Below are 40,719 nucleotides of genomic sequence, written 5' to 3' on the forward strand. Positions count from 1 at the left end.
CGCGGCCAGCGCGTTCAGGATGTCCTGCCGGCTGCAGCCGCAGGGGTAGGCCAGGCCGGCGGTCACCAGTTGCTGCAGCGCCGCCGCATAAGCCTCGCCACGGCGCGACTGCCACCACACCTGGCCATCCGGCAACAGCCTGCAGGCCGCCAGTTGGGCCAGGATGGCCTCGCCTGCACCCGCGATGCAGCGCGGCGTGTCCACATCTTCGATGCGCACGCGCCACTGGCCGCCATGTGCGCGTGCGTCCAGCCAGCTGGCCAGCGCGGCCACCAGCGAACCGGCGTGCAGCAGGCCGGTGGGTGAGGGCGCAAAGCGACCGATGTAGCCCGACATGTTCAATCCACGTCGGAAACCAGGCCGCTTTGCGGATTGAGCAGCGCATGCCGAGTGGCAGGGCTCTCCAGCTGCTGCAGCCACCACTGCAAGGCCAGCCCCTGCGGCGCCTTGCGCGGCTGGGTGACCGACGCCGCGCGCCAGGCGTAGGCCATGGTCGCCACGCGCTGCTGGCGCTGCACCTGCTTGACGACCAGCCGGCCCAGGCGGATGTGGTCGCGCACGAGCGGCTCGGGCACGAAGCCGCAGCCCAGGCAGCGCAGCTGGGCCTCGATCTTGGTGTGCATGGTGGGCACGGTCAGCACGTCCTGGCCGGGCAGCAGGTTGACCGTCATGGGCGACAGGCGTTGGGCCGAGTCGGCCACGGCGACCGCGCGGTGGCGCAGCAACTCGGCGTCGTCAATGGGGCCGTCGAAAGTGGCCAGCGGGTGATGCGGCGCGACCGCGAAGACAAACGCCATGTCGCCCAGCGGCCTTAGTTCGATGCCCGAGGCCAGCACGCTGTCGCCCGGCACGCCAATCGCCAGGTCCGCCTGGCCCGACACCAGCGCCTCCCAGGTGCCAGCCAGCACCTCGGTGCGCAGCCGCAGCCGCGTGCCTGGGCCGTCCTGGCCGCCGTTGGGGCGCATGGCGTAGAAGGCTTCGCACAGCTCCAGGATGGTCAGCCGGGACAGCACGCCGTCGACCGCGATCGTCAACTGGGTTTCCCAGCCGGTGGATACGCGGCGCACCCGGTTGGCCACCGCGTCCATCTGCGCAAGCAGTCGCCGGCCTTCCTGCAGCAGTTCCTCGCCAGCGGCGGTGAGCTGGGCCTGGCGCGAGCGGCGGTCGAACAGCAGCACGTCCAGCGCGTCTTCCAGCTGGCGCACGCTGTAGGTCAGCGCCGAAGGCACCTTGCCCAGCTCGCGCGCTGCAGCGGCAAAGCTGCCGGTGCGGGCGATGGTGTCCATCATCGACAAGGCGTCGGGCGTGAGGGCTTGGCGGCGGTCTGTCATGGCGGCGGCGTTTTGGGGAGGCGTAAAGACTGAATGCAGAAGCGCTTGGGCATTCATCTTATTTGAAAGCTCGCTTCAAGCCACCGCCGCCGCACAAGAGGGTCCCAGACCTACATTGGATTCACCGCGACGCAAGGCCTTTCGCCTCCACCGCCGCTTCACACGGAGATGCTCACCATGATCACCCTGCGCAAGTCTGAAGACCGCGGCTATGCCGACCACGGCTGGCTGAAGAGCTTCCACACCTTCTCCTTTGCCGACTATCACGACCCGGCCCACATGGGCTTTGGCAACCTGCGTGTCATCAACGAAGACCGCATTGCCCCGGGCACCGGCTTCGGCACCCATGGCCACCGCGACATGGAAATCGTCAGCTACGTGCTGGAAGGCGGCCTGGGCCACAAGGACAGCCTGGGCACCGGCGCCACCATCCAGCCTGGCGAAGTGCAACGCATGACGGCCGGCACCGGCGTGCGCCACAGCGAGTTCAACCACGCCGAAGGCCAGACCACGCACTTCATGCAGATCTGGCTGCTGCCCAAGGCCGCAGGCCTGGCACCGGGCTACGAGCAGAAGGCTTTCAGCACCGAGGAAAAGCGCGGCAAGCTGCGCCTGGTGGCCTCGCCGGACGGCCGCGACGGGGCGGTGACGCTGAACGCCGACGCCGCGATCCGCGCCGGTCTGTTCGACGGTGACGAATCGGCCGAGCTGGCGCTGAACCCGGCCCGCAAGACCTGGGTGCACCTGGCCCGCGGCAAGCTGACGGTCAACGGCCAGCAGCTCTCGGCGGGCGACGCCCTGGCGCTGACCGGCGAGCACCAGCTGGAGATCAGCGGCGGGCAGGGCGCCGAGGTGCTGGTGTTCGACCTGGCAGCCTGATCGCCTGAGCGCGGGCAACGGCGGCCCTGATGTCGCCAGGCAACAAACGCATCTGCATGTTGCCGGGCGACCGGAAACACCTGCTGCCGCCCGGACCAAGCATGAGAATCCGGCTTTCGCCCCGCTGAGGGGTTGCCGGAGACCTCATGCCCCCGCTGCGTCGCTCGTCACTCGTCCTCTTTGCTGCCCTGGCGGGCGCTGCCGCCCACGCCGGCAACCTGCCCGCCGGCTACGCCAAGTGCGCCACCGAAGGCCAGACCTGCAGCTTCAAGGGCGCCCGCCAGGTCGCCTATGGGGCGGCCGGCAAGTTCGCCTACGGCACCTACGTGGGTGGCGTGGCCTGCACGCTGGCCAGCTTCGGCGGCGTGGATCCGAACCCTGCCAAGCCCGCCAAGGTCTGCTCCTACAACAAGCAGAAGATCAACACCAGCAGCCCGGTGCCGGCCTACCGCGGCGTGAGCCTGGCCGGCGCCGAGTTCGGGGCGGACCCGTGGGGTGGCGGCTCGCTGCCCGGCACCTACGGCGTCAACTACACCTACCCGACGCAGGGCGAGGTCGGCTACTTCGCCGGCAAGCAGATGAACACGGTACGGTTGCCATTCCGATGGGAGCGGCTGCAGCCCACGCTGAATGCCGCGTTCGACAGCGCCGAGTGGGGCCGGCTCAACGGCTTCGTGGCCGCCGCCACCGCCAGCGGCGTCACCGTGGTGCTGGACCCGCACAACTACGCCCGCTACTACAGCAACGTCGTCGGCGCCGGCGTGTCCAATGCCGCTTTTGCCGACCTCTGGTCGCGCCTGGCCACTGCCTACAAGGGCAACGACAAGGTCGTGTTTGCGCTGATGAACGAGCCGCACGACATGCCCACCGAGCAATGGCTGGGCGCGGCCAATGCCGCCATCGCGGCGATCCGCGCAGCCGGTGCCGGCAACCTGATCCTCGTACCCGGCAACGGCTGGACCGGCGGCCACAGCTGGAGCGACACCTGGTACGGCACGTCCAACGCCACCGTGATGCTTGGCGTGGTGGACCCGGCGGACCGCTACGCCTATGAGGTGCACCAGTACCTGGACAGCGACAGTTCCGGCAATTCGGCCAACTGCGTCAGCACCACCATTGGCGTCGAGCGCCTGAGCGGTTTCACCGCCTGGCTGCGCAGCCACGGCAAGCGCGGCTTCCTCGGCGAATTCGCCGGTGGCAACAACGCCACCTGCCAGGCCGCCGTCACCGGCATGCTGGACCACCTCGGCGCCAACCGCGACGTGTGGAATGGCTGGACCTGGTGGGCGGCCGGCCCGTGGTGGGGCAGCTACATGTATTCCATCGAGCCGCAGAACGGCGTGGACGCGCCGCAGATGGGCTGGCTGACGCCTTACCTGCCTTGACGGCAGGCTGAAGAAGCGGTGGCTGCCCGGTAAAGTCCGGGCCCATGAGAACTTCGCTGTTGGATGCGCTGAGCCTGCTGTCCGGGCTCGACTGGCTGGCCCTGCTGGTGTTCTTCGGCGGCTGGGCCGGCTACGCCAGCTTCGCCCGCCGCCGCGCCACCACCCGCGCCTCGGTGCTGGGCAGCACCAACCATGAGCGCCGGCTCTGGATGCGCCGCACCACGCAGCGCGAGAACCGCATCCTCGACGGCATGGTCACGCAAAGCATGTCCAGCAGCCCATCGTTTTTCGCGTCCACCACCATCCTGATCATTGGCGGCCTGTTGGCCGTGATCAGCGCAGGCGTGGAGCGCACCGAAGAACTGGTGCGCGACCTGCCGTTTGCCGCCCACACCAGCGCGCTGGTGCTGGAGATGAAGCTGGTGCTGCTGCTGGGCATCTTCATCTACGCCTTCTTCCGCTTCACCTGGAGCATCCGCCAGTACAGCTTCGGCGCCTTGCTCGTCGCCTCCGCCCCGCTGTTCGACGAACCCTGGACCGAAGCCGAACGCGACGCCTTCGCCGACCGCGCCGGCGGCGTCATGGCCCTGGCCGCCGAAGCCTTCAACGACGGCCTGCGCGGCTACTACATGGCCTTCGCCGTCGTCGGGTGGTTCTTCTCGCCGTGGATCTTCGTGGCCGCCACCGTCGGCGTCATCTGGGTGCTGTTCCGCCGGGAGTTCCATTCGGAGGTGCTGGCACTGCTGGCGAGGTAGGGCCCGCTGGGGCTGATGGTTGCTGCACGCGACCACGCCTGGCCTCAGGGGGCAAAGAGGCGTATTCTTACCGAATGGTGATCGATATTTACGGAGTAAGAAAATGACAGCTACCGCCACCTTGTCCAGCAAATTCCAGATTTCCATTCCCAAGGGCGTGCGCGAGGAACTGCACTGGCAGGCCGGGCAAGAGTTCGTGTTCATCCCCAAGGGCAAGGGGGTGCTGGTGATGCCCGTGCCGGAACTCGAACAACTGGCTGGCATCGCCAAGGGCGCGCAGACAGACGGCTACCGCGACCGTGGGGATCGCTACTGATGGCAGCCATGCGCGTGGTCGACACATCGGCATGGATCGAGTGGTTGATCGGCAGCACGCTCGGCAAGCAACTTGGCCAGCAGTTCCCCGACAAGTCGCAGTGCATCGTCCCCACCATCGTGCAGCTCGAACTGTCGAAGTGGCTGGTGCGCGAGCTCGGCGAAGAACAGTCGGATCAAGTGATCGCCTACACGCAGAAGTGTGTGGTCGTGCCGATGGACACCTCCATCGCCCTGCTCGCGGCAGACCTGCACCGCGAACACAAACTGGCTACCGCCGATGCCATCGTCTACGCAACGGCTCGGCACGCCGGCGCGGACTTGCTGACCTGTGACGCGCATTTCGATGGCCTGCCCGAGGTGGTCTTGTTCTCGAAGTCGCCTTGAGCGCCAGCTGCTTGCGGCTGAAGTGCAAGCCATTCCTTGGGCACGGAAGCAGGTTCGTCAGAGCGACGAGAAGCTCGGGTTGAACGCCACTTCCCACAGGTGCCCGTCCGGATCCTGGAAGTAGCCGGCGTAGCCGCCGTAGAAGGTCGCCTGGGCCGGTTTCACGATGTTCGCGCCAGCGGCAGTTGCCTGGCCCATCACCGCGTCGACCTCTTCGTTCGAGCCCACGTTGTGCGCGAGGGAGATTTCCAGAGCACTCGTGGCCTGCTGCATTGGCAGCCCGCTGTCGGCCGCCATGCTCTTGCGCGGCCACAGGCCCAGCTTCAAGCCATTCTCCAGATCGAAGAAGGCCACCGCGCCATTCTCGATTTCCGTGCCGACGATGCCCTTGGTCGGCAATCCCAGCCCGTCCCGGTAAAACGCGACCGCCCGTTCCAGGTCCGAAACCCCGAGGGTCAGCAATGTGATGCTTGGCTTCATGTGCGCCTCCGAATCCACCAGATCTGACCGGCAGCAAACGGCACGCCCGCTCTGTCAGGAACGGGTTCAAACCATATGTCCCTGATGTCTTCACCGTCGTAGCCCATACACCCAGAGCGTGTCGCATCGCCAGCTGGCAGTGCGATTGCCAGCCGTGCCGGGCTCGGGCATCTCGTCCAGCTGCCAGCGAACGGCGCCGCACTGACAGTGCCTTCAAGTGTCGGTGGTCTCCTGTGCGGGGGTGAGCAACGCTGGTTTCGGCAGCTTTACCGTGGCGGGTCTTTTACCGCGGCGAGTTGCAACTCGGGCGCAAATCCCAATTCACGCGCATAAACCTCGATCTGACTCAAGACCGAACGCCCAAGCTCGTTCTTGGGCGGCAAATGGACCAGCAGTACCAGTGGCGCCTTGTCGCGCTTCGCCTGTGGAAAGTTGGTGGTGAACTTTGGATCGTCGAGCCATTGCCGATAGCCGCGCAGTTTTCGCTGCGCGCTGGGCTTGGTCAGGCCGTCTTCCAGCGGCCGGTCAATCACCAGCAACAGTTTGACCTGACCGGTGGCGTCATCGACACGAACGTCGTCCACCTGTCGTCTGTCGTTGGCACCCAAACCGGCCGGCATTGCCGTCACGGAGATTGCAAGGAGCAGCGCGGCGAGTGGTGCAGTACGCAAAGCCAACTTTTCAGCCAACCTGTTGACCCTCTTGCCAAGCCAGGGCGAGTGCTTCATGGTGTTTGACGAACGCATTCTTGCCATCCATATAACCCTGGATGTCGTCTGGAAAGCTGATCGCCAAGCGCTGTTTCAGAGCGCTGTAAGCTTGCGCCGCTTCGGCATGCGCGTTCATGTAGTCGCGAAAAGCAAGATGGCGGCTTGCGCCCTCGCTGCCGCGCTCGAATGCATGCACTTGATGCGTGCGAATACCGTCTGGTGAATTTTTTCGGAAATAGCGCCGGCCCGGAATGCCAAATTCGCCCATCGCTTCGTAGCCCAGTGCCTGCATGGCCTGTGCGTTGTCGTCCACTGTGGCGAGACTGGGCACCGTCAGCAGCATGTCGATGATTGGCTTGGCGAAGACGCCGTGGATCGCGGTACTGCCAATGTGATGGACTTCGATGTCCAGATTGGCCAACGCAGCATGAATCTGTGCCGCCTCAGAATCAAACTCGACGCGCCAATCTGGATTGGGCGGTAAGACGCGAACCTTCATGGCTGGCGATCCGCCCCGTCGGACTGGTTCGCGCTCGGCGCATACTTCCGCACATTGAAGCCTTCATCCGGCAAAGGCGGCTGGAAATACGAGGTGACGAGGTTGAAGGTCGCCTCGTCCAGTTCGTGCGAGCCTTCCGGGCGTTCAACGTTGCGTTTGGCAATGCGCTGCAGGCACAGCTGGTTGCTGGCGTCCAGATGGTGCAAGGTGTGGGCGCAATTCGCCTGCTCGAAGATCGAGCGGAACCAGTTGCGCCCGTCCCGCGTATTCGCCGGAAAGTCCAGTACCACCGATTGCCTGGCCAACAGTTCCACCACCAGCGGCGCCACCACGAGCTTGATGCGTTTCGAGTACTTGATGTAGTCCGCAAAAGTGGCGAGCTCGTCAGGAAAAAGCCGCGCCAGCCAGATGTCCTCGCGCAGCAGTACTGCGTCGTGTTGCCGCGCAAGCGATGCCGCCAAAGTGCTTTTCCCGGCCCCCGCCTTGCCGCACATGAAGTGCAATTCCTTCTTGCCGATCATTTCGTGTTCACGGGGATTTGCTATTGAATTCAATCATTGTGGATGATAATGGGACGCTTGATCTAAGCTCTGCCCAATAATTTTCTTGCAAATTTCAAACAGCGGATTCCATAAGAATCAACAACTTAGCGAAATATACACGATAGAAAAACTCTTCGAAAAGCCTGGACCTTGGTTTCGCCGCGGCGCCTGATCTTCTCTACTCGTGCCTGATCCACAAACCTATCTATGTGCATCAGGCACAATGAGGCGATCTCATTTACGATCTCCCACTACCGCCTGCCTTCCACAACGCACACAACGTAAACATGCCAAACCTTAGTCGCGAACAGTTGCTCTCAGAAATTGAGGATTTGCTGAGAACAATGCCTGAACGGTCAAAGCTGAGACACCCGCTTGAAGAAAACTACTCGTGGTTTGGGCGGGCGCTTGCATTGGTGGCTCAATGGGATGAGGCGCAATCGCTTGTCCTTAACGGGTACATTAATTCGTTGGCATCGCCTACCGGAGACCTTTACATGGCTCTTGCGGGAATGATGACAATTATCAACCAAGCGAGGTTCGATCTGCGGATGAGGACTACCGGTCCGCTATCTGTTGTGGTAGGTGGTGGGAATGTTTTCGATTATTTTGATGAGCTCAGGAAAATAATTGAAGAGGCCAAAGCAAGTCTATTTTTTGTTGATCCCTATCTCGATGCTGAGTTTGTTTCCAGATACGCTCCTCATATCAAGTCGGGAGTCAGCGTCCGTCTTCTTGCAAATAAGACAATTCAATCCCTCCTCCCGGCGGTACAAGCCTTTTCTCAGCAAAGTAAATTAGCTATTGAAGTGCGTTCCACAGCGCAACTACACGACCGCTTTCTCTTCGTTGACAACGCTAACTGCTATCAATCCGGAGCATCATTTAAAGATGGCGCAAAGAAGGCGCCGACGACACTTACGCAAATAGCGGATGCATTCATTCCTGTGAGGGATACATTCGAGCAGCTTTGGAAGTCCGCCTCCGTGCACATATGATGTGACATTATTAAGCTTTGCAAATTTCCGATGGTGGGATTTGCTGGCTCGATAACTAGTCAACTTGTACTATTTTGTGTCTATGGCCCGCTCAAGCAGCCGTTATGTACAGAATTGAAGCTGCTTCCGGCGTTGGGGTTGTGGCGGCATGCGTTCTGATTTGGTAGGTAATTCTGGAGTCGAATCTTGTATTGCATCATCTCAGAGTCAGAACTGAGTGTGATTGAATCATACTGTATAACACAAAATTTTCTCTCGCCGAGGCGCTGATGTTAGCCATTATTTGCGGACTGTAGGCGAGTGATTTCGTCAAAAGCGGCGAGTTTTGCTTGATTCATGGTTGGATAGTTTCGCCTGCCGTGTATAACTCCAGATCCGCCCATCGGCGATACGGTTGCTGCCCAGCCATTGCTGCGCTCGTATACAGTAACCCTAAACCCATCCGCCTTGATCGTTGGGTTGCCATTCTTTGATATTTTCCATTTTCGAGTAGTCCAACGGCTACGCTTGGATGCTCGGCTCTGCATTGATGCATCACGACTCCGCGCGGCATCCAAATCCCCTTCCATGTGACCGGCGCAAACGCAGCCCACGGCTAGAATCGTTGAGTAATCCGGATGCTCCATGTGATGAACGTAGCGAATGGTCCGAGATTCACACATTTCACATTCGGTCTGAGGCTCGCCAAGGTCTTCGATATCAATGCAAACCCAACCTTTGTGGGGCACGCCTGGCGCTGACCATTTTCCCCTCCCTGCTGCAACTAGCTCTTCCTCGGTTGTGTTCGACATGAGTACTCCAAGCGACGAGAAAAGGCCAACTAAGCCGAGTGCGAGCGACGGCTTGCCGACGCGAGTAGGATCCAATAACTTGTTGGGCACCGTTGCCATCCTCTGTTGAGAGCTTCTTGAGGCGCTCCTCGAGTGCAATGCCGTCTACCAGGTCCAAACGGTAGGGAATGTGTCGGGCAATAAATACGCTAGGATCAAGTCCTGTATCGCGGCATCGCTCAGCAACTAGCTAAACGAGCCGTCGTCGCGCATGAAAAGGAATACATGAATACAAAATTTTACCTCGTTATCCCTGTTTTTTACGAATAATGTCGAAGCTCAGCAGAAGATAAAATTCGCAGAGTTTTGGCGGTCCTCTTCAGTACCAGGTTGGTCTTCTTTTTTATACCGCTGTTGCTTGGGCTGAAAGTGCACTCTCAATTTCCGAGAGGGCTGCCAACGTGACGTTTGGGTCTTTCTCCGCCATTGTCAGGAATAGGGCACCCTCGCGAAGGAACAGACGGGCACAGAATACTTTGCGCAGAGACTTGTTTGTGTGCCGTAAGTCCTTGCGAATTGCGAGTAAAAAATCCTCTGTGAGGAAGATTGACTTTGCGTCAGGATTTCCCTTGGCAAGGTGATCTTTCCAGGCGACGAACGCTTCAATCACATCTGGGCCGCTCCACAAAACAAGCTTGCGGGTGAACTCTCGAAGGAAGGGAACCAAATCCTTCTCTGTCCTCGGGCTGTCTTCGCCACCGTTGAAGAAGAGGGTGAAAAACTCCTTGAGAAACTCATCATAGATTTCGGTCTTCTTGTCGCGGTAAAGCGCATCGAGTTCCTTCTTTCTCTCGTAGTACCGACCCACCATGACCGTTGCCGTTGCAACGAACACCGTGGCTGACGCGGCTATTAGCGGCGCGGCAAGCTCCTTCGGAATGGTGCTGAGATACTGGAAAAAGGCGTACACCCCCCATACAACGAGGCCTGTGCATCCCGCGAAGAATGCCAAGCCTGTGAGAACGAGTGCTAAAGACTTGAGACGGCGCATGATTGAGGCAGCTAACGCGATGTAGCAGTAAAACCCGTCGCGAGACAAGACTCATCGTCAGAGACCAACACTCGCGGTATTTAAGGCAAGTTCTCGATGGGCTTGATTTTTGGTCCGTCGCTCCAGCGTATCACCGCGGTATCGATCATGGAAAGAGGCGACTTCCTCTACCTTAAGGATTAAAGCCCCTGGGAAATGGAGCGGGCTGGGCGCTGGGCTTCAAACCTGAGACTGCTCGACCTTTTCCCTTTGGTCGCTCAACCGCCGCTCGGTCGGAGTCGGCCGCGCCTCTCCGCCCCCAATAGCCCCCAAAACCCCCCTCTACTCCCCGGAATGCAGACACCTCTCGCTCGGTAAGGTCGCTGTGTCCAGATTGGTGCTCGTGTCGAGGCTTGACCCGACCGGTTCCGAGGCTGGCGCAGCGTCAAGGAACCGAGATGAGTGACCCGCAGCAACTGACGATCTACCAGACCTTTCACAAGGACTACGTGCGCAATGCCGATTGCCCGTGGATCCAGCCTGTGGGGGTCAACGGCTACCAGGCCGAGGGCTTCAAGAGTGACGGGGAGGGTGACGACAACATCTCGTCGCTGAACTCGTTCTATTGCGAGCTGACGGCCCAGTACTGGGCCTGGAAGAACGCCACGGCCGACGTGGTGGGCTTCTATCACTACCGGCGCTACCTGAACTATGTGTTCGACGCGACCTGGCAGTACCAGACCACCGTGGGCGTGCCGGGCGATGCCTTTTTCCTCTCGTACCTGACGGCCGACGGCCAGCGCAGCAAGCTCGACGAGATCCTGGACGTGGCCGACGCCATCGTGCCCAAGCGCGCCGGCTCGAACCGCTCGATCGAGGCGCATTACCTGGCGCATCACCCTGCAGAAACCTGGGAAGCCTTCCTGGAAGAGCTGCACGACCAGCATCCCGAATACCGCAGGTTCATCCCGCTGTTCAAGCTGAACAGCACGATGTCGAACTGCAACATGGTCGTCATCCGCCGCGAGCAGTTCAACGCGTACTGCGAAGAACTCTTTCCGCTGATCGACGCGGTGTACGCGCGCATCGGCGCGCCTTACGACACCTACAACAACCGCTACCCGGGCTTCCTCGCCGAACGCTTCCTGGGTTTCTGGCTGCACGCCCGCGGGCTGCGCACTTTCGAAGTGCCGCTGATCCAGCTGACCTGACTGAACACCCGCCGCCACAGGCATTCCAGAAGAGGGAGACAACCCAATGATCTACATCATGGGCATGAGCCACATCCTGCCGGTGCTTGACGCCTGCAGCGCAGACGGGCTCAAGGCGCAGCTGGGCCGCATTTCCAACGACCAGGCGCCGCAGTTTGTCGACTGGCACACCGATCCGGCGCAGATCGCCGTGCCGGTGCAGGTGGCCAACCTCTACATCCGCCAGATCGCCCCGCACTGGGGCCCGACGCTGGCGCTGCAAAGCTCGCCCAGCGTGATCAGCATGGCGCCGGGCTTCCAGAAGATGCTGGCTGGCATGAACGGGGAAGGCGGGCAGGGCGGCAACGTGCTGTTCACCTTCATTCACGGCGAGGAGCACATCCACCTGGCGCTGCGCGAGCAGCCGCAGCCGCTGGACTTCTGGCTGCCAGAGCGGCCGGACCTGGCGCCGCTGCCGGGCCGGCAGATCGTGCCGCTGTACGTCATCGAACTGCAAGTGGCCGCGCAGATCGCCAAGGCCCAGGCCATCCTGCTGGCCATCCGCGCGATGCAGCCTTCGATGCCGGTCTTCAACGTGGTGTGCCCGCCCACGATCCCTGGCGAGCGCTGGGACCCGGGCCCCGGCGTGGTGGACCCGGAAGCGGTGGACATGAGCCCGCTGTCGGTGCGGCTCAAGTACTACCTGGTCTACGCCCGGCAGATCCGCGAATCGGCGCGCGCCTGCGGCATCAACAGCCTGCTGCCGCCCGCAGAAGCCATGGACCCGCAGGGCTACCTGGCCGCTGAGTTCGCCGGCGATTCGGTGCATGGCAACAAGCGCTACGGCGCGCTGGTGCTGCGCCAGATGGCCGAGATCGCCGAGAAGACCGGCCAGCGCCGCGTGCCGGCCGAGTTGCTGGCGCAAGCCGCCTGAACGGAGAGATCGACATGCATCCCTATTCGAATCTCCCCCCGCGGGCCTTCTGGAAGAAGTTCGTGTCCGACGTGGCCTGGCGCGACCTGCCGCTCAACGACACGCCGAAGTTCCAGCTGCTGCGCAGCGACAAGGTCGCCACCGCCGGCAGCTGCTTCGCGCAGCACATCGCCCGCTACATGAAGAAAGTGGGCATGGCGCCGTACATCGCCGAGCCGGCCCACCCGCTGATGCACCAGTTCGGCGGCGAGGTGGAGAGCTACCAGCAGTTCTCCGCCCGCTACGGGAACATCTACACCACACGCCAGTGCCTGGAGCTGTTCCAGCAGGCCTTCGGCCAGCGCCCCATGATCGAAGACTTCTTCGAGCAGGACGGCCGCTGGTACGACCTGGTGCGTCCCAGCGTCGTGAAGGCCGGTTTTGCCAGCCTGGAAGAAGCCAGGGCAGACCGGGCCTACCACCTGGGCCGCGTCAAGCACATGTTCGAGACGGCCGATGTGTTCATCTTCACGCTGGGCCTGACCGAATGCTGGCTCAACACCGAGACCGGCCACACCTACCCAGCCTGCCCGGGCACGGTCAAGGGCGAGTTCGATCCTGAAAAGCACGTCTTCCGCAACCTGACCTGCACCGAAGTCGTGGCCGACCTGGAAGCCCTGGTTGCCGCGCTCACCGAGGTGAACCCGGCGCTGAAGATCATCTTCACCGTTTCACCGGTGCCGCTGGTCGCCACTCGCAGCGAGCGCAACGTGCTGGTGGCGTCCTCGTATTCCAAGTCGGTGCTGCGCGCCGCGGTGGGCGAGGTCGAAGCGCGCCATGCGCAGGTCGCCTACTTCCCGTCCTTCGAAATCATCAGCCACGCGGCGTCGTTCGGCCAGTACCTGGCTTCGGACCTGCGCGAGGTCACCGAACGCGGTGTCTCGCACGTGATGGGCTGCTTCCTGTCGAGTTTCTATCCGGAGCTGGCTGCCGCCGGCTCGTCGTCTTCCACCGCCGCAGCGCCTGCGGCTTCGGTGGCCTCTTCTTCACCGGCCGCTGCGGCCACTCCGGAGCTGGCGCCCCCGGTGGAATGCGATGAGCTGTTCAACGATGTACGCGCTTGACCACCCCTCCGCGTCGGCCTGCGGGTTAACCCGCGGAATTTTGCGGGGCCGTGAACGGCCGACGCCCAGGAAGCCCCGGTTTGCCAACTCTTCGGCAAGAAGAGGGGGTTTTCGGGCCCTGTTTGCTGCCTCCGGCGGCTTAAGTCGTTCGTCCACGGGACGAAAACCGACTGAGAGATCGGAATTCCACCGACGTCGCTGCCCTGCGACCGGCTGCTGCCCTGATCTCGGCGCAAGGCGAGGAGCCTCGGTTCAGCCCCTTGCGCACCGTTTGAAGTTTCTGGGTAGCAGTCGCGCCGCGACGCCGGCTCGTTCCATTTGAGATCACAAGTTAAAGGACATCTGTCATGGCCACCACTGTTCCGACCCTGACCACTGATCAGATCGCAGCTCTCTCGACCGCTGCCGTCGCCGCGCTGACCACCGAAGACTGGGCCGCGTTCAGCAATGCGCAGATCCAGGCCCTGGGCACCGCGCAGGCCGCCGCCATCTCCAGCAGCGGCATTGCCGCCATGAGCGGCAGCCAGCTCGCCGCCTTCGGCACGGCAGATTTCTCGATGCTGAAGACCGCCGCCATCAAGGCGCTGACGGACGCGCAGCTCGCCGCCCTGACGACCGACCAGTTCGTCGCCATGTCCACCGGCCAGGTGGCCGTGCTGACCAGCTCGCAGATCGCCGGCCTGGCCACGAACCAGCTTGACTCGCTGAGCACCGGCCAGTTCGCCGCCATGACCAGCCTGCAGGTCGCCTCCATGACCGCCACCCAGGTGGCCGCGCTGGAAAGCGTGGACGTGGCTGCGCTGAGCACCGCCGCGATCAAGGGCATGACGGCCGACGCCGTCACCGCGCTGACCAGCACCCAGGCTGCCGCGCTGACCAGCGCGCAAGTCGCCTCGCTGAGCAGCACCCAGATCGCCGCGATGGACGTGGTGGACCTGCAGCAGCTGAGCGCCGACAAGATCCGCGCCATCGGCACCGCCGCCATCAAGGGCCTCAGCGCTGACCAGGTCGGTGGCCTGACCAGCGTCCAGGCCGCCGCGCTGGGCACCGCCCAGCTGGCCGCCATCGGCTCTGACCAGCTGAGCTCGCTGAGCACCGCCAACGTTGCTGCCCTGAGCTCGACCCAGATCGGCGCGCTGAGCAGCGCGCAAGTCGCCGCGATGAGCAATGCGCAAGTCGCCGCCATCGAAACCGCTGACGTCGTCGCGCTGGGCACGGCCGCCGTCAAGGCCTTGAACGCCGACCAGCTCGGCGCCATGACCACCGCGCAGTACGCCGCGCTGAGCACCGCCCAGACGGCAGCGCTGAGCACCACCCAGCTGCAAAGCCTCTCCACCGACCACCTGAACGCACTGGGCACCGCCCAGTTCGCCGCCATGAGCAGCGCCCAGGTGGCTTCGCTGTCGGCCGACCAGGTCGCCAAGCTCGAAACCGCCGACGTCGCTGCGCTGAGCACCGCCGCCGTCAAGACCCTGGGCGCCGATGCGCTGGGCGCATTGACCACCGCGCAAGTGGTGGCCATGAGCTCGGCCCAGCTGGCCCAGCTCGCCAGCAACCAGCTCGCCGCGATGAGCAGCGCCGCCATTGGCGCCATCGAAACCGCCGACATGGCCGCCATCAGCGTCACCGTGCTGAAGGGCCTGTCGGCCGACCAAGTCGGTGCGCTGAAGACCGCCCAGATCGCCGCCTTGAGCACCGCCCAGGTCGCCGCCTTGAGCGCTGACCAGGTCTCCGGCCTGAACACCGCCAACATCGCCGCACTGAGCTCCACCCAGGTCGGCACGCTGACCTCGGCCCAGCTCGGCGCGCTGAGCAGCACCCAGCTGGCCGCGATTGACACTGCCGACATCGGCGCCATCAGCACCGCGGTGCTGAAGACCCTGTCGGCCGACCAGTTCGCCACGCTGGGCACCGCCCAGCTGGCCGCGCTGAGCACCGCGCAAGTCGCCTCGCTGAGCGCCAACCAGCTGGCCGCGCTGGACACCGCCCACCTGGACGCGCTGACCACGGTTCAATACGCCGCGATGGGCAGCGCCCAGGTGGCCGCCATCACCGCCACCCAGGCCGCCAAGCTCGAAACCGCCGACCTGGCCGCGATCAACACCGCCGCCATCAAGGGCCTGAGCGTTGACGCCATCGGCGCGCTGACCACCGACCAGGTCAAGTACATGACTTCCGCCCAGGTGGCACAGCTGTCCAGCACCCAGCTGGGCGCGCTGACCGCAGGCGACGTGGGCGTGCTGAGCACCGCTGACATCACCGCCATCAGCACCGCCGCGATGAAGGGCCTGTCGGCCGACCAGATCGGCGGCCTGAACTCCCAGCAAGCCGCTGCGCTGAGCACCGCGCAAGTCGCGGCTTTGAGCAACGACCAGATCGCCGGCCTGTCGACCGCCAACATCGCCGCCCTGGGTTCCAACCAGATCGGCACGCTGAGCAGCGGCCAGTTGGCTGCGCTGAGCAGCACGCAGCTGGGCGCCATCGAGACGGCCGACATCAAGGCCATCTCCACCGCCGCGCTGAAGGCCTTGAGCCCGGACGTGCTGGGCAGCATGACTTCCGGCCAGCTGGCCGCGCTGACCACCGCGCAAGTCGCGGTGCTGAGCAACCAGCAGCTCTCCGGCCTGGCCACCGACGACCTGAACGCGCTGACCACGCTGCAGTTCTCCTCGCTGAGCAGCGGCCAGGTGGCCGCCTTGTCGGCTGACCAGGTGGCCAAGCTGGAGACGGCCGACGTGGCCGCCCTCGGCACCGCCGCGCTGAAGGGCCTGGGCAACGACGCGATGAACGCGCTGACCGCAGCGCAAGTCACGGCCATGGGCTCGGCCCAGCTGGCTGCGCTGAGCAGCGGCCAACTGGCGCAGATGAGCACCGCCGCTGTCGCCGCAATCGAGACCTCCGACCTGAAGAACATGGGCACGGCCACGCTGGCCGGCCTGACGGCTGACCAGCTGTCGCACCTGACGACCGCCCAGGTCGCCGCGCTGACCGCCGGCCAGATCGGCGCCCTGAAGGCCGAGCAGGTCGCCAACCTGACCGCAGGTGACGTGACCGCGCTGAGCTCCACGCAAGTGGGTGCGCTGACCAGCGCCCAGCTGGGCGCGATGAGCACCGCGCAGCTGGTGGCCATCGACTCGGCCGACATGAAGGCCCTCTCGACCGCCGCGCTGAAGGGCCTGAGCGCTGACCAGATCGCCTCGCTGACCACCGCGCAACTGGCCGCGATGAGCACTGCCCAGAGCGCCGCCCTGGGCAGCGCCCAGCTCGGCAGCCTGAGCAGCGACAACCTGAACTCGTTGAGCACCTCGACCTTCGCCAACCTGACCAGCGCGCAAGTCGCCGGCCTCACGGTCAGCCAGGTCGCCAACCTCGCGACCAAAGACCTCGCCGCCATCGGCACCGCTGCGCTGAAGGGCCTGAGCAACGACGACATGGCTGCGCTGACCACCGGTCAGGTGGCTGCCATGACCAGCAACCAGATCGCCGCGCTGAGCACCGGCCAGCTGGCTGCGCTGAACACGGCCGACATTGCGGCCATCGAGACCATCGACATCAAGGCGCTGGCCACCGGCGCCCTGGCCGGCCTCACGGCAGACCAGGTCGGCGCGCTGACCGGCGCGCAAGTGGGTGTGCTGAGCACCAACCAGATCGCCGCGCTGACACCCGGCCAGATGTCCGGCATGAGCACCGCCGGCGTGGTTGGCCTGACTTCGGCGCAAGTCGCCGTGCTGACGACCGCGCAAGTCGCCGCGATGGGCACGGCCCAGGTGGCCGCCATCGAGAGCGGTGACCTGAAGGCCTTGTCCACCGCCGCCATCAAGGTGATGAGCGTCGACCAGGTCAGCCACCTCACCAGCGGCCAGCTCGGCGCGCTGACGACCGACCAGGTCGCCGTGCTGAGCGCCGACCAGCTCGGCTCGCTGGGCTCCACCGCGCTGAACGCGATGGGCACCAGCCAGTTCGCCACCCTCACCAGCGCCCAGGTCGCAGGCCTCACCGCCGCGCAAGTGGCCAAGCTGGAAACGGCCGACCTGGCCGCACTGAACACCACCGCGCTGAAGGGCCTGAGCGCTGACGGCATGGCCGGCCTGTCGACCGCCCAGGTCGCCGGCCTGACCAGCACCCAGGTGGGCGCGCTCAGCAGCACCCAGCTGGCCGCGCTGACGCCCGCCAACATCGCGATCATCGAAACCGTCGACATCAAGGCCCTGAGCACCGCCGCCCTGGCCGGCCTCAGCTCGGCCCAGGTCGATGCGCTGACTTCCACCCAGCTGGCCGTGCTGAGCTCGGCCCAGATCGCCGCGCTGACGGTGGACCCGTCCTCGCTGGGCGGCCTGTCGACCGCCGACATCGTGGCCATGACCTCGACCCAGGTCGGTGGCCTGACCTCGGCCCAGGTGGCCGCGATGAGCACCGCCCAGCTGGCGGCCATCGAGACCGCCGACATCAAGGCCCTCTCGACCGCCGCGCTGCACGCGCTCAGCGCCGACCAGCTGAACAACCTGACCACCGCGCAGATGGCCGCGCTGAGCTCCGGCCAGATTGCCGGCTTCAGCAACGACCAGCTGGCCGCCCTGTCCACCGCCAACCTGAACGCGCTGGGCACCGCCCAGTTCGCTGCGCTGACCAGCGCCCAGGTGGGCGCGCTGACGGCCGCGCAAGTCGCCAAGCTGGAGACCGCCGACCTGGCGGCCATCGGCACGGCTGCGCTGAAGGGCCTGAACATTGACGACATGGCTGCGCTGACGACCGCACAGGTCGCCGGCCTGACCAGCACGCAAGTCGCGGCGCTGAGCAGCGGCCAGGTCAACGCACTGACCACCGCTGACGTGGCAGCCATCGAAACCGTGGACCTGAAGGCGATGGGCTCGGCCCAGCTGAAGGGCTTCTCGGCTGACCAGATCGCTGCGCTAACCAGCACCCAGGTGGGCGCCCTGGCCACCAGCCAGCTGACCGCGCTGAGCTCCGACCAGGTCGCAGGCCTGTCGGCCGCCAGCCTGGCCGGGCTGACCTCCACGCAGGCTGCTGCGCTCTCCGGCGCGCAACTGGCCGCGATGAGCTCGACCCAGCTCGACGCGATCCCGACCGGCGACATGAAGTCGCTGAGCACCGCTGCGCTGAAGGCACTGAGCGCCGACCAGGTCGGCTCGCTGACGACGGCCCAGCTGGCCGCGCTGAGCACCGACCAGATCGCCGTGCTGGGCACCGCCGCACTGGCAGGCTTGTCGACGAGCAACCTCGACGCGATGAGCACCGCGCAGTTCGCCACGCTGAACAGCGCCCAGATCGCTGCGCTGACGCCTGACCAGGTGGCCAAGCTGAGCACGGCCGACCTGGCGGCGATCAACACCGCCGCCATCAAGGGCCTGAGCGCCGACGGCATGGCCTCGCTGAGCTCCACGCAAGTGGCGGCCATGACGTCCAACCAAGTGGGCTCGCTGAGCAGCACCCAGGTGGGCGCGCTGACGAACGCCGCCATCGCCGGCATCGAAACCGTGGACATCAAGAACCTGTCGACCGCCGCACTGAAGGGCCTCACGGCCACTCAGGCTGGCGCGCTGACGGGTGCCCAGGCCACCGCGCTGGGCACCGCCCAGGTCGCCGCGCTGAGCAGCGACCAGGTCGCCGGCCTGTCCACCGCCGCCGTGGTCGGCCTGACCTCGGCCCAGTTCAACACCCTGGGCAGCGCCCAGCTGGGTGCGATGAGCACCGCGCAGCTGGCCGCCATCGAAACGGCCGACATCAAGGGCCTTGCCACTGCCGCGCTGAAGGGCCTGAGCGCTGACCAGCTCAACAGCTTCGGCACCGGCCAACTGGCCGTGCTGACGACCGACCAGGTCGGCGCGTTGACCACCGCCCAGCTGAGCGGCCTGAACAGCACCCACCTGAACGCGCTGAGCACCGCCCAGTTCGCTGCGATGAGCAGCGCCCAGGTGGCGGGCCTCTCGGCCGACCAGGTCGCGAAGATGGAGTCCGCTGACCTCGCGGCCCTGAACACCGCTGCACTGAAGGGCCTGAGCAACGACGCGATGGCCGCGCTGACCACCGCCGAAGTGGCCGGCCTGAGCTCCAACCAGGTCAGCGCACTGGGCAGCGGCCAAGTGGCTGCACTGACCACCGCCGGCATCGCCGCCATCGAAACGGTTGACCTGAAGGCGCTGGGCACCGCGGCGCTGAAGGGCCTGTCGGCCGACCAGATGGGCGCGCTGACCAGCGTGCAGGTCGCCGCCTTGACCACCGGCCAGCTGGCCGCGCTGGGCAGCGACCAGGTCGCTGGCCTGTCGGCCGCCGGCATCGCTGGCCTCACCTCGACCCAAGCCGCGGCGCTGACCGGCTCGCAACTGGCCGCGATGAACAGCGCCCAGCTGGACGCCATCGCCACCGGCGACATCAAGTCCATCACCACCGCTGCACTGCATGCGCTGAGCGCCGACCAGGTGGCCACGCTGACGACGGCCCAGCTGGCTGCCCTGAGCACCGACCAGATCGCCTCGATGGGCTCGGCCGCACTGGCCAACCTGTCCACCGCCAGTCTCAACGCACTGGGCAGCAGCCAGTTCGCGGTGCTGACCAGTGCCCAGGTCGCCGCGATGACGGCCGACCAAGTCGCCAAGCTCACCACCGGTGACCTGGCCTCGATCAACTCGGCCGCCATCAAGGGCCTGAGCGCGGACGGCGTGGCCGCACTGAGCACCGACCAGGTTGTGGCCCTGACCTCCGGCCAGATGGGCGCGCTGGGCAGCAGCCAACTGGCCGCGATGACGACCGCCGGCATCCGCGCGATCGAGACCGTGGACCTGAAGAACCTTTCCACCGCTGCGCTGAAGGGCCTGTCGGCCGACCAGGTGGGCGCACTGACGGGGGCACAAGCCACCGCGATGACGACCGCCCAAGTGGCCGCGCTGAGCGCTGACCAGGTCTCCGGCCTGGGCACCGCCGCAGTCGTGGGCCTGACCTCGGCCCAGATCAACACGCTGGGCAGTGCCCAGCTGGCTGCGATGAGCACCGCGCAACTGGCGGCCATCGAAACCGGCGACATGAAGGGCATTTCCACCGCTGCGCTGAAGGCCTTGAACGCCGACCAGCTCGGCGGCCTGGGCACCGCCCAGATGGCTGCGCTGTCGACCGACCAGGTCGCCGCGCTGACGACCGCCCAGCTGAACGGCCTGAGCTCGACCAACCTGAACGCCCTGACCAGCGCGCAATTCGCCACGCTGAGCAGCGCCCAGGTGGCCGCGCTGACGCCGGACCAGGTGGCCAAGATGGAGAGCGCTGACCTCGCCGCCCTCAGCACCGCCGCACTGAAGGGCCTGAGCGCTGACGCGATGGCCGTGCTGACCACGGCCGAAGTCGCCGGCCTGACCTCCAACCAGGTCGCCGCACTGAGCACCGCCCAGGTGGCGGCGCTGACGACGGCTGACGTGGCGGTCATCGAGACGGTGGACATCAAGGCCCTGAGCACCGGCGCCTTTGCCGCGCTGAGCGCCGAACAGGTCGGCGCGCTGACGGCTGGCCAGATCGGTGCGCTGAGCACCGGCCAGATCGCCGCCATCGGTGCCAACCAGTTCGCTGGCATGAGCACCGCCGGCATCGTCGGCCTGAGTTCCAACCAGGTTGCCGCGCTGTCCACCGCGCAAGTCGCGGCGCTGAGCACCGCGCAGCTGGCCGCCATTGAATCGGGCGACATCAAGGCCCTGTCCACCGGCGCGCTGAAGGCGCTGAGCGTGGACCAGTTCGGCGCCTTGACCAGCACCCAGCTGGGCGCGCTGACCTCCGCGCAAACCGCAGTGCTGAGCTCTGACCAGCTCGGCGTGCTGGGCACGGCCGCGCTGAACGCGATTGGCAGCGCACAGTTCGCTGGCATGACCAGCGCCCAGGTGGCCGGGCTGACCGCCGGCCAGGTCGCCAAGATGGAGACCGCCGACCTTGCCGCCATCGGCACCGCCGCCCTGAAGGGCCTGGGTGTGGACCAGATGGCCGTGCTGACGACTGCGCAAGTGGCAGGCCTGGGCTCGGCGCAAGTGGCCGCGCTGAGCAGCGCCCAGATCGGCGCCTTGAGCACCGCCAACATTGCCGCCATCGAGACGGTGGACCTGAAGGCGATGAGCACCGCCGCACTGGCCGGCCTGAGCTCGGCGCAAGTGGACGCGCTGACCTCCTCGCAGCTGGCCGTGCTGAGCTCCGCCCAGATCGCCGCGCTGCCGTTCGACCCGGTGGCCTCGCTGGCCGGCCTGAGCACGACCGACATCGTCAACCTGACCTCGACTCAAGTGGGCGCGCTGACCTCCGGCCAGATCGCCTCGCTGACCAGCACCCAGCTGGACGCCATCGAGACGGCCGACATCAAGGCCTTGTCCACCGCCGTGCTGCGCGCCATGAGCGCTGACCAGCTGAACACGCTGACGACGGCACAGATGGCCGCGTTGACGACCACCCAGGTTGGCGCGCTGAGCACCGACCAACTGGCCAACCTGAGCTCGACCAACCTCAACGCGCTGACCACCGCGGACTTCGCGAACATGGGCAGCGCCCAGATCGCCGCGCTGTCTGGCGACCAGATCGCCAAGCTGGAGACGGCCGACCTGGCCGCGCTGAGCACCGCCGCGCTGAAGGGCCTGGTTGCAGACGACATCAACCAGCTGTCCACCGCGCAAGTGGCCGGCCTGACGAGCACGCAAGTGGGCGCGCTGAGCTCGGCCCAGCTGAGCGGCCTGACGACGGCCGCCGTGGCCGCCATCGAGACCGTGGACATCAAGGCGCTGAGCACCGGCGCACTGGCCGGCCTGTCGGCTGACCAGGTCGGTGCCCTGACGGCGGCGCAAGTCGGCGTGATGGCCACCGAGCAGGTGGCGGCGCTGTCGCCCAGCGTGTTCGCCGGCCTGAGCACGGCCGCCATCGTCGGCCTGACCTCGAACCAGGTCGGCGCGCTGAGCACCGCGCAAGTCACAGCGCTGAGCAACGCCCAGCTGGCCGCGATTGAAACCGCGGACCTGAAGGCCATGTCCACCGCCGCGGTCAAGGCCCTGACGGCCGACCAGTTCGGCAACCTGACCAGCAGCCAGCTGGCCGCGCTGACGACCGCCCAGGTCGCCGTGCTGGGCACTGCCCAGCTGTCCAACCTGAGCAGCACCAACCTCAACGCGATGGGCACCGCCCAGTTCGCCGCCATGGGCAGCGCCCAGGTGGCCGGGCTGACGGGTGACCAGGTCGCCAAGATGGAGTCCCAGGACCTGGCCGCGCTGAGCACCGCCGCGATGAAGGGCCTGTCGGCCGACGCGATGGCCATGCTGGGCACGACGCAGGTCGCAGGCCTCAGCTCGCTGCAGGTCTCGGCGCTGACCAGCACCCAGCTGGGCGCGCTGACCACCGCCGGCATCGCCGCGATGGAAACGGTTGACGTCAAGCAGCTCAGCACCGCCGCGCTGGATGGCCTGTCGGCCGACCAGGTCGGTGCGCTGACCGCGGGCCAGATGGCCGCGCTGAGCACCGCCCAGATCGCCTCGCTGGGCAGCAGCCAGCTGGCCGGCCTGAGCACCGCGGCCGTGGCCGGCATGAGCTCGGCCCAGATCGGCACGCTGAGCAGCACCCAGATCGCCAGTCTGGGCACCGCCCAGATCGCCGCGATCGAAACCGCCGACATCAAGGCCCTGGGCACTGCCGCACTGCATTCGCTGAACGTTGACCAGATCGGCGCGATGACCAGCGGCCAGTTCGCTGCGCTGACGACCGACCAGGCCACCGCGCTGACCTCCGAGCAGCTCAATGTGCTCGGCACCGCGGTGCTGAACGCCCTGGGCAGCGCGCAGTTCGCCGCGATGAACAGCGCGCAGATCAGCGGCCTGACCGCCGCGCAAGTGGCCAAGATGGATACTGCCGACGTGGCCGCCATCAGCACCGCTGCGCTGAAGGGCCTGGGCGTTGACGGGATGGCCGCGCTGACCTCCGACCAGGTCGTCGCGCTGAACACCGCGCAAGTCGGCTCGCTGAGCAGCGTGCAGCTGGCAGCGCTGACGACCGGCGACGTGGCCGCCATCGAGACCGTGGACCTGAAGGCCATCGGCACCGCAGCATTGCGCGGTCTGACGGCTGACCAGATCGGCGGCCTGACGGCCGGCCAGGTCGGCGCGATGACCACCGCGCAGATCAACTCGCTGACCGCCGACCAGGTGGCCGGCATGACCACCGCTGCGGTGCATGGCCTGACCTCCACCCAGCTGGGCGTGCTGACCAGCGACCAGATCGCCGCGATGAGCTCGGCACAGCTGGCCGCGATGGACACCAGCGACATGAAGTCGCTGAGCACCGCCGCGCTGCATGCGATGTCGCCGGACCAGATCGCCCAGTTCTCGACCTCGCAGATGGCCAGCCTGAGCACGGCGCAAGCCGCGGCGCTGACCTCCGACCAACTCGCCGCCCTCGGCACCGCCAACCTGAACGCGCTGGGCACGGGGCAGTTCGCTGCACTGAACAGCGCCCAGGTGTCGGCACTGACCGGCGCGCAAGTGGCCAAGATGGAGACCGCCGACCTGGCGGCCCTGTCGACCGCAGCGGTCAAGGGCCTGAGCGCTGACGCAATGGCCGCACTGACCACCGACCAGACCGTGGCGCTGACCAGCGCCCAAGTCTCGGCACTGGGCAGCGCGCAGATCGCCGCCATCACCACGGCCGACATCGCCAAGATGGAAGCGGTGGACTTCAAGGCCATCGGCACCGCCGCGATGGCCGGGCTGACCCCTGAACAGGTCGGCGCGCTGACGACCGCCCAGGTCGCCGGCATGACGACCGACCAGGTCAAGGCACTGAGCGCCGACCAACTGGCCGGCCTGACGACGGCCAACCTGGCCGTCCTCGGCTCGGCCCAGTTCAACGCCATCCCGACCGCCCAGCTCGTCACGCTGACGACTGCGCAAATCGCCGCGATCACCACCGCCGACGTGAAGGCCATGACCACCGCCGCGGTGCATGCGCTGGACCCGTCGCAAGTGGCCGCCATGACCACCGCGCAGATCGACGCGATCACCACGGCGCAAGCCGCGGCGCTGACCGCCGACCAGCTGAGCGGCCTGGCCACGGCCAAGCTGAACGCCTTGGGCTCGGCCCAGTTCGGCGCGCTCAACAGCGACCAGGTGGCTGCCCTGTCGGCTGCCCAGGTCGGCAAGCTTGAAACGGCTGACCTGGCCGCGCTGAGCACCACCGCACTGAAGGGCCTGACCGACGTGAGCTTCGCCGCGATGAGCAGCGACCAGATCGTCGGCCTGAGCTCCATCCAGGTGGCTTCGCTGAGCAGCACCCAGCTGGGTGGCATCACCAGCGCCGCGATCGCGAAGATGGAAATCGTCGACGTCAAGGCCCTGAGCACTGCCGCGATGGCCGGCCTGCTGGCCGCCCAGGTCGGCGCACTGAGCTCCGACCAGGTCGCCGCGCTGAGCACGGCCCAGGTGCATGCCCTGAGCGTGGACCAGTTCGCCGGCCTGAGCACCGCCGGTGTGGCCTCGCTGACCTCGGCCCAGGCTGCGGTGTTGACCAGCGACCAGATCGACGCGCTGGGCACCGCACAGCTGCTCGCGCTGAGCACCAACGCCATCAAGACCCTGACCACGGCCGCGCTGACCGCGCTGGTGGCTGGCGACGTGGGCGCCCTGTCCACCGACCAGGTGCAGGCGCTGACGACCGCCCAGCTGCACAGCATGGGCAGCGACCAGGTCGCCGGCCTGACGACCGCCGGTGTCGTGGCCCTGACGTCCGCGCAAGTGGGCGCCATGACCTCGGATCAGCTCAACGGGCTGTCCACCACCCAGCTGACCAAGCTGGAAGTGGGTGACATCAAGGCGATTGCCACCGAAGCCATCGCCGGCCTCGCCGTGGCCTCGGTTGCCGCACTGACGACAGACCAGGTCGTCGGCCTGAGCACCCAGCAAGCCTACGCGCTGACCAGCGACCAACTCGGCGGCATGACCTCGACCCAGCTGGGCGCGATCGAAACCGCCGATGTCAAGGCACTCAGCGTGGGCGCACTGGCAGGGCTCAGCTCGGCCGACGTGGCCGCACTGGGCGCCACCCAGGTCGCCGCGATGACCACCGCGCAGATCCACGCACTGACCAGCGACCAGGTCCCTGGCCTGAGCACCGCCGCCCTGGTGGCCATGACCTCCAGCCAGTTCGCCGCGATGACCAGCGAGCAGCTGAACGCGTTGACCAGCACCCAGATCAGCAAGATCGAGGCAGCGGACATCAAGTCCATCGCCACCGACGCGCTGCACGGCCTGGGCAGCACCGCGATCAGCGGCCTGACGACCGACCAGATCGTCGCCATCAGCACGGTGCAGGCAGCAGCGCTGACCAGCGACCAGCTGGGCGTGATGAGCTCGGTGCAGCTGGCTGCCATCGAATCGGCCGACTTCAAGGCCATCGATGCAGGCGCACTGGCAGGCCTCAGCTCCGCTGACCTGTCGGCCCTGACGGCCGGCCAGGTCGGCGCGATGACCACCACGCAGATCGACGCCATCGGCACCGCGCAGATTGCCGGCCTGAGCAGCGACGCGATCATTGCGCTCACGTCGACCCAGATCGCCGTGCTGAGCAGCGACCAGGTCAACGCGATGAGCACCGCGCAGATCGCCAAGATCGAGCTGGGCGACATCAAGGCCCTGAGCGCCGACACGCTCAACGGCCTGGACGCCACCCACCTGCATGCACTGACGACCGACCAGATCGTCGCCCTGAGCACCACCCAGGCCGCCGCGCTGACCAGCACCCAGCTGCATGCGATGAGCTCGGACCAACTGGCCGCCATTGAAACGGTGGACCTGAAGGCCATGGTCGGTGGTTCGCTGGACGGCCTCAGCTCGGCCGACGTGGCTGCCCTGGGCACCCACGTTGCCGCACTGAGCACGGCACAGTTCGCCGGTCTGGATGCGACCCAGATCGCCGGCCTGACGACGGACGCCGTCATCGCCCTGAACACCGCTCAGCTCAACACGCTGGACGCCGCCCACCTCAACGCCCTGAGCACCGCTCAGCTGGCCGCGATCGAAGCCGGTGACATGCGCGGCCTGTCGCTGGACGCCATCGGTGCGCTGACCTCGGGGGATCTCGCCTCGCTGAGCAACGCCCAGATCACCGGCATGACCTCGACGCAGATCCAACACCTGGATGCGACGCAGATCGCCGGCTTCACCAGCAGCCAGATCGCGGCCATCGACGTTGCGGACCTGAAGACGCTGGACGCCACCACGCTGGACGGCCTCAGCTCGACCCAGGTGGCAGGCTTCAACGCGGCGCAGATTGCCGGTCTCACGACCGACCAGTTTGTCTCGCTGTCTGCCGCCCAGATCGCCGGCCTGACGACGGACCAGGCGCAGTCCCTGACCAACGCCCAGATCCATGCGATGACTTCCGACCAGATCTCCGGTCTGTCCTCGGCGGACATCGCGGCGATGAGCGCCAGCCAGGCCTCGGCCTTCACCCAGGCGACCAAGGACGCCATGGACGCCGGCCAGACCACCGCACTGGCCTCGACCCCGATCGTCTTTGACCTGAACGGCGACGGCGTGCACACCACCGCGGCTGCCAACGGTGTCAACTTCGACCTGGACGCGACCGGCACCGCGCACAAGGTCGGCTGGGTGGATTCCACCGACGGCCTGCTGGCCATGGACCGCAACGGGGACGGCACCATCAACAATGGCTCCGAACTCTTCGGCTCGGCCACGCAGACGGCCACCGGCAAGGCCACCGACGGCTTCGCCGCCATGAGCTCGATGGACAGCAACAGCGACGGCCTGCTGAACGCGTCGGACATCAACTTCGACAAGCTCAAGCTGTGGGTCGACGCCAACCACGACGGCGTGAGCGAAGCGGGTGAACTGAAGAGCCTGTCCGACTACGGCATCGTCTCGATCAACCTGCACGCCCAAACCGGCACGGTGACCGACAACGGCAACTTCCTCGGCCTGACCTCCAGCTACACCACCACCGACGGCAGCAAGCACGACGTGGCGGACGTCTGGTTCAACAAGGACAACGGCAAGAGCACCACGGGCACGGCGTCCACCACGCCGACCCTGAACGACCTGCTCGCGTCCCCGGCCGATGCACTGCCCGGCGGTGTCGGCGACGCTGGCACCAGCCACGCCGCCACCACCAACGTGGCCGCCAGCGTCCTGCACCACAAGTCGCTGGAAGACGAACTGCGCGCCAACAGCACCCCGCTGATCTAAGGCACAAGCCCGGCGGGCAAAGGCAGGGCAGGGCACAAGCCCCGTCCTCCACTTGCCCACCAGGCCTCACCCGCAGACCCCAAAACTCGCCGCTGGCGGGTTTTGTTTTTTGGGCTCGCGCGGCGCGTTGGCCGGGCGAGCGTTTTCAAAAAAAAACCAGCGCCAGGCGTCCGGAATCCTCAGCGAGAATCCAATGGCTTTTCAGATGTTGGGGCAGGCGCCGCCTCGTCAGGCACTTTGGCGATGTCTGAAGCGTGATTTATAGTTAAGCTTCAAGCTCGAACGGCAATGGATATAAATGCACGCAGCAGCTCAGAAACGCGTTGTTGGCGCAATCATCGGTTCGGCCTTGTCTGGCTGTGCATTTGTTCAGGTTCCTTCCGTCAGCCCACACACGCGCTACGACAACGCCTTGCGGCAGGCGGTTGCGTTCGAAGGTGCGGCGGAAGCAAAGATGTCGCTGGCCGACCGGATGGCACGCTGGAAGGTGTCGGGGGTGAGTGTCGCCATCATCGACGACTGCCGCATCGTTGAAATCAAAGGCTTCGGGGTCGCTGGTGCAAACGGGCATGCAGTCAGTACACAAACCATATTCCAGGCAGCTTCCGTCACCAAACCCGTGGCGGCCTTCGCCGCATTGCGTTTGGTCGATAAAGGCGTCCTCTCGCTCGACGAAAACGTGAATCTCCATCTGCAAGCGTGGAAGGTTCCGGACACCCCGCTGCTGGCTGGCCATCCAGTCACCCTGCGGAGCATCCTCAGTCACAGTGCCGGCCTCGTTCCCGGTGGCTATGGTGGCTATAAGAAGGGGTCACCGATGCCGACACTGCTCCAGACCCTGGACGGAATCGAACCGGCACGCCCCAAACCGGTCGAGGTTGCCTATACGCCAGGTTCCGAGTGGCGCTACGCTGGCGGCGGCTACCTTGTCGCACAGCTTCTCATGACAGAGAAGACGGGTAAGAGCTTCGATAGCCTCATGCGAGACGAGGTGTTCGTGCCCACCGGCATGCACCACAGCGGCTTCGAGACTCCAGACGGGCAGGATGTGGCGGTCGGCCATGTCGCGGATGGATCGGAAGTCCCGGGGGGCTGGCACATCTATCCCGAGCTAGCGGCGGCAAGCCTGTGGACCACCGCGCCCGATCTCGCCCTGTTCGGCGTGGTGGCAATGAAGGCCGCGCGCCATGACCGCCACGCTCTTCTATCGCCGGGGATTGCCGACCTGATGACGACGGCGCAGATCGGCTCACGCAGTCTCGGCTTTGTTGTCGGCGGCGAAGGCCAAAATCGCCATTTCGGACATGACGGCACGAACGTAGGGTACAACTCCTCACTGATCCTCTACCCCGCGACCTGCCAAGGGGCCGCGATACTGACCAATTCCGACAATGCCAAACCCCTGATCGCCGAACTGCTGCGCGGGATCGCCGACGCGTATGGCTGGCCAGACGCCATGGCCACGCCGGTCGTGGTGCGCACAGAAATCACTGCCTCAGTTTCCGAGAGGTTTGTTGGGACCTATGCGTTCGCCGACATTCAGGGCGTCGATCCATTCAGGATCATTCACGGCCAGGCAGGCGAAGACCTGATCTTCGACCGCGGCGACGGCCACCGTGAACCTCTTTACGCCACGGCGGAAGGTCTGGTGGGCCCGGACAGCGGCATCACCATCAAGGCGGTCACGACCGGAGAAGGCCCGGCTCGGACGATCACCTACACCCGCATCGGCAGGAGCGGTGGCGCGAAAGCGAACCGGCTTCCGACGCCGAACTGATGCAGGCGAGATGATTTCTATAGGCCAGGGTACCAATCGGGACGGGGAAGTCCCTTTCATTCGTTAGACGTCGCATGTCAGCACCCCCGAAATTCACCGGTTCGATCTGGTTTGCAACCGTTGTGGCCCTGTTGGTCTCATTGGGAGCACAAGTGCTGATCGACAACTTGGTGCCTATCGCTGCACTCGAGTGGCTCTACGACAAGCCACCGTCTGAAAATGTTGTGCTCATCGCCGGCCAAACATCTTTCTGGCGCGTAGACACTTTGTTTCGTGCGGTGTCCTTTGGTCTTGGCGCGTTCATCGCTTGCCTTCTCTCTGGATCGCATTCATGGTCGTTGCGGGGAAGCCTTGTGGCAAGTGCTGTTTTTGCTACGGCATTTGCTCAGTTCCCAAGACCGGCAGCTCCGTGGCAGTTGGCCATATGGTCCCTAGCAGCTCCCGTGGGCGCGCTTCTTGTGAGCGTCCTCTTTCGGGTACGGAGGGCCCACGCCTAACACCGCCTCTCCGAGCATTTTTGTCACTGGCCTTGCGGCAGCAGTTCTGGTCTGCAGGTTTCATGCTGCTGGCACGCTTCTCGTTCCCTCCGTCAATGAGCGCCACCCACTCAAGTTCGTGGGTGCTTTAGGCACATACTTTTGCTTGTTCGCGCTGGCCGGAGCATTGTTCTGGCACTGGGCTCGCGGCGGCGCATGAAGTTCCGCCCAACCCGTGAAGAACCTCCTAGCGCGGCAAGTCCTACGTTTGATTGAGTCGCCATTCGGGCTCCTTCAATGCCGAATTGCACCGAGCCGCTGCCACGCAGCTGAATTTTAAATTTAGGTTTCCATGAGCCGTCGACTGCTGGTTGCCATCTTATTCTCCACTGCTCTCAATTTTTGCCTTGTGGCTGGTGCGGTGAGCAACGAAACCCCAGGGGGATCCGTGCCTATGTCCGTTGTCAGCGATACGAGGCAAGCGCTCGAACGCTTTTTAGCGTTACCGAAATTTCGAGAGGAAGGGTTGTATCGCCCGCCAAGCGAGGCCGCACGCCTGGAATACGAGGCGCGAGTGAACGCTCTTGCCAACCGTCTGCTTGCTCGACTGAGCGCTCTGCCGTCGAAGGCCGAAGTGCTCGACGAGTTCAAGCCTACGTTGAAGGAGTTCGAGAACACAGACAGCGAAGACCGAGACCAATTGCTTCAATACATCGAGAACATCATGGACATCTTTGGCATCCAGAGTTCCGACAGTCTTCTCAACAAGTGGCGCTACGGCTTCGACCCCAATCAAACCCAGGAAGAGCAGAACGCTGATGCGCTGGCCCAAATGACTGCAAGCGAAAGAGCGCTGTTGGTCAAGCTGGAATCAGTGCAGAAGGAGACGGCCCTTGCGGCCATGATCCAGTTGCTGGGTTCGCCCTCCATGAGCAGTGCTGGCATGCATACTTGGTTTCTGGACAAGGACCACTCCAGCGCAGTCTCGCTCGGCTCCCGGAGCGGTGCCCAGATCATCATTTGGCTGTGCACAGGGCGCTTTTCGTATGCGCGCAAGCTGTAGACCCTTCAATCAACCTGACTTGCCGCATCAAGCTGGGTCGCTCAGATTGAACTTCCGCAGCAAGTCAATATTGGTACTTCGATACCAATCCAGGACTGGGTGATTCCTTCGTATGCAACCTCTTCTCCGTAAGGCTGTGAACGACGATGCATCGGCAGTAGCCGAAGTTATTATCTCGTCTCGCAAGGCATTCATTCCATATGCGCCGATGGCGCACAGCGCAGTCGAAACCCACCACTGGGTACGGAATATTCTCATGCCTTCTTGTAGAGTTTCGGTTGCCTGTATGGCGGAGGCCGTGGTTGGCATTCTGGCCACCTCCGAGGCCAAGGGCATTTCCTGGATTGATCAGCTGTATGTGCTGCCGGGCTTTGTTGGCCAGGGCATGGGCTTGCGTCGCTTCCCCGGCCCGTCAGGCTCTATACATTCCAGGCCAATGCAGGCGCACGCCGCTTCTACAAGCGGCACGGCTTCAGCGCGATAGAGTTCACAGACGGCAGCTTGAACGAAGAGCGCTGCCCGGATGTCCTGTTGGAACTGGCTGCGGCCCGTCACCAGCCGCAACGATCAATCGTCAATGGAAGGACTCACCATGAGTGATCCCGAGAAGCAGGTTCTGCAAAAGCTCGACACCTACAAGTCCGCTGTCCTGGCGAAGAACGCCGAGACCTTCATGCAGCTTTACGACGCCGAGGTCCGGGTATTCGACACTTGGGGAACCTGGTCATACGAAGGTGCCGCGGCTTGGCGAATCGCCGTGGAGGGGTGGTTCTCTTCGCTCGGAGACGAGACCGTCAGGGTGACGTTCGAAGACGTGAAAATCACGGCGGAGCCCAGCTTCGCCGCAATGACCGCCTTCGCCAGGTACGCTGCCTTTTCGGCTCAAGGCGAAGAACTTCGGGCCATGCAAAACCGCATCACCTGGGTGCTCAAAACCCGCGGCCATGTTTTACGCATCGTCCACGAGCACACATCCGCCCCCATCGGGTTCGAAGACACGAAGGCGATGTTCAAACGGGAAGGGAAGTCATGAACGCACGGTCGAGCGTTGCTTGACCCTTCAATCGAGGTGACTGGCTTCGGCAGCCCCTCGTGTCTGGAGATCCTTGTTCTGGAGGCCAAGACATGCACGACATCAACTGGTCAAACTCGGAGAAGCGGGTCGCGCGAGCGGTCTTTGAATCTGCGTTGCAGAAGGAACTCTCGGACATCATCACCGAGTTCAAGCGTGCGGCTGCATCCATATCCGAACCTGATGAACTGTGGTCTCTCATCAAGCGCACCGATCAGAGGCGCAGGGAGATTGACTTCAAGTACGACTACCGGTACTCGCAGCTGCTGCACGTCTTTGGGCGTCTGCTGCGCGAAGGTCGCATTGCCGAAGAAGATCTTCAGGGCCTCGATGAGAAGAAAGTCGCCATCATTCTGACCATCGCCGAGCTTTGAAAACCCTGCCAGGATTCCCGCCATGCCAGAAGCCAAGACCAAGCCGACAGATGCAAGCGTCGATGACCACATCGCCGCGAAGGCAAGCGAGGCGCAGCGAGCCGATTGCAAGGCCCTGATGGCCCTGCTCAAGAAGGTCACCGGGCAAGGCCCGAAGATGTGGGGGCCGAGCATCGTGGGTTATGGCGCCTACCAGTACACCTACGCATCCGGCAGGACCGGCACTTCATGCCTGGTCGGCTTCGCGATTCGAGGGCGCGAGATCGTGCTCTATCTGGCGCCGTACTGGGATGGCGCAGCCGAGTTGCTGTCCAGGCTGGGCCCGCACAAGATGGGCAAGGGTTGCCTCTACTTCAAGCGCCTCGCGGATCTGGACCCGTCCGTCCTGGCGCAACTCGTCATCGGTTCAGTCGCCGAAATCGAACGCCGCCATGGCCCTGTTCACACAGGCGGCGAATGACGCTTCCTAGTTTGGCCGACGAGCCTGCGCTTGAGGACGATCCTGAATGCGGTTCGGCGCTGGTGGGTTGCCTGGCCCCGGGGCCAAGTCCAGGGCCTGTGCTGAGCCTGAGCCTCGCATGCCACTGGCAGAATCTTTGGGATCAGCAGTGATTTCAGGGAGGAATGGATGAAGAGTGCGATGGCATTTTCCCTGCTCGCGGCGGCACTGGGTGCGTCGGCGGCACGGGCCGAGGAGGTTGCGGCCACCATCGAAATGGTGCGTGTGCCGGGTGGTTGCTACAAGATGGGCACGCAGGGCTACGAGAAACACGAGCAACCCATCCACAACGTTTGCGTCAGCGACTTCGAGATTGGCAAGTACGAGGTCACGCAGGCGCAGTGGCGGGCGGTGATGGGCGTGAACCCGTCGAAGTTCGCGGGCTGTGGCGACAATTGCCCGGTGGACAAGGTCTCATGGCTGCAGGCGCAGGAGTTCGTGCAGAAGCTCAGCGCGCAAGGCAAGGGCATGTTCCGCTTGCCGACCGAGGCCGAGTGGGAATACGCCTGCCGCAGTGGCGGCAAGGACGAGACCTGGCCTGGCGGCGTGGGTGCGAGCGAACTGGGTGAGGTGGCCTGGTTCAACAAGGCGGAAGCGGGCAAGCAGACCCACCCGGTCGGCACCAAGAAGGCCAATGGCCTGGGCCTGCATGACATGGCTGGCAACGTGTGGGAATGGGTGCAGGACAAGTTTGTGTCGCCTTACCCGACGGCGGTGGAAAACAACCCGAAGATCGAATCCGGCGGCGAGGAGAAGCGGGTGATGCGCGGAGGCTCGTGGGACGGCAAGGCACCCTACGTGCGCTGCGGCATCCGCAATCGCTACGACATCAACTTCGTCGACTCGGACGGCCGCGTCGGCGTGCGCGTGTTGCGCGAGATTCCGCGCTGAACTGCGGGGCCTGGCCGACTGGCAGTGTGTGGTCGGCTTGCTGCTGCCGGGTGTGCCGGTGATGGCGGTGTTTGCCATCGCGGGCTCCCGCGGGTAGGCTGGCGCTGCTCCAATTTCGCCACGCACCATGACCCCCATCGAAGGCGGCTGTGATTGCCGCATGATCCGATACCGGTTGAACCTTGCGCCCTTGTTCGTGCACTGCTGCCATTGCCGCTGGTGCCAGCGGGAATCGGGCGCTTCGTTTGCGCTGAACGCGATGATCGAAAGCGATGCGGTGGATTCGCTGGGTGGCGAAGTGGCGCTGGTGCACATGCCTTCCGAGAGTGGCGAGGGCCAGCAGATCGCGCGCTGTCCGCGGTGCCAGGTGGCGGTGTGGAGCCACTACGCGGGTGCGGGGCCGCTGGTGAAGTTCGTGCGCGTGGGCACACTGGACAACCCCGATCTGCTGCCGCCGGACATCCACATCTTCACGGCCTCGAAGCAGCCTTGGGTGCTGTTGTCCGGCGACGTGCCGGCAGTGCCCGAGTATTACGACCGGGCGCAGCATTGGCCTGCGTCAAGCCTGCAGCGCCGGGAATTGCTGTTGCCGAGGATTCAGGCTTACCAGGCCTCGCTGAAGGATGTTGGCGCCTGAGATTCAGGCGCCGCCGACCCGCTTGGGCGGGGCATGACCGAAGATCATTGAAGAGGACATCCATGACCATCAGCGCGGTGTTTGCCTTCCTTCATTTCCTCGCCGTCTTCGGCATCGTGGGCGCCGTCTTCCTGGAGTGGCAGACCATGAGCCCCGCGCCGACCTTGGCGGAGGCGAAGCGGCTTCAGGCTAGCGACCGGTGGTATGGCACCTTTGCCGGGCTGGTGCTGATCATCGGTCTGGTGCGCGTGTTCTATTTCGAGAAGGGCAGCGGCTTCTATCTCGCCAACCCGTTTTTCCACGCCAAGCTCACGCTGTTCGTGCTGGCGGGTCTGCTGTCGATCTACCCGACGATTCGCTTCATCAAGTGGCGCCCGCAGACCAGCCAGGGCATGGCGCCTTCGGTTTCGGCGCAGGAGTACCGGCGCATCATGCTGGCCCTGCGGCTGGAAGTCGTGCTGCTGCTGGGCGTGGCCTTGTGCGCCAGCCTGATGGCGCATGGTGTGGGCATGTGACCCCGGAGGACTGCACGAATGGCCACACTCGATCACATCATCCTGAAGGTCAACGACCTGGCCGCCAGCATCGCGTTCTACACGCAGGTGTTGGGTTTCACCTTGCAGGGGCAGGACGGACCGTTCACCGTGCTCAGGGCAGGGCCAGAATGTCAGCTGCAGTTGGCGCCTTGGGGCACGCCCGGATTCGAGCACTACGCGTTTGCGGTGAGCAGCGAGGAATTCGAGCAGATCTTCGTGCGCATCAAGGCGGCCGGCATGGCCCACGGCCCGACCTTCGATTCGGTGGGAACCAACACCGGGCCAGGCGAGGAAAGCGGTGCACGCGGGCCAGCGCCCACGCTTTATTTCAACGATCCGAATCAGCATTTGCTGGAGATCCGGGCATATCCCGGGCCACCAGCGGTAGCCTGGTGCGCTGAAACAACCCATGTGAATTCATGAATCGAACCGGAACCTGCTTGATGTTGAAACGTGTTGCCTTGCTGTTTTGCCTGATCCCCGGGGCCGCGCTGGCGCAGGCGACCGAGCAGTGGGTCGTGACGACCGATCTCTGGGGCAATCCTGTCTATCAAACCCTCACCTTGAAACAGGATGGCGAGGCGATTGCGGGGGACATGGACGGCGACAAGGTCACGGGGCGTCGCCATGGCTCGACCATCACGTTCGAGGAAACCGGCGCGAACAACGCGAGGTATTCGTTTGCCGGCACGATCAAGGGCGGACGCATCGATGGCATTGCCGACTTTCCGGACAGCAACAACCCGGCCAGGCGTGCCAAGCATGGCTTTTCAGCGCGCCGCATTCCCGATCGACCGGCAGGACCGCCGCGCCGCCACGAGTTCGAGCCAACGGAGTATTCCAACGAGTTCAGTCCGCACCGCGCGCCAGTCCTGACTATCTGGCCGGGCGACACCGTGCACACCAAGACCATCGATTCAGGTGGCGTGGACGAAAACGGCGTCACCCGCGCCTTGTTCGGCAACCCGCAGACCGGCCCGTTTTTTGTCGCGACAGCCTCGCCTGGCGACACGCTGGTGGTGCGGCTCAACCGCCTGCGCCTGAACCGGGACCATGCCGACAGCCTGGATACCATCGTGGGTAGGGCGCTGGGTGCCAGCCTGGTTGGCAAAGCGGCGGACCTGGGCCAGCCGGTGCGCTGGAAGCTGGATCGGATGCGCGGTTTGGCAAGCCTTGAAACGCCGACCGAGCGCTTGAAGGAGTTTGTCGTACCGGTTCGCCCGATGCTGGGCGGGCTTGCGGTTGCACCGGGTTTTGGATCGGCTCCCATTTCCACCGGAGACACCGGAAGGTTTGGCGGCAACATGGATTTCAACGAAGTAGTGGAAGGCAATGTGGTCTACCTGCCCGTCCAGCAGCCGGGCGCCTTGCTTTACCTGGGCGACGCCCATGCCCTTCAAGGCGATGGCGAAACCTCGCAGTACGCGCTGGAAACCTCGATGGATGTCGAATTCACAGTGGAGGTGATCAAGGGGAAATCGATCGCGATGCCGCGGGTTGAATCCCCGACGCAGATCATGGTGCTGGGCCAGGCGGGTTCTTTGGACGAAGCGCTGCGCTCGGCCACGACAGGACTCATTCAATGGCTGCAGCAGGACCATGGATTCACGCTGTCCGAATGCGCCATCATCCTTGGCAGTTCGGCACACTACAGCGTGCCCAATCTTGCGGGCCGAAGTGTCGGGGTGGCCATCAAGCTCGACAAGGCACGCCTCCGTCCAGGTTCGTAGGTGAATGGCCGCCGTGTCGCACGCGCTGCCTCGCATGTCTTTCAGGAATGGCTTGATGAACCGTCGCACCACAACGGAGCCAGCAACGATGAAGCCAGGTTGGCGGTGGATGGGGGCTTGTGCATGGGCTGCGGGGGCGATGCTGCTGGGCGCGTGCGCCGGCCCTCCGTCGGCTCCGCTGGCCAGCGCTTCGCTGGACGACGCGGTGCGCCAGTTGATGCAGCGCGAGCAGGTCAAGGGCCTGGCACTGGCGGTGATCGAACACGGCCAGGTGGTCAAGGTGGCCGCCTACGGGCAGCGCAATGTGGCCAAGGCTTTGCCGCTCACGCCGGACACGGTGATGTATGGCGCCTCGCTGACCAAGGCGGCTTTCGGCTACATGGTGATGCAACTGGCGGACGAGGGCCGGCTGTCGCTGGACGCGCCGCTGGCGCAGCTGCTGCCGCAGCCCTTGCCGAAGTACGGCGATGCCAAGCGCGGTTACGCCGACCTGGCTGGCGACGAGCGCTGGCGCCAGCTCACGCCTCGCATGCTGCTCACGCACAGCAGCGGTTTTGCAAATTTCCGATGGGTCGAGGCGGACCAGCGGCTGCAGTTCCACTTCGATCCCGGCAGCCGCTATGCGTATTCCGGCGAAGGCATCAACCTGCTGCAGTTCGTGCTGGAAAAAGGCCTGGGCCTGGACGTGGGCCAGGAAATGCAGCGCCGCATCTTCGACCGTTTCGGCATGACCCGCACCAGCATGCGTTGGCGGCCGGACTTTGCCAACAACCTGGCCGACGGCTACCAGCTGGACGGCAGCGAGCTGCCGCATGACGAGCGCAGCAATGTGCGCGCCGCCGGTTCGATGGACACGACGATTGCCGACCAGGCGCGCATGTGGGCCGGCTTCATGCGAGGCGACGGCCTGAGCCCGGCAGCGCGCGCCGAATGGATCAAAGGGCAGTTGCCCATCACCTCCGCGCACCAGTTCCCGACCTTCCTGCCACCCACCGAAACGCGCTACCAGGCCATCGGCCTCTCCGCTGCCTTGGGCGTCGTGCGCTTCGACGATGCCAGCGGCCCAGCCTGGCTCAAGGGCGGCCACGACGACGCCACCGGCAACATGGCCTTGTGCCTGGAAGCTGGCCAGCGCTGCATCGTGCTGCTGGCCAACGACGTGCGCGCCGAGCGGCTCTACCCGGCGCTGGCCGAGCGGGTGCTGGGCGCCACCCGCATGCCGTGGCAGTGGGAATACGACTGGTGGCAGCCGCCTGCGCCTTGACGCGGGTACTCGGTTTGCCTGGCAGAAGCTGGTGCGAGGCTTGCGTGGCACTGTGCACCGTCGCAACTGCAACGGCGTTCAGCTTCGTCGGCATTGAATCCATTCGCAACAATGGATTCAAAACCGACAGAATGTGCCTGACCCGGCCACCCAGAAAGCAAGAAGACCTGTGTCCGTTCCCGAACCCCCGTTGATTGTGCAGCCCCGTTCGCCTGTGGCCAGGCTTGGTGAGTGGTGGCCCCGCCTGCGGCCCTGGCTGCTGGCCGCGTTGGGGCTGGTGCTGGCGGGCGCCGTGGGCTTCGCACTGCAGGGGCTGTTGCGCGAGGTGCGCTATGCCAGCGTGATGGCCGCCGTCTCGGCCACGCCCAACATCGACATCTTCGCCGCGCTGCTCGCCACCGCCGCCAGCTATCTTGCGCTGACCCAGTACGACGCCTCCGCGCTGCGATATGCCGGGGCCAAGGTGCCGCGCAGCACCGTGCTGCTGACTTCCTTCGTTGCTTATGCGCTGTCCAACACCATCGGCCTCGGACCTTTGTCGGGCGGTGCGGTGCGCATGCGGCTGTATGCCGCGGCGGGGCTGGAGCCGCCTCAGATCGCGCGGGTCATCGGCTTCAATGCAGCGGCCTTTGCGCTGGGCATGATGGTGTTCGGTGCCATGGGCCTGCTGTGGGGCGCGGCGGACGTCGCGCCGCTGCTGCACAGCCGGGCCTGGTGGCTGCGCGTGCTGGCGCTGGCCATGCTGCTGGCGCTTGCCGGCTTCCTGTGGCTGTGCAGCCGCCAGCACCTGCTGCAGGTGGGCCTGGGCCGCGGCCGGCGATGGACGCTGCGCCTGCCTACGCTGAACCTGGCGCTGCGCCAGCTGCTCATTTCCGCAGTGGAGCTGGCCGCTTCGGCCGCAGCGCTCTGGTTCCTGCTGCCGACCAACCACATCGGCCTGCCGACCTTCATCGCCTTCTATGCGATTGCCATCGCCGCCAGCATCATCAGCCACGTGCCGGGCGGCGTGGGCGTGTTCGAGGCGGTGATGCTGCTGGCCAGCGGCACCGGGGTGCCCAGTGACGCGATGCTGGGCGCGCTGCTGCTGAACCGCGGCATCTACTACGTGCTGCCGCTGCTGCTGGCCACCGGCACCCTGATCGCCTACGAGTTGCGCTCAGGCGTGGCCGCACCTGTGAGCCGCATGGCCGTGCACCTGAGCCCGCGCCTGATGGCGGCACTGACGATGGTCGCCGGCCTGTGGCTGCTGGTCTCCGGCGTCACCCCTTTCACCGAAGACGCGCGCGAGGTGCTGGCCACGCTGCGTGTGCCGCTGCCGCTGATCGAGGCCTCGCACTTTCTCGGCAGCGTGGCCGGCCTCGGGCTGCTGCTGGTGGCGCGCGGGCTGCTGCACCGGCTGGACGCGGCCTGGTGGGCGGCGCTGGGGCTGTCGATGGTGGCTGCGCTGCTGGCGCTGCCCAAGGGCATTGCGCTGAACGAGGCGGCCTTCCTCAGCATGCTGGTGCTGCTGCTGGTGATCTCGCGCAAGCAGTTCAACCGGCCGTCCTCGCTGTTCGCCCAGCGGCTGGAGCCGGAGTGGCTGCTGGCGCTGCTGGGCGTGGTGCTGGCCTGTGTGTGGGTGCTGTTTTTCGCCTACCAGGAAGTGGCCTACAGCAACCACCTGTGGTGGCAGTTCGAGCTGGACGGGCAGGCCCCGCGCTCGCTGCGCGCGCTGATGGGCGTGGCCTTGATGGCATTGGCGTTTTTCCTGTGGCAGCTGATGCGCCAGCCAGCCGGCGTGCTGAGCCGCACCACGCCCGAGCAGATCGCCCGCGCGGCGGCCATCATCCGCGCCAACCCCTCGTCCGACGGCTGCTACGCGCTGATCGGCGACAAGCAGCTGATGTTCTCGCCGTCCGGCAGGAGCTTCCTGATGTACGGCAAGCAGGCGCGCAGCTGGGTGTCCTTGTACGGCCCGTTTGGCGACAGCCGCGAGTGGGCCGACCTGGTGTGGCAGTTCATCGAGCTGGCCAACGCCCATGGCGGTCGTGCGGCCTTCTACCAGGTGCGGCCAGTGGCCCTGCCGCTGTACCTGGATTGCGGCCTGCAGGCGCTGAAGCTGGGCGAATATGCGCATGTGAACCTGCCTGACTTCAGCCTCAAGGGCGCCAAGCGCGCCAACCTGCGCTCCGGCGTGAACCGCGGCGAGCGTGAAGGCCTGAGCTTCGAGGTGCTGCCCCCGGCCCGCGTGGCCGAGTTGCTGCCGCAGCTGCGCGAGGTTTCGCAGGCCTGGCTCACGCACCAGCGCGGCCGTGAAAAAGGCTTTTCCGTTGGCCGCTTCGACGAGGCCTACCTGCAGCAGCTGCCGGTGGCCGTGGTCTGGCGCGAGGGCAAGGTCATCGCCTTTGCCAACCTGCTGAGCACCGCTGCGAAGCAGGAAGCCAGCGTGGACCTGATGCGCTACCTGCCCGGCGCCCCGCCCGGCACCATGGACTTCCTGTTCGCCAAGGTCATGCTGCACCTGCAGGCCGAGGGTTACCAGCGTTTCGGGCTGGGCATGTCGCCCATGGCGGGCATGGCCGAGCGTCGCAAGGCGCCGCGCTGGCAGCAACTGGGCCGGCTGCTCTACAAATACGGGGACCGCTTCTACAACTTCCGCGGCCTGCACAGTTTCAAGGACAAGTTCGAGCCCGAATGGGAAGCCCGCTACCTGGCGGCACCCGGCGGGCTGGCGCCGTTTTTCGTGCTGGCCGACGTGGCCGCGCTGATTGGCGGTGGCATGAAAGGCGTGGTGACGAAGTGAGTGTGCGTACCTGGGCAACGCGGGGGCGGGTGGGCCTGCCGCTGCTGATGGCCATGCTGCCGGGGCTGCTGCTGGCGCAGACGGCCAAGCT

General features: G+C 65.1%; 31 protein-coding genes. 23 read left to right on the top strand and 8 right to left on the bottom strand.

The genetic code is table 11. The annotated features are described in order from the left end of the window. Window positions 1–336: glutamate--tRNA ligase family protein (locus FKP22_RS00335; RefSeq protein ID WP_233446786.1), on the bottom strand; the 336-nt coding region annotated here is incomplete at its 3' end. Window positions 337–338: 2 nt separating this feature from the next. Next, entirely contained in the window at window positions 339–1,331 is a 993-nt protein-coding gene (locus tag FKP22_RS00340; protein WP_141284061.1) for a LysR family transcriptional regulator, read from the bottom strand. A gap of 177 nt (window positions 1,332–1,508) precedes the next feature. On the opposite strand from FKP22_RS00340, the gene FKP22_RS00345 reads away from it, so the two are divergent. The 5 genes from FKP22_RS00345 (at window position 1,509) to FKP22_RS00365 (ending at window position 5,052) form a co-directional block, all read left to right on the top strand. Further along, window positions 1,509–2,210, top strand: coding sequence for a pirin family protein (locus tag FKP22_RS00345; RefSeq protein WP_141284063.1), 702 nt, complete (start codon window positions 1,509–1,511; stop codon window positions 2,208–2,210). A 146-nt stretch (window positions 2,211–2,356) separates the two neighbouring features. After that, on the top strand, window positions 2,357–3,595 hold the full coding sequence (locus tag FKP22_RS00350; RefSeq protein ID WP_141284066.1) for a glycoside hydrolase family 5 protein: 1,239 nt from the start codon (window positions 2,357–2,359) through the stop codon (window positions 3,593–3,595). 44 nt (window positions 3,596–3,639) lie between these two features. Then, a complete protein-coding gene (locus FKP22_RS00355; protein WP_141284068.1) occupies window positions 3,640–4,350 on the top strand; it encodes a DUF599 domain-containing protein in 711 nt (236 codons plus the stop codon). A 103-nt stretch (window positions 4,351–4,453) separates the two neighbouring features. Next, window positions 4,454–4,666, top strand: coding sequence for an AbrB/MazE/SpoVT family DNA-binding domain-containing protein (locus FKP22_RS00360; RefSeq protein WP_141284070.1), 213 nt, complete (start codon window positions 4,454–4,456; stop codon window positions 4,664–4,666). Window positions 4,667–4,674: 8 nt separating this feature from the next. Further along, window positions 4,675–5,052 carry a type II toxin-antitoxin system VapC family toxin gene (locus FKP22_RS00365; protein WP_141284072.1) on the top strand — a complete coding sequence of 126 codons (378 nt, stop codon included), beginning with the start codon at window positions 4,675–4,677 and terminating at the stop codon, window positions 5,050–5,052. Window positions 5,053–5,109: 57 nt separating this feature from the next. Here FKP22_RS00365 and FKP22_RS00370 read toward each other — a convergent pair whose 3' ends face one another. The 4 genes from FKP22_RS00370 to FKP22_RS00385 all read right to left on the bottom strand — a co-directional run bounded on the left by FKP22_RS00370 (window position 5,110) and on the right by FKP22_RS00385 (window position 7,262). After that, entirely contained in the window at window positions 5,110–5,532 is a 423-nt protein-coding gene (locus tag FKP22_RS00370; RefSeq protein WP_141284074.1) for a VOC family protein, read from the bottom strand. Between the two features lie 266 nt (window positions 5,533–5,798). Beyond that, a complete protein-coding gene (locus FKP22_RS00375; RefSeq protein ID WP_141284076.1) occupies window positions 5,799–6,260 on the bottom strand; it encodes a hypothetical protein in 462 nt (153 codons plus the stop codon). After that, window positions 6,214–6,741, bottom strand: a complete 528-nt coding sequence (locus tag FKP22_RS00380) for a GrpB family protein (RefSeq protein WP_141284078.1) — start codon at window positions 6,739–6,741, stop codon at window positions 6,214–6,216. Before FKP22_RS00380 ends, FKP22_RS00375 begins: the two co-directional genes overlap by 47 nt. After that, the gene (locus FKP22_RS00385; protein WP_141284080.1) at window positions 6,738–7,262 is read right to left on the bottom strand and encodes a P-loop nucleotide/nucleoside kinase family protein; all 525 of its coding nucleotides are present in this window, start codon (window positions 7,260–7,262) and stop codon (window positions 6,738–6,740) included. Before FKP22_RS00385 ends, FKP22_RS00380 begins: the two co-directional genes overlap by 4 nt. A 308-nt stretch (window positions 7,263–7,570) precedes the next feature. On the opposite strand from FKP22_RS00385, the gene FKP22_RS00390 reads away from it, so the two are divergent. Continuing rightward, window positions 7,571–8,281, top strand: a complete 711-nt coding sequence (locus FKP22_RS00390) for a hypothetical protein (protein WP_141284082.1) — start codon at window positions 7,571–7,573, stop codon at window positions 8,279–8,281. 272 nt (window positions 8,282–8,553) lie between these two features. Here FKP22_RS00390 and FKP22_RS00395 read toward each other — a convergent pair whose 3' ends face one another. Both FKP22_RS00395 and FKP22_RS00400 read right to left on the bottom strand, forming a co-directional pair. After that, window positions 8,554–9,072 carry a hypothetical protein gene (locus tag FKP22_RS00395; RefSeq protein WP_141284117.1) on the bottom strand — a complete coding sequence of 173 codons (519 nt, stop codon included), beginning with the start codon at window positions 9,070–9,072 and terminating at the stop codon, window positions 8,554–8,556. Window positions 9,073–9,454: 382 nt separating this feature from the next. After that, window positions 9,455–10,102: a hypothetical protein gene (locus FKP22_RS00400; RefSeq protein WP_141284084.1), complete on the bottom strand. Its 648-nt coding sequence runs from the start codon at window positions 10,100–10,102 to the stop codon at window positions 9,455–9,457. Window positions 10,103–10,539: 437 nt separating this feature from the next. On the opposite strand from FKP22_RS00400, the gene FKP22_RS00405 reads away from it, so the two are divergent. The 17 genes from FKP22_RS00405 to mprF all read left to right on the top strand — a co-directional run bounded on the left by FKP22_RS00405 (window position 10,540) and on the right by mprF (window position 40,628). Beyond that, window positions 10,540–11,292, top strand: a complete 753-nt coding sequence (locus FKP22_RS00405) for a DUF4422 domain-containing protein (protein ID WP_141284086.1) — start codon at window positions 10,540–10,542, stop codon at window positions 11,290–11,292. Window positions 11,293–11,338: 46 nt separating this feature from the next. Then, on the top strand, window positions 11,339–12,205 hold the full coding sequence (locus tag FKP22_RS00410) for a hypothetical protein (RefSeq protein WP_141284088.1): 867 nt from the start codon (window positions 11,339–11,341) through the stop codon (window positions 12,203–12,205). A 14-nt stretch (window positions 12,206–12,219) separates the two neighbouring features. Then, window positions 12,220–13,308 (top strand): GSCFA domain-containing protein, encoded by a 1,089-nt coding sequence (locus FKP22_RS00415; protein WP_141284090.1) that lies wholly within the window; start codon window positions 12,220–12,222, stop codon window positions 13,306–13,308. Window positions 13,309–13,655: 347 nt separating this feature from the next. Next, window positions 13,656–27,527 (top strand): SPM autocatalytic domain-containing protein, encoded by a 13,872-nt coding sequence (locus tag FKP22_RS00420; protein WP_141284092.1) that lies wholly within the window; start codon window positions 13,656–13,658, stop codon window positions 27,525–27,527. A 298-nt stretch (window positions 27,528–27,825) separates the two neighbouring features. Next, on the top strand, window positions 27,826–29,304 hold the full coding sequence (locus FKP22_RS00425; protein ID WP_141284094.1) for a serine hydrolase domain-containing protein: 1,479 nt from the start codon (window positions 27,826–27,828) through the stop codon (window positions 29,302–29,304). Window positions 29,305–30,132: 828 nt separating this feature from the next. After that, entirely contained in the window at window positions 30,133–30,843 is a 711-nt protein-coding gene (locus tag FKP22_RS00430) for a DUF4844 domain-containing protein (protein WP_141284096.1), read from the top strand. A 136-nt stretch (window positions 30,844–30,979) separates the two neighbouring features. Continuing rightward, a complete protein-coding gene (locus FKP22_RS00435) occupies window positions 30,980–31,327 on the top strand; it encodes a GNAT family N-acetyltransferase (protein WP_141284098.1) in 348 nt (115 codons plus the stop codon). 108 nt (window positions 31,328–31,435) lie between these two features. Further along, on the top strand, window positions 31,436–31,876 hold the full coding sequence (locus tag FKP22_RS00440) for a YybH family protein (RefSeq protein ID WP_170200673.1): 441 nt from the start codon (window positions 31,436–31,438) through the stop codon (window positions 31,874–31,876). A gap of 92 nt (window positions 31,877–31,968) precedes the next feature. Next, window positions 31,969–32,289: a fluorescence recovery protein gene (gene frp, locus FKP22_RS00445; protein ID WP_141284102.1), complete on the top strand. Its 321-nt coding sequence runs from the start codon at window positions 31,969–31,971 to the stop codon at window positions 32,287–32,289. Between the two features lie 22 nt (window positions 32,290–32,311). Next, window positions 32,312–32,749, top strand: a complete 438-nt coding sequence (locus FKP22_RS00450) for a DUF1801 domain-containing protein (RefSeq protein ID WP_141284104.1) — start codon at window positions 32,312–32,314, stop codon at window positions 32,747–32,749. 180 nt (window positions 32,750–32,929) lie between these two features. Further along, window positions 32,930–33,679 carry a formylglycine-generating enzyme family protein gene (locus FKP22_RS00455; protein ID WP_170200674.1) on the top strand — a complete coding sequence of 250 codons (750 nt, stop codon included), beginning with the start codon at window positions 32,930–32,932 and terminating at the stop codon, window positions 33,677–33,679. 127 nt (window positions 33,680–33,806) lie between these two features. Then, window positions 33,807–34,316: a GFA family protein gene (locus FKP22_RS00460; RefSeq protein WP_141284108.1), complete on the top strand. Its 510-nt coding sequence runs from the start codon at window positions 33,807–33,809 to the stop codon at window positions 34,314–34,316. A 62-nt stretch (window positions 34,317–34,378) separates the two neighbouring features. After that, window positions 34,379–34,831 (top strand): DUF2214 family protein, encoded by a 453-nt coding sequence (locus tag FKP22_RS00465; RefSeq protein WP_141284110.1) that lies wholly within the window; start codon window positions 34,379–34,381, stop codon window positions 34,829–34,831. Between the two features lie 18 nt (window positions 34,832–34,849). Next, a complete protein-coding gene (locus tag FKP22_RS00470) occupies window positions 34,850–35,275 on the top strand; it encodes a VOC family protein (RefSeq protein WP_141284112.1) in 426 nt (141 codons plus the stop codon). Then, window positions 35,272–36,582, top strand: coding sequence for an acetamidase/formamidase family protein (locus tag FKP22_RS00475; RefSeq protein ID WP_211361256.1), 1,311 nt, complete (start codon window positions 35,272–35,274; stop codon window positions 36,580–36,582). Before FKP22_RS00470 ends, FKP22_RS00475 begins: the two co-directional genes overlap by 4 nt. An 88-nt stretch (window positions 36,583–36,670) precedes the next feature. Beyond that, entirely contained in the window at window positions 36,671–37,846 is a 1,176-nt protein-coding gene (locus tag FKP22_RS00480) for a serine hydrolase domain-containing protein (protein ID WP_233446787.1), read from the top strand. A gap of 196 nt (window positions 37,847–38,042) precedes the next feature. Further along, window positions 38,043–40,628, top strand: a complete 2,586-nt coding sequence (gene mprF, locus FKP22_RS00485; protein ID WP_231011248.1) for a bifunctional lysylphosphatidylglycerol flippase/synthetase MprF — start codon at window positions 38,043–38,045, stop codon at window positions 40,626–40,628. The last annotated feature ends 91 nt before the right edge of the window (window positions 40,629–40,719 follow it).

Origin of the sequence: Ideonella azotifigens, from assembly GCF_006519715.1 — a bacterium.
GTDB classification, from domain to species: Bacteria; Pseudomonadota; Gammaproteobacteria; order Burkholderiales; family Burkholderiaceae_C; genus Ideonella; species Ideonella azotifigens.

What these genes read in the sequence shown, in the direction of transcription:
- FKP22_RS00340 (WP_141284061.1), bottom strand. Translation starts at nt 1,331, where the DNA reads ATGACAGACCGCCGCCAAGCCCTCACGCCCGACGCCTTGTCGATGATG.
- FKP22_RS00345 (WP_141284063.1), top strand. Translation starts at nt 1,509, where the DNA reads ATGATCACCCTGCGCAAGTCTGAAGACCGCGGCTATGCCGACCACGGC.
- FKP22_RS00350 (WP_141284066.1), top strand. Translation starts at nt 2,357, where the DNA reads ATGCCCCCGCTGCGTCGCTCGTCACTCGTCCTCTTTGCTGCCCTGGCG.
- FKP22_RS00355 (WP_141284068.1), top strand. Translation starts at nt 3,640, where the DNA reads ATGAGAACTTCGCTGTTGGATGCGCTGAGCCTGCTGTCCGGGCTCGAC.
- FKP22_RS00360 (WP_141284070.1), top strand. Translation starts at nt 4,454, where the DNA reads ATGACAGCTACCGCCACCTTGTCCAGCAAATTCCAGATTTCCATTCCC.
- FKP22_RS00365 (WP_141284072.1), top strand. Translation starts at nt 4,675, where the DNA reads ATGCGCGTGGTCGACACATCGGCATGGATCGAGTGGTTGATCGGCAGC.
- FKP22_RS00370 (WP_141284074.1), bottom strand. Translation starts at nt 5,532, where the DNA reads ATGAAGCCAAGCATCACATTGCTGACCCTCGGGGTTTCGGACCTGGAA.
- FKP22_RS00375 (WP_141284076.1), bottom strand. Translation starts at nt 6,260, where the DNA reads ATGAAGCACTCGCCCTGGCTTGGCAAGAGGGTCAACAGGTTGGCTGAA.
- FKP22_RS00380 (WP_141284078.1), bottom strand. Translation starts at nt 6,741, where the DNA reads ATGAAGGTTCGCGTCTTACCGCCCAATCCAGATTGGCGCGTCGAGTTT.
- FKP22_RS00385 (WP_141284080.1), bottom strand. Translation starts at nt 7,262, where the DNA reads ATGATCGGCAAGAAGGAATTGCACTTCATGTGCGGCAAGGCGGGGGCC.
- FKP22_RS00390 (WP_141284082.1), top strand. Translation starts at nt 7,571, where the DNA reads ATGCCAAACCTTAGTCGCGAACAGTTGCTCTCAGAAATTGAGGATTTG.
- FKP22_RS00395 (WP_141284117.1), bottom strand. Translation starts at nt 9,072, where the DNA reads ATGTCGAACACAACCGAGGAAGAGCTAGTTGCAGCAGGGAGGGGAAAA.
- FKP22_RS00400 (WP_141284084.1), bottom strand. Translation starts at nt 10,102, where the DNA reads ATGCGCCGTCTCAAGTCTTTAGCACTCGTTCTCACAGGCTTGGCATTC.
- FKP22_RS00405 (WP_141284086.1), top strand. Translation starts at nt 10,540, where the DNA reads ATGAGTGACCCGCAGCAACTGACGATCTACCAGACCTTTCACAAGGAC.
- FKP22_RS00410 (WP_141284088.1), top strand. Translation starts at nt 11,339, where the DNA reads ATGATCTACATCATGGGCATGAGCCACATCCTGCCGGTGCTTGACGCC.
- FKP22_RS00415 (WP_141284090.1), top strand. Translation starts at nt 12,220, where the DNA reads ATGCATCCCTATTCGAATCTCCCCCCGCGGGCCTTCTGGAAGAAGTTC.
- FKP22_RS00420 (WP_141284092.1), top strand. Translation starts at nt 13,656, where the DNA reads ATGGCCACCACTGTTCCGACCCTGACCACTGATCAGATCGCAGCTCTC.
- FKP22_RS00425 (WP_141284094.1), top strand. Translation starts at nt 27,826, where the DNA reads ATGCACGCAGCAGCTCAGAAACGCGTTGTTGGCGCAATCATCGGTTCG.
- FKP22_RS00430 (WP_141284096.1), top strand. Translation starts at nt 30,133, where the DNA reads ATGAGCCGTCGACTGCTGGTTGCCATCTTATTCTCCACTGCTCTCAAT.
- FKP22_RS00440 (WP_170200673.1), top strand. Translation starts at nt 31,436, where the DNA reads ATGAGTGATCCCGAGAAGCAGGTTCTGCAAAAGCTCGACACCTACAAG.
- frp (WP_141284102.1), top strand. Translation starts at nt 31,969, where the DNA reads ATGCACGACATCAACTGGTCAAACTCGGAGAAGCGGGTCGCGCGAGCG.
- FKP22_RS00450 (WP_141284104.1), top strand. Translation starts at nt 32,312, where the DNA reads ATGCCAGAAGCCAAGACCAAGCCGACAGATGCAAGCGTCGATGACCAC.
- FKP22_RS00455 (WP_170200674.1), top strand. Translation starts at nt 32,930, where the DNA reads ATGGCATTTTCCCTGCTCGCGGCGGCACTGGGTGCGTCGGCGGCACGG.
- FKP22_RS00460 (WP_141284108.1), top strand. Translation starts at nt 33,807, where the DNA reads ATGACCCCCATCGAAGGCGGCTGTGATTGCCGCATGATCCGATACCGG.
- FKP22_RS00465 (WP_141284110.1), top strand. Translation starts at nt 34,379, where the DNA reads ATGACCATCAGCGCGGTGTTTGCCTTCCTTCATTTCCTCGCCGTCTTC.
- FKP22_RS00470 (WP_141284112.1), top strand. Translation starts at nt 34,850, where the DNA reads ATGGCCACACTCGATCACATCATCCTGAAGGTCAACGACCTGGCCGCC.
- FKP22_RS00475 (WP_211361256.1), top strand. Translation starts at nt 35,272, where the DNA reads ATGAATCGAACCGGAACCTGCTTGATGTTGAAACGTGTTGCCTTGCTG.
- FKP22_RS00480 (WP_233446787.1), top strand. Translation starts at nt 36,671, where the DNA reads ATGAAGCCAGGTTGGCGGTGGATGGGGGCTTGTGCATGGGCTGCGGGG.